48 protein-coding genes (1 of these 48 running past the window's edge) are annotated in these 57671 nt (G+C 59.7%); 28 read left to right on the top strand and 20 right to left on the bottom strand.

Annotated elements, in window-relative coordinates:
* From AC1MDC_RS00240 to AC1MDC_RS00230, 3 genes are all read right to left on the bottom strand, one after another.
* Window positions 1-819 carry the 5' portion of an NAD(P)/FAD-dependent oxidoreductase gene (locus AC1MDC_RS00240; protein ID WP_480392218.1) on the bottom strand. The gene continues 483 nt to the left of window position 1, outside the view, so the window shows 819 of its 1302 coding nt (coding positions 1-819); the start codon lies at window positions 817-819; the stop codon falls past the left edge of the window.
* On the bottom strand, window positions 816-1904 hold the full coding sequence (locus AC1MDC_RS00235; protein ID WP_234205330.1) for a polyamine ABC transporter substrate-binding protein: 1089 nt from the start codon (window positions 1902-1904) through the stop codon (window positions 816-818). Before AC1MDC_RS00235 ends, AC1MDC_RS00240 begins: the two co-directional genes overlap by 4 nt.
* A gap of 176 nt (window positions 1905-2080) precedes the next feature.
* Window positions 2081-3439 carry a glutamine synthetase family protein gene (locus tag AC1MDC_RS00230; protein ID WP_085696443.1) on the bottom strand — a complete coding sequence of 453 codons (1359 nt, stop codon included), beginning with the start codon at window positions 3437-3439 and terminating at the stop codon, window positions 2081-2083.
* Between the two features lie 162 nt (window positions 3440-3601).
* On the opposite strand from AC1MDC_RS00230, the gene AC1MDC_RS00225 reads away from it, so the two are divergent.
* Window positions 3602-4510, top strand: coding sequence for a helix-turn-helix domain-containing protein (locus tag AC1MDC_RS00225; RefSeq protein WP_085696102.1), 909 nt, complete (start codon window positions 3602-3604; stop codon window positions 4508-4510).
* Window positions 4511-4520: 10 nt separating this feature from the next.
* On the opposite strand, the gene tspO is transcribed toward AC1MDC_RS00225, so the two are convergent.
* From tspO to AC1MDC_RS00205, 4 genes are all read right to left on the bottom strand, one after another.
* The gene (tspO, locus tag AC1MDC_RS00220; RefSeq protein WP_085696447.1) at window positions 4521-4967 is read right to left on the bottom strand and encodes a tryptophan-rich sensory protein TspO; all 447 of its coding nucleotides are present in this window, start codon (window positions 4965-4967) and stop codon (window positions 4521-4523) included.
* Between the two features lie 58 nt (window positions 4968-5025).
* Window positions 5026-7200 carry a hybrid sensor histidine kinase/response regulator gene (locus AC1MDC_RS00215; protein ID WP_085696103.1) on the bottom strand — a complete coding sequence of 725 codons (2175 nt, stop codon included), beginning with the start codon at window positions 7198-7200 and terminating at the stop codon, window positions 5026-5028.
* Between the two features lie 161 nt (window positions 7201-7361).
* Window positions 7362-8900 (bottom strand): cryptochrome/photolyase family protein, encoded by a 1539-nt coding sequence (locus tag AC1MDC_RS00210; RefSeq protein ID WP_480392217.1) that lies wholly within the window; start codon window positions 8898-8900, stop codon window positions 7362-7364.
* Window positions 8901-8925: 25 nt separating this feature from the next.
* On the bottom strand, window positions 8926-9468 hold the full coding sequence (locus AC1MDC_RS00205; RefSeq protein WP_085696105.1) for a DUF3833 domain-containing protein: 543 nt from the start codon (window positions 9466-9468) through the stop codon (window positions 8926-8928).
* 445 nt (window positions 9469-9913) lie between these two features.
* On the opposite strand from AC1MDC_RS00205, the gene AC1MDC_RS00200 reads away from it, so the two are divergent.
* The 3 genes from AC1MDC_RS00200 to AC1MDC_RS00190 all read left to right on the top strand — a co-directional run bounded on the left by AC1MDC_RS00200 (window position 9914) and on the right by AC1MDC_RS00190 (window position 14005).
* Entirely contained in the window at window positions 9914-11461 is a 1548-nt protein-coding gene (locus AC1MDC_RS00200; protein WP_480392216.1) for an AMP-binding protein, read from the top strand.
* A 14-nt stretch (window positions 11462-11475) separates the two neighbouring features.
* Window positions 11476-12639: an acyl-CoA dehydrogenase family protein gene (locus AC1MDC_RS00195; RefSeq protein ID WP_085696107.1), complete on the top strand. Its 1164-nt coding sequence runs from the start codon at window positions 11476-11478 to the stop codon at window positions 12637-12639.
* 109 nt (window positions 12640-12748) lie between these two features.
* The gene (locus tag AC1MDC_RS00190) at window positions 12749-14005 is read left to right on the top strand and encodes an MFS transporter (RefSeq protein WP_085696449.1); all 1257 of its coding nucleotides are present in this window, start codon (window positions 12749-12751) and stop codon (window positions 14003-14005) included.
* A gap of 34 nt (window positions 14006-14039) precedes the next feature.
* Here AC1MDC_RS00190 and AC1MDC_RS00185 read toward each other — a convergent pair whose 3' ends face one another.
* Window positions 14040-14996, bottom strand: a complete 957-nt coding sequence (locus AC1MDC_RS00185) for a LysR family transcriptional regulator (protein ID WP_480392215.1) — start codon at window positions 14994-14996, stop codon at window positions 14040-14042.
* 216 nt (window positions 14997-15212) lie between these two features.
* Here AC1MDC_RS00185 and AC1MDC_RS00180 point away from each other — a divergent pair, with 216 nt between their 5' ends.
* Genes AC1MDC_RS00180 through AC1MDC_RS00165 form a run of 4 tightly spaced genes read left to right on the top strand, consistent with a single transcriptional unit; the run spans window position 15213 to window position 19072 of the window.
* Window positions 15213-17066 (top strand): DUF1302 domain-containing protein, encoded by a 1854-nt coding sequence (locus AC1MDC_RS00180; protein ID WP_480392214.1) that lies wholly within the window; start codon window positions 15213-15215, stop codon window positions 17064-17066.
* A 26-nt stretch (window positions 17067-17092) separates the two neighbouring features.
* Window positions 17093-18403: a DUF1329 domain-containing protein gene (locus AC1MDC_RS00175; RefSeq protein ID WP_480392213.1), complete on the top strand. Its 1311-nt coding sequence runs from the start codon at window positions 17093-17095 to the stop codon at window positions 18401-18403.
* On the top strand, window positions 18403-18786 hold the full coding sequence (locus AC1MDC_RS00170) for a YidH family protein (protein WP_227232599.1): 384 nt from the start codon (window positions 18403-18405) through the stop codon (window positions 18784-18786). The genes AC1MDC_RS00175 and AC1MDC_RS00170 overlap by 1 nt, the downstream gene beginning before the upstream one ends.
* On the top strand, window positions 18779-19072 hold the full coding sequence (locus AC1MDC_RS00165) for a DUF202 domain-containing protein (protein WP_480392212.1): 294 nt from the start codon (window positions 18779-18781) through the stop codon (window positions 19070-19072). Before AC1MDC_RS00170 ends, AC1MDC_RS00165 begins: the two co-directional genes overlap by 8 nt.
* A 17-nt stretch (window positions 19073-19089) precedes the next feature.
* Here the strand turns inward: AC1MDC_RS00165 and AC1MDC_RS00160 are convergent, their stop codons facing one another.
* On the bottom strand, window positions 19090-21051 hold the full coding sequence (locus tag AC1MDC_RS00160) for an alkyl/aryl-sulfatase (RefSeq protein ID WP_480392211.1): 1962 nt from the start codon (window positions 21049-21051) through the stop codon (window positions 19090-19092).
* A gap of 102 nt (window positions 21052-21153) precedes the next feature.
* Complete coding sequence (locus AC1MDC_RS00155; RefSeq protein ID WP_234205318.1) at window positions 21154-22071, bottom strand: LysR family transcriptional regulator; 918 nt, start codon at window positions 22069-22071, stop codon at window positions 21154-21156.
* Window positions 22072-22146: 75 nt separating this feature from the next.
* Between AC1MDC_RS00155 and AC1MDC_RS00150 the strand changes: the two genes are divergently transcribed.
* The 3 genes from AC1MDC_RS00150 to AC1MDC_RS00140 are packed head-to-tail and all read left to right on the top strand — an operon-like array spanning window position 22147 to window position 26352.
* Entirely contained in the window at window positions 22147-23385 is a 1239-nt protein-coding gene (locus AC1MDC_RS00150) for a 3-hydroxyacyl-CoA dehydrogenase (protein WP_085702055.1), read from the top strand.
* Window positions 23382-25151 carry an acyl-CoA dehydrogenase C-terminal domain-containing protein gene (locus AC1MDC_RS00145; RefSeq protein ID WP_480392210.1) on the top strand — a complete coding sequence of 590 codons (1770 nt, stop codon included), beginning with the start codon at window positions 23382-23384 and terminating at the stop codon, window positions 25149-25151. Before AC1MDC_RS00150 ends, AC1MDC_RS00145 begins: the two co-directional genes overlap by 4 nt.
* Before the next feature lie 37 nt (window positions 25152-25188).
* Window positions 25189-26352, top strand: a complete 1164-nt coding sequence (locus tag AC1MDC_RS00140) for an iron-containing alcohol dehydrogenase (RefSeq protein WP_480392209.1) — start codon at window positions 25189-25191, stop codon at window positions 26350-26352.
* 139 nt (window positions 26353-26491) lie between these two features.
* Here the strand turns inward: AC1MDC_RS00140 and AC1MDC_RS00135 are convergent, their stop codons facing one another.
* Both AC1MDC_RS00135 and fnr read right to left on the bottom strand, forming a co-directional pair.
* Entirely contained in the window at window positions 26492-27475 is a 984-nt protein-coding gene (locus AC1MDC_RS00135; RefSeq protein WP_085702057.1) for a zinc-dependent alcohol dehydrogenase family protein, read from the bottom strand.
* A 24-nt stretch (window positions 27476-27499) separates the two neighbouring features.
* Window positions 27500-28246, bottom strand: coding sequence for a fumarate/nitrate reduction transcriptional regulator Fnr (gene fnr / locus AC1MDC_RS00130; RefSeq protein WP_085696119.1), 747 nt, complete (start codon window positions 28244-28246; stop codon window positions 27500-27502).
* Between the two features lie 430 nt (window positions 28247-28676).
* Between fnr and AC1MDC_RS00125 the strand changes: the two genes are divergently transcribed.
* From AC1MDC_RS00125 to AC1MDC_RS00100, 6 genes are all read left to right on the top strand, one after another.
* On the top strand, window positions 28677-28910 hold the full coding sequence (locus AC1MDC_RS00125) for an Lpp/OprI family alanine-zipper lipoprotein (protein ID WP_480392208.1): 234 nt from the start codon (window positions 28677-28679) through the stop codon (window positions 28908-28910).
* 72 nt (window positions 28911-28982) lie between these two features.
* Window positions 28983-29903, top strand: a complete 921-nt coding sequence (locus AC1MDC_RS00120) for a universal stress protein (protein WP_480392207.1) — start codon at window positions 28983-28985, stop codon at window positions 29901-29903.
* A gap of 46 nt (window positions 29904-29949) precedes the next feature.
* Complete coding sequence (gene mgtA / locus AC1MDC_RS00115) at window positions 29950-33522, top strand: magnesium-translocating P-type ATPase (protein ID WP_480392206.1); 3573 nt, start codon at window positions 29950-29952, stop codon at window positions 33520-33522.
* 126 nt (window positions 33523-33648) lie between these two features.
* Window positions 33649-34539: a universal stress protein gene (locus AC1MDC_RS00110; protein WP_480392205.1), complete on the top strand. Its 891-nt coding sequence runs from the start codon at window positions 33649-33651 to the stop codon at window positions 34537-34539.
* Between the two features lie 56 nt (window positions 34540-34595).
* Window positions 34596-35300 (top strand): phosphoribosyltransferase, encoded by a 705-nt coding sequence (locus AC1MDC_RS00105; protein ID WP_085696124.1) that lies wholly within the window; start codon window positions 34596-34598, stop codon window positions 35298-35300.
* Window positions 35293-35946, top strand: a complete 654-nt coding sequence (locus tag AC1MDC_RS00100; protein WP_480392204.1) for a dienelactone hydrolase family protein — start codon at window positions 35293-35295, stop codon at window positions 35944-35946. The genes AC1MDC_RS00105 and AC1MDC_RS00100 overlap by 8 nt, the downstream gene beginning before the upstream one ends.
* A gap of 89 nt (window positions 35947-36035) precedes the next feature.
* On the opposite strand, the gene AC1MDC_RS00095 is transcribed toward AC1MDC_RS00100, so the two are convergent.
* The 3 genes from AC1MDC_RS00095 to AC1MDC_RS00085 all read right to left on the bottom strand — a co-directional run bounded on the left by AC1MDC_RS00095 (window position 36036) and on the right by AC1MDC_RS00085 (window position 38872).
* Complete coding sequence (locus AC1MDC_RS00095; RefSeq protein WP_480392203.1) at window positions 36036-37403, bottom strand: erythromycin esterase family protein; 1368 nt, start codon at window positions 37401-37403, stop codon at window positions 36036-36038.
* Window positions 37404-37497: 94 nt separating this feature from the next.
* On the bottom strand, window positions 37498-37977 hold the full coding sequence (locus AC1MDC_RS00090) for a GNAT family N-acetyltransferase (protein ID WP_085696127.1): 480 nt from the start codon (window positions 37975-37977) through the stop codon (window positions 37498-37500).
* Window positions 37978-38224: 247 nt separating this feature from the next.
* Window positions 38225-38872, bottom strand: a complete 648-nt coding sequence (locus tag AC1MDC_RS00085) for a BON domain-containing protein (protein WP_085696450.1) — start codon at window positions 38870-38872, stop codon at window positions 38225-38227.
* Window positions 38873-39042: 170 nt separating this feature from the next.
* Here AC1MDC_RS00085 and AC1MDC_RS00080 point away from each other — a divergent pair, with 170 nt between their 5' ends.
* The gene (locus AC1MDC_RS00080) at window positions 39043-41325 is read left to right on the top strand and encodes a heavy metal translocating P-type ATPase (protein WP_480392202.1); all 2283 of its coding nucleotides are present in this window, start codon (window positions 39043-39045) and stop codon (window positions 41323-41325) included.
* 43 nt (window positions 41326-41368) lie between these two features.
* Here the strand turns inward: AC1MDC_RS00080 and AC1MDC_RS00075 are convergent, their stop codons facing one another.
* Window positions 41369-43048, bottom strand: coding sequence for an HAD family hydrolase (locus tag AC1MDC_RS00075; protein WP_266200258.1), 1680 nt, complete (start codon window positions 43046-43048; stop codon window positions 41369-41371).
* A gap of 357 nt (window positions 43049-43405) precedes the next feature.
* On the opposite strand from AC1MDC_RS00075, the gene AC1MDC_RS00070 reads away from it, so the two are divergent.
* A complete protein-coding gene (locus AC1MDC_RS00070; RefSeq protein WP_085702066.1) occupies window positions 43406-43891 on the top strand; it encodes a hypothetical protein in 486 nt (161 codons plus the stop codon).
* A 74-nt stretch (window positions 43892-43965) separates the two neighbouring features.
* The gene (locus AC1MDC_RS00065; protein ID WP_480392201.1) at window positions 43966-46341 is read left to right on the top strand and encodes a phosphoketolase family protein; all 2376 of its coding nucleotides are present in this window, start codon (window positions 43966-43968) and stop codon (window positions 46339-46341) included.
* 4 nt (window positions 46342-46345) lie between these two features.
* Here the strand turns inward: AC1MDC_RS00065 and AC1MDC_RS00060 are convergent, their stop codons facing one another.
* The 4 genes from AC1MDC_RS00060 to AC1MDC_RS00045 form a co-directional block, all read right to left on the bottom strand.
* Complete coding sequence (locus AC1MDC_RS00060) at window positions 46346-46771, bottom strand: potassium channel family protein (RefSeq protein ID WP_085696131.1); 426 nt, start codon at window positions 46769-46771, stop codon at window positions 46346-46348.
* Between the two features lie 16 nt (window positions 46772-46787).
* Window positions 46788-48629 (bottom strand): ATP-dependent zinc metalloprotease FtsH, encoded by a 1842-nt coding sequence (gene ftsH / locus AC1MDC_RS00055; RefSeq protein ID WP_234205306.1) that lies wholly within the window; start codon window positions 48627-48629, stop codon window positions 46788-46790.
* A gap of 181 nt (window positions 48630-48810) precedes the next feature.
* On the bottom strand, window positions 48811-49041 hold the full coding sequence (locus AC1MDC_RS00050) for a hypothetical protein (RefSeq protein WP_085702067.1): 231 nt from the start codon (window positions 49039-49041) through the stop codon (window positions 48811-48813).
* 63 nt (window positions 49042-49104) lie between these two features.
* Window positions 49105-49602: a BCAM0308 family protein gene (locus tag AC1MDC_RS00045; protein WP_480392200.1), complete on the bottom strand. Its 498-nt coding sequence runs from the start codon at window positions 49600-49602 to the stop codon at window positions 49105-49107.
* Between the two features lie 258 nt (window positions 49603-49860).
* Here AC1MDC_RS00045 and groL point away from each other — a divergent pair, with 258 nt between their 5' ends.
* The 8 genes from groL (at window position 49861) to AC1MDC_RS00005 (ending at window position 57663) form a co-directional block, all read left to right on the top strand.
* On the top strand, window positions 49861-51477 hold the full coding sequence (gene groL, locus AC1MDC_RS00040; protein WP_085702069.1) for a chaperonin GroEL: 1617 nt from the start codon (window positions 49861-49863) through the stop codon (window positions 51475-51477).
* Window positions 51478-51544: 67 nt separating this feature from the next.
* The gene (locus tag AC1MDC_RS00035; RefSeq protein ID WP_085702070.1) at window positions 51545-52432 is read left to right on the top strand and encodes a universal stress protein; all 888 of its coding nucleotides are present in this window, start codon (window positions 51545-51547) and stop codon (window positions 52430-52432) included.
* A gap of 34 nt (window positions 52433-52466) precedes the next feature.
* Complete coding sequence (locus tag AC1MDC_RS00030; RefSeq protein WP_085702071.1) at window positions 52467-53027, top strand: nitroreductase family protein; 561 nt, start codon at window positions 52467-52469, stop codon at window positions 53025-53027.
* Window positions 53028-53203: 176 nt separating this feature from the next.
* Entirely contained in the window at window positions 53204-53458 is a 255-nt protein-coding gene (locus AC1MDC_RS00025) for an Lpp/OprI family alanine-zipper lipoprotein (RefSeq protein ID WP_085702072.1), read from the top strand.
* Window positions 53459-53523: 65 nt separating this feature from the next.
* Window positions 53524-54156, top strand: a complete 633-nt coding sequence (locus tag AC1MDC_RS00020) for an ABC transporter ATP-binding protein (protein ID WP_227235539.1) — start codon at window positions 53524-53526, stop codon at window positions 54154-54156.
* A complete protein-coding gene (locus AC1MDC_RS00015) occupies window positions 54153-55040 on the top strand; it encodes an efflux RND transporter periplasmic adaptor subunit (RefSeq protein ID WP_085702074.1) in 888 nt (295 codons plus the stop codon). The genes AC1MDC_RS00020 and AC1MDC_RS00015 overlap by 4 nt, the downstream gene beginning before the upstream one ends.
* A 56-nt stretch (window positions 55041-55096) precedes the next feature.
* Window positions 55097-56524, top strand: a complete 1428-nt coding sequence (locus AC1MDC_RS00010) for an efflux transporter outer membrane subunit (RefSeq protein ID WP_480392199.1) — start codon at window positions 55097-55099, stop codon at window positions 56522-56524.
* Window positions 56521-57663 (top strand): ABC transporter permease, encoded by a 1143-nt coding sequence (locus tag AC1MDC_RS00005; RefSeq protein WP_085702076.1) that lies wholly within the window; start codon window positions 56521-56523, stop codon window positions 57661-57663. The genes AC1MDC_RS00010 and AC1MDC_RS00005 overlap by 4 nt, the downstream gene beginning before the upstream one ends.
* Window positions 57664-57671 lie beyond the last annotated feature (8 nt).

The following is a 57671-nucleotide window of genomic DNA, read 5'->3' as shown; positions in this document are numbered from 1 at the left end:
GGCGCGCGCCGCCGACAGCGGTTCGGTGGCGATGATGTAACTGCCGGCGGGCAGCACCTTGCCACTGAGTTGCTGTTCGAGTTCGTCCAGGTGCGCGTTGCAGCTGAGCACCAGGCTGCCAGCGCGCACGGTGCCGCTCTGAGTGCGAACTTGAACGGTCGAGCCGTGGACGATTTCCAGCACCGGGCTCTGCTCGAAAATCCGCACCCCGAGGGTGGCTGCCAGCCGCGCTTCGCCCTGCACCAGATCCAATGGGTGCAAGTGGCCCGAGCCCATGTCGATCAGGCCGCCCTTGTAGACACCCGCGTTCACCACTTGCTGACGAATCAGCTCACGGGCAACCAGCCGCGTTTCATGGCGATAACCCAGCTGCGCGAGACTGTCCTGCTCGGCCTTGAAGGCGTCGAACTGCGCCGGCGTGTTGGCCAGCTCACAGAAGCCCCAGCGCAGGTCGCACTCGATGGCGTTGTCGGTGATGCGCTGGCGCACCAGCTCCACCGAGTCGATCCCGGCCCGGTGCAGGTAACGCACGCCTTCGCTGCCGACATGCCGCGAGAAACCTTCGACGTCATGACCGATCCCGCGAATCAATTGCCCGCCATTGCGCCCGCTGGCGCCCCAGCCGATGCGCCGGGCTTCGAGCAAGATCACCGAGAGCCCGCGCTGCGCCAGTTCAATGGCCGTGTTGACGCCGGTGAAACCGCCGCCGATCACGCAGACATCGGCGATCAGGTCGTCCGTCAGCTCCGGATAGGGTGTGCTGGCACGGGCCGACGCGGCGTAATAGGAGAGGGCGTGTTCCTGGGTGTACTGATTCATTTGTTCGACTTCACTTTGCTCCAGGACCGGGTCATCAGACGCATGATCGACTGAGGCGGGGTAGAGGAGATATAGAGCTTGTCGAGGACTTCCTGGGACGGATAGACCTCGGGATTGTTGACCAGCTCGGCATCCATGTATTGCTTGGCCGCCGGGTTCGGGTTGGCGTAGCCGACCGAGGCGCTGACCTTGGCGATCACTTGCGGGTCGAGCAGGTAATTGATGAAGGCGTGGGCTTCCTTGGTGTTGCCGGCATCGGCAGGAATCGCCAGCAGGTCGAACCACAGGTTCGCGCCTTCCTTGGGAATCGAGTAAGCGATGTTCACGCCGTTCTTGGCTTCCTTGGCGCGGTTGGCGGCCTGGAACACGTCGCCGGAGTAACCGAAGGCCACGCAGATGTCGCCGTTGGCCAGGTCAGACACGTATTTCGAGGAATGGAAATAGGTGATGTACGGCCGGATGCTCAACAGTTTCTCTTCAGCCTTCTTGTAGTCTTCGGGTTTTTCGCTGCGCGGGTCCATGCCCATGTAGTTGAGGATGGCCGGGAACACTTCATCGGCCGAGTCCATCATCGACACGCCGCACTGGGTGAGTTTCTTCAGGTTCTCCGGTTCGAATAGCACGGCCCAGGAATCGATGTGATCGATGCCCAGCACTTGCTTGACCTTGTCGACGTTGTAGCCGATGCCGTTGGTGCCCCACAGGTATGGCACCGAGTGCTCGTTGCCCGGATCGTTTTTCTCAAGAAGGGCCAGCAGTTTCGGGTCGAGGTTTTTCCAGTTCGGCAGCTGCGAGCGATCCAGTTTGAGGAATGCACCGGCCTTGACCTGACGGGCGAGGAAGTGGTTGGACGGCACCACTACGTCGTACCCGGTACGGCCGGCGAGCAGTTTGCCTTCAAGGGTTTCATTGGAGTCGAAGACGTCGTAGATCACCTTGATCCCGCTGGTGGACTGGAAGTCGGCGAGGGTGGTTTCGCCGATGTAATCGGTCCAGTTGTAGACGCTGACCTGGGGTTGGGCGACGGCACCGGCACTGCACGCCAGGGCCAGAGCGGCGGGGATCAAGGATTTCAACAGACGCATATCGACACCTCTTCGAATTATTGGATTTTTCAGGCGACTCTTGCTGATCGTTCCCACGCTCCGCGTGGGAATGCCTCAATGGACGCTCCGCGTCCGCTCTTGGGACGCAGAGCGTCCCGGGCTGCATTCCCACGCAGAGCGTGGGAACGATCGTGGGTTGGTTTTTGTTGTTTTAATCAGACGCTCAGCAACAGGAACTCCCGCTCCCAGGAACTGATCACGCGCTTGAAGTTTTCATGCTCGGCGCGTTTCACCGCGACGTAGCCGCGTACGAATTTGCTGCCCAGGTATTGCGCGACGGTGTCGCACTCTTCCATTTGGGTCAGGGCTTCTTCGATGGTGATCGGCAGGCGCAGGTTGCGGCGCTCGTAAGCCCGGCCTTCGACGGCAGCGCTCGGCTCGACGCCTTCGACCATGCCGATGTAACCGCACAGCAGGCTCGCCGCGATCGCCAGGTACGGGTTGGCGTCAGCACCCGGCAAACGGTTTTCAACCCGCATCGCCTCAGGCCCGGAGGTCGGCACACGCAGGCCGACGGTGCGGTTTTCTTCGCCCCACTCGACGTTGACCGGCGCCGAAGTGTCCGGCAGGAAGCGGCGGAACGAGTTCACGTTCGGCGCGAACATCGGCAGCACTTTCGGGATGTATTTCTGCAGGCCGCCGATGTGGTGGCGGAACAGGTCGCTCATGCTGCCGTCGGCATTGGCGAAAATCGGTTGGCCGCTGGCGATCTCGACCACGCTCTGATGCAGGTGCATGGCGCTGCCGGGCTCGTCGCCGATCGGCTTGGCCATGAAGGTTGCGGTCACGTTGTGCTTGAGCGCGGCTTCACGCAGGGTGCGCTTGAACACGGTGATCTGGTCGGCCAGATCCAGCGCATCGCCGTGACGGAAGTTGATTTCCATCTGCGCCGGGCCGTCTTCGTGGATCAGCGTGTCCAGGTCCAGGCCTTGCAGTTCGCACCAGTCGTAAACGTCTTCGAACAGTGGATCGAATTCGTTGGCGGCATCGATGGAGAACGACTGACGACCACTCTCGGCACGACCGGAACGGCCCAGCGGTGCCTTCAACGGCAAGTCCGGGTCTTCGCAGCGCTGGGTCAGGTAGAACTCCATTTCCGGCGCCACGATCGGCTTCCAGCCTTTGTCGGTGTACAGCTGCAGGACTTTCTTGAGCACGTTGCGCGGCGACAGTTCGATCGGGTTGCCGAACTTGTCGAAGGTGTCGTGGATGACGATGGCGGTCGGCTCGATGGCCCACGGAATCACGTACACCGCGTCGCTCACCGGCTTGCAGACCATGTCGATGTCGGCCGGATCGAGCAGATCGTAGTAGACGTCGTCGTCGACAAAATCCCCGGTTACCGTTTGCAGCAGCACACTTTCCGGCAGGCGCATGCCTCGCTCATGCAGGAACTTGTTGGTCGGTGCGATCTTGCCGCGGGCGATGCCGGTCAGGTCGCTGACCACGCATTCCACTTCGGTAATCTTGTGATCTTTCAGCCATGTGAACAGCTGATCGAAAGGGGCATTCATAAAGACCTCGTCGTTGGTTTTGTTGACGCGGGGGAAAAGCGATTTCATCTTTCGCAGGCTTCCCCTGTGGCGCGTTGACGACTATCTTGGGCGGGCCTTGACGTTCCATCTATCCACTTTCAGCAGCACCAAAGCGCACCAAAAGAGTGCGCAAGGTCTCCCATGACGACGTGTAATCCGCTACAGGTTCAAGCTTTCAACACCGCCGATGTCACCGAACAGATCCGCGCCACGCCGGGTTGGGTTCAGCATTACCAGCAGATGTCGCCGGGGCATTTCGCCGGGCAGATCCGTTATCTGGACTTGCAGGGTGTGGAGGTCTACGAAGAACAGATGAACACCCGGGTCGAGCAGAATTTCAGCGCGCCGGAAGGCTCGCTGGCGTTCTGTTTCGATCGCAGCGACAACGCGCTTTATCTGCTCAATGAAGAGAGCCGCAACATCTGGATCACCCCGGAGAACTACCAGGAGATCGCCGTGGTGTTCGGCCCGGAATTCGTCCAGCGCAATGGGTTGGACATGGCCAGGCTGGAAGGTCTGTTCATGGCGCCGCTCAATGGCGCGCAGAACGGATTGTTCAGTCGCTGGTTAAGCTCGACACTCACGAAGTTGTCGCAAACCCTTGATCAACCAAGCAAAGAAGCGCTGACCCAGCAGTTGCTGGAGGACTGCCTGTTCATCCTCGACAACGCGAGCGTGTGCCTGGACGGCGGTGGTTTGCAGCGTCGCGCCGAAGAACGAATCACCCTCAAGCGCGTGGGCGAGTGGGCGGCAGATTCACCGGAGCAAACCCTGAATCTGCTGGAACTGTCGCGGGTCGCCGGAGTTTCCCTGCGCCAGCTGCAGCAGACGTTCAAGGCGTACACGGGGATGTCGCCGAGCCATTGGCTGCGTTTGCGCAGGCTCAACAGTGCCCGGCGAGAATTGCTCAAACGTTCGCCGGCAGATACGACAGTGGCCGAGGTTGCGATGAACTGGTCGTTCTGGCATTTGGGCCGCTTTTCAAGCAGTTACCGGGCGATGTTCAAGGAGTTACCGAGCGAGACCTTGAAGCGCTCGTCGTCTTTGTGACGGGCGCACACTAATTCACCCGGTTATTGCGCATGATCGAGAAGTTCAGCGCCGCGGCGACACACAGCCAGGCCAGATAAGGGAACAGGATCAACCCGGTGATGACATCCAGGCGCAAGGCCAGCACCACCATCACGGCGACGACCAGCCACAACAGTACGAGAATGATCATCGCGGCAACGATCCGCTGGGCACCGAAAAACACCGGTGTCCACAGCGTGTTCAGGGCAATCTGCGCCGCCCATAACGCCAACACCATTTCGCTGCCGGGAATCAGGGTCAAGCGGTAGCCAACCCAGGCCAGCAGCAGGTAGATCGTCGTCCATGCCACCGGAAACACCCAGTTGGGCGGGGTGAACTTCGGTTTGTCGAGCTGCGCGTACCATTGGCCTGGCTTGAAAACCATGCCGGTGGTTGCGGCCGCGCCGCAGGCGATCATGAAAATCAGGAAAGTCACCATTTCATACTCCTTGGCCGCAGCCCGTCTGCCTGGTTTGTTCCGCCGCAGCGGTCGTTCATTCGGATCTTGAGCACATCAGTTCACTGACCCGCGCCACCAGCGTGTCGATCGCGAAGGGCTTGGTCAGCACCTGCATGCCGGGGCCCAGTTGTCCGGCGCCGATCACTGCGTTCTCCGCGTAACCGGTAATGAAGAGGGTCGTCAGGTTCGGCCGGATCTCTCTGCCGGCGTCAGCCAGTTGTCGGCCGTTCATGCCACCCGGCAGGCCGACGTCGGTGATCAGCAAGTCGATATGCACGTTCGATTGCAACACCTTCAGGCCTGCAACGCTGTCGCTTGCCTCAAGCAGGTTGTAGCCGAGATCGCCAAGCACTTCGGTCAGCAAGGCGCGCACCGTGGGTTCATCGTCCACCACCAGAATGGTCTCGCTGGCCTTGGGAACTACAGCCGGTGCGATGTGCTTGTCATCGAGACTGTGCACGGGGTCGCCGCAGTGACGCGGCAAGTAGATGCACATCGTGGTGCCTCGGTCGACCTGCGAGTGCACGCGCACCTGGCCGCCGGATTGCTTGGCGAAACCGTAGATCATCGACAGCCCGAGCCCCGTGCCCTGGCCCAGCGGCTTGGTGGTAAAGAACGGGTCGAAGGCCTTGGCGACCACATCCGCCGACATGCCGATGCCGGTATCGGTGACGCACAGACACACGTATTCACCTTCGGGAATGTCCAGCGCGGCGGCGGTCTCGGCATCCATGGTGCGATTGGCCGTTTCAATGGTAATGCGTCCGCCATCGGGCATCGCATCGCGGGCGTTGATGCACAGGTTGAGCAGCGCGTTTTCCAGTTGACTGGCATCCACCAGCGTCGGCCAGAGCTCCGGCGAGCCAATGGTTTCCAGAAAAATGCTCGGGCCCACGGTGCGCTGGATCAGTTCGGTCATGCCGGTCATCAGCATGTTGACGTCGGTAGGGCGCGGATCGAGGGTCTGGCGTCTGGAGAACGCCAGCAGGCGGTGGGTGAGGGCAGCAGCACGCTTGACCGCGCCCTGAGCGGTGACCATGTATTTGTCGACTTCGCTATACCGGCCCTGACTGATCCGCGTCCCCATCAATTCCAGCGCGCCAGAAACGCCGGCCAGCAAATTATTGAAGTCATGAGCCAGGCCCCCCGTCAGTTGGCCGACCGCCTCCATCTTCTGCGACTGACGCAGTTTTTCTTCCGCTTGCATCAACTCGGCGGTGCGCGATGACACCCGTTGTTCCAGTGTGTCGTTGAGCGCACGCAAGGCGGCGATAGCCCCGTCGCGCTCCGCCTCAACGGTGCGGCGTTCCTCGACGTCGATCAGGACGCCGGGGAAGCGTAGTGGTTTGTTGTCATCGGCACACTCAACGCGGCCGTTGGCTTCGATCCACTGGTATCTGCCGTCGGCGCGGCGCACGCGGTACTGATGGGAATAGGCGCCGCCGCGACCAATGGCTTCGTCGATCGCCGTGGTCAGCGCATCCCGATCGTCGGGGTGCACGCTGGTGATCACTTGTTCGAGGCTGAGGCCCTCGCGCCCCAGACTCGGGTCGAGGTTGAACACCTGGGCGAAGCCTTCGTCGACGGCAAAGCGATCAGTCAGCAGGTCCCAATGCCAGGTGCCGATAATGGCGCCGGCGGCGAGGGCCAGTTGCACGCGCTCGACGTTCTCCCGGGCGATCGCTTCACTGGCGCGCAAGCGCTCCTCGGCATCGCGTCGCTCGGTGACGTCGTTGAACAGGATCGCGATCTGCCGGTCGGCCGGATCGCCGACCCGCACGGCGCGCACATCGAACCAGCGTTCAAAGGTATTGGCGTAATTTTCGAAGTTCGCCGGTTCCCCGGTCTTGGCCACATGGCCGTAGGTTTCGAACCAGAAGCGTTCCAGATTGGGCGCGAACTCGGTGACCCATTTGCCGCGCAGGTTGACCCCGCACTGGCGCTCGAACGCCGGATTGGCCTCGACGAAGTAGTAGTCGACGGGATCGTCGTTGGCGTCGAATTTGACTTTGACGATGGCAAATGCCGATTCAATGGTTTCCAGAATGGTGCTGAAGCGTTCCTCACTGCGGGCGAGCGCAGCTCTACTGGCCTGCAGTTGGGCCGCCACATTCTGCTCAGTGTCGACTTCACTGCTCAGTAGCGCGGCGCGTAATCGCTTTACCTCGGACTCAAGTGCTTCGCGAGTAAGGTGTTTGAGGGTATCCATCTCACCTGCTTTGTTAGGTTTTTCAGGGGCCGGTTTCATGGGGCGGACAGGCCGGACTGGGACAGTGGTCATCGCAAAACGGTCAGGCTTGATTGCTGTTCATTCGTTGACAGGTGGCGCCGTCGTTAAGTTTCACCGATGGTTTCGGGCGAACACCGAGTTCAGATCGACTCCCCCTTGTCCAGGCGGGCCAGCAGCTTCTCGCCGCGTTGCCACAGTGCCTCTTGCCTGGCCTGCGGCATGCGATCGAGGTTCTTGTACATCATGCTCATGCGCTGATTGCCCCGCAGCAGCTCGCCGTGGCGCATCAGGAAATGCCAGTACAGCGAATTGAACGGGCAGGCATTGTCCGCCGTGCTTTCGCTGACCTTGTACGTGCAATCGCGGCAGTAATCCGACATGCGATTGATGTACTGGCCGCTGGCGCAATAGGGTTTGGAACCGAGATAACCGCCATCGGCGTGCATGACCATGCCCAGTGTGTTAGGCAGCTCGACCCAGTCAAAGGCATCCATGTAGATCGCCAGATACCATTCGCAGATCTGGCTCGGTGCGATACCGGCGAGCAGGGCGAAATTGCCGGTGACCATCAGCCGCTGAATGTGATGCGCGTAGGCGTGCTGCAAGCTTTGCCCGATGGCGTGGCGCATGCAGTTCATCTGTGTATCGCCGGTCCAGTAGAACTCGGGCAGTGGCCGGGTGTTGCCGAACGAGTTGCCCAGCGCGTAATCGGGCATTTTCAGCCAATACACGCCTCGCACATATTCACGCCAGCCGATCAGTTGCCGAATGAAGCCTTCGGCGGCGTTGAGCGCAACGCTGCCGGACCAGTATGCCGACTCCACGTCGCTGCACAGCTGCCGCAAGTCCAGCAGGCCGATATTGAGTGCTGCGCTGATGCGCGCATGAAACAGGAACGGCTCATCACTGGCCATGGCGTCCTGGTAATCGCCAAACCCGGCCAGACCGTAATCGAGAAAGTACGCCCACAGTGCCTGCGCATCGGCATGGGTGACGGGATAGTTGAAGTCATCGAGCGCGCCGTAGTGCTGGCTGAAACGCGCCTTGACCAGTGCCAGTACTTCGCTGGTGATGGCGTCGTTATGGAAGCGCGCGGGGTAGGGGGCTTTCACGCCTTTGGGCAGGGCCTTGCGATTCTCGGCATCGAAATTCCACGCGCCGCCCACTGGCGAACCGTCGCCATTGAGCAGCAAGCGGCTCTTGCGACGCATCTCCCGGTAGAAGAACTCCATGCGCAGCTGTTTCTTGCCCTCGGCCCATGCAGCGAACTCTTCGCGACTGCACAGAAAACGCGTATCGGCGTGCCAGTGAATCGGCAAGCCGCATTCCTTCATCGAATGCTCCAGCCGCCAGTCGCCGCACTCGGTGATGTGCACTTCTTCGGCCTGCAACAGCGCTTGCCAACGCTGTAACTCACCCGGCACCGAATTGCGGTTATCTGGATCATCCAGGGTGACATATTCAACACGTACACCCTGGTCTCGCAGCGCCTTGGCGAAGTGGCGCATGGCGCTGAAGATCAGGGCGATCTTCTGTGGATGGTGGGGCACATGGCTGGCTTCTTCCATGACTTCGACCAGCAACACCGTATCGCGCTCGGCATCGAGTGCCTGTAATGAAGCCAGGTCGAAGGACAACTGGTCGCCCAGTACCAGGCACAGACGGCGGGTTGCGTTCATTCAACTGAGCTCTGCGTTGTACGGATCATGGGCTTGCTTCTGTGCCCTGACGACGGAAGAACAAAGTCACCTGACCGACTTCCACGCCAAACTTGGACATGCTGGTACGGTTGATCAACGTGTCCTCATCCATCAGGTACATCCAGTCGTCCATGCTCATTTCATAGGTCGAATCGTCGACGGGCAGGTTCAGGCGATAACGCCAGTGCAGGGCGTTGCCGGCAATCTGGCCCCGGGCAACGCCGACCACATCGCCGGCGCGACCGCTCCAGCGTCCCTGGCCCTCGGGCGTCAATGTCCATACGCGCTGCTGGCGAGTACCGTCGCTGTACAGGAAGCGCTCGTCGAGAATCAGGTTGTCGCCTTCGCGGCGGCTGACGATCGTGACTTCGAAACGCTTGGTCACTTCGCCGCTGCGCTTCTGGAACATTCCCCAGGCCTTGACGGGCTGGCTGAAAAAACGATGCAGATCCAGGGCTGGCTGTTGATCGGCATAACGGTTGACATCCACGCCGGTGCAGCTTGCGATGCTGAGCATCAGTGTCAGTAACAGCAGTAATCGAGACATTGCCTTACTTCCTGATTTCAGAGGTACCGGGGGAAGTATTCGCCCCGCTTTCTTGTACGCCATGCATCGCACGTACAGGGTTGTGGCCATCAAATTTCGCTTTCTCGCGGCAGGAGGGCCCGTAAAAATAGGTTGGCAGCAAAAAATGTTGTACGCATAAGATCATTTTGTATAGGTATTAAACAAGATAGGCGGAAAAACACCACCTGACAATGAAGCGGCAATTTTTCGTGTGTATCCGAAGCCTCACATCACGACGTGAAGGCTTGGTTGAGTAGCGGGGGACGGGACGAATAGTGATCGTGACGCTCGTGAAGTCTTGCTCAACGGATCCATCGTGCTCCAGTCAAAAACGTTATAGCCCCCATCCGTAACTGTTATTACCGCCGTTGGGTTTGCGCTGTTTAGCATCGATCGGGTTTTTACTGTCGACGAGAACAACAACGTGAACCTCGGAAAAATAATTAGTCGAAGTGCCAAGTACTGGCCGCAGCATATGGCGGTCATTGATCACCGAAGCCGGCTTACATTTGCTCAGCTTGAGCGACGCACCAATCAGCTTGCTTCCAGCCTGCTGGAGAAGGGTATCCGCACCGGTGAGCATGTCGGCATTCTTGCGCCCAACCGAGTCGAGCTGGTGGAGGCCGAGGTGGCGTTCTACAAGGCTGGGCTGGTCAAGGTCCCGATCAACGCAAGGCTGTCGCTGGATGAAGTCGTTCAGATCCTCAACGATTCCTGCAGCGTGGCGCTGATCACCACGGCGGCATTCGCCGAAGCGCTGATCGCCCGACGTACCGAAGTGCCCGCACTGCGCTTGATCGTATCGCTGGACGAAGGTGGCGCCGACATCGATTACCCGACCTTGCTCAGCCAAGGCTGTGACAAGCCTGTCAGCTGTGATCTGCCTGACGACACCCTCGCCGTTTTGCATTACACCTCTGGCAGTTCCGGCGTGCTCAAGGCTGCCATGCTCAGCGTCGGCAACCGCAAGGCGCTGATCCGCAAGAGTATCGCCAGCCCCACGCGACGAGCAGTGCCGGGCGATGTCATGGCTCACGTCGGCCCGATCACCCATGCCAGCGGCATGCAGTTGATGCCGTTGCTGGCTGTCGGTGCCTGCAACCTGCTGCTGGAGCGTTACGACGATCGGCAGTTACTGGAAAGCATTCAGCGCGAACGGGTAACGCGCCTGTTTCTGGTCCCTGCGATGATCAATCGGCTGGTGAATCTCCCAGACGTGTCACGGTATGACCTGAGCAGTCTGCGCCTGCTCATGTATGGCGCCGCGCCCATGGCACCGTCGTTGGTAAAGAGCGCTATAGAGGTGTTCGGGCCGATTCTGGCGCAGGGTTATGGCGCGGGTGAAACCTGCTCGCTGGTGACCGTGCTGACCGAACAGGATCACTTGTGCGAGGACGGTGACTACCGGCGTCTGGGCTCGTGCGGGCGTTGTTATTTCGAGACAGACCTGCGGGTGGTCAATGATGAATTCGACGATGTAAAGCCCGGTGAGATTGGCGAAATTGTCGTCAAGGGGCCTGACATCATGCAGGGCTACTGGCGGGCGCCACAGCTGACCGCGGAGGTGATGCGCGACGGTTACTACCTCACTGGCGACCTGGCAAAGGTGGACGACGAGGGTTATGTATTCATCGTCGACCGCAAAAAGGAAATGATCATTTCCGGCGGCTTCAACGTCTACCCGACCGAGGTCGAACAGGTGCTTTACACCTTGCCGCAGGTCTTTGAGGCGGCGGTGGTCGGCGTCCCCGACGAGCAGTGGGGCGAAGCGGTGCACGCCGTCATCGTACTCAAGCCCGGCGCCGAGATCAGCGCAACCGAAATCATCGAGCATTGCGCCCGGATCCTGGCCGGCTTCAAGAAACCGCGCGGCGTGGACTTCGTCAGCGAGTTGCCGAAAAACCCCAACGGCAAGGTGGTCCGCCGCCTGATCCGCGATGCCTATTGGCAAAACAGCGAACGCCGCATCTGACCGAGGACATCATCATGTATCAACCAAGTGAAAAGGCGCGCGGCATTATCGAAGGCATCGAGGGCTTTGTACGCGAAGAAATCCGCCCGCTTGAACAGCGTGAAGGCCTCAGTTGGGCCGAACCGCATCCCCGCCAGGTATTGCAGCAGGTCTGGCAGCGTTCGTGCGAATTGGGTTACTACAACATCATGCTGCCCGAAGCCATCGGCGGCGCGGGGCTGAGCGTCGCCGATCTGTGTGCGGTGAAGGAGGCGACGGTGCTGACCGGTTCGATGCTGGCGCCACACATTCTGGGCGAACTGTCCGGTCCGCCGCGCATTGGTCATCTGTTCAAAGTCGCAAGTCCCGTGCAGGTCGAAACGATCCTGCAGCCCATCTGCAAAGCGCAGAAAGCCGTGTGCTTCGCCCTCACTGAAAGCGAGGCCGGTTCTGATGCGGCGGCCATTCAGACCCGTGCGCGGCTGGAGGGTGACCATTACGTTCTCAACGGCGGCAAACGCTTCATTTCAGGCGCACCTTACGCCGACATTGCCGTGCTATTGGCGGTCACCGGACCGGGCACGGGAGCACAAAACATTTCGGCTTTTTTTGTCGACCTGAAAGCACCCGGCGTACGCATCGAAAGCGACTATTCGGTGATGTCCGGCGGCGGTGCGCATGGGGATATTTTTCTCGATGAAGTTCGCGTACCGGTGACCCATCGCATCGGCGAAGAGGGGCAGGGCTTCAAATTGGCGATGGGCCGCATTACCCTCAACCGCCTGCTCCATTGCCCGACGTTGCTGGGACTGGCCGGTCTGGCGCTGAACCTGTCGATCGACTACGCGCGAACCCGCAAGCAGTTCGGTCAGCCGATCGCGATGTTCCAGTCGATCAATCACATGATCGCCGACATGGCCACCGAACTGCACGCTGCCCGGAGCATGGTGTACGCCACTGCGGCGGTGAATGACAGCGGTGGCGACATTCGTACCCAGGCACCGATGTGCAAGCTGTTCGTCTCGGAGACCGCGTTCCGGATCGCTGACCGTGCGGTGCAGATCCACGGCGGTGCCGGTCTGTTGCGCGGGCATCCCGTGGAGTGGATTTTCCGTGCGACGCGGATGATGCGCATCCTGACCGGAACCAGTGAAATCCAGCGCAACACCATCGCCAAAGGCGTGCTGATGCCCGCTTAGGGTCGCTTGCTGTACGTCCGGCCTTGCGGGCCGGACGCTCCGATAAAAACAATAACGAGAGATGACCATGACTCACACTGACAAACCTGCGCGTCCGGGCACGGCCTGGATGATTGCGGTACTGCTGGCGGTTTTGATGCTGGTGAACTTCCTCGACAAAGTGGTCATTGGCCTGGTCGCGGTACCGATGTCCAAGGAGCTGGGCCTGACCCCCACCGAATTCGGTCTGGTGGGCGGCGCCTTGCACTGGTTTTTTGCCATATCCGCTGTGATCGGGGGATTTGTCGCCAACCGCCGCCCCACGCGCACATTGTTGCTGGGCATGGGGGCGTTCTGGGCGGTGATCCAGTTACCGATGCTGTTCGTCAGTTCGCTGTGGGCCATCATTGCCTGCCGGGTGTTGCTCGGTATTGGCGAAGGCCCGGCGTCGCCAGTTGCGACCCATGCGCTGTACAAATGGTTTCCCAATGACCGTCGCAATCTGCCGGTTGCGCTGCTGCACACGGGCAGTGCGCTGGGGCTGCTGGTCGCCGGTGCGATGATCCCGTGGATCAGCGTGCATTACGGCTGGCGCATGAACTTCATCGTGCTCGCGGTGATCGGTGCAGTGTGGTGTGTGTTGTGGTGGTTGCTTGGCAGCGAAGGCACCCTCGACAGGATTCGCACCGGGCAATTGAGACTGGACGAAGCCAGGGTCGCTTATCGGCGGCTATTGCTCGACAGCACGGTACTGAGCAACTACCTCTGTCATTTCGCCGCCAACTGGTCGCTGGCACTGACCCTGACATGGGTGCCGAGCTACCTGCAGACCGGTTTGGGCATTGACCCGATCATGACGGGGCGGGTGTTTGTACTGTTCGTGGTGGTGACGACACCGTTGAGTCTGTTTCTGGCCTGGTTATCGCAACGGTTCATGCGTGCGGGCATCACGACCCGCTGGTCGCGGGGCGCATTCGTTGCCATTTGCCTGATTGTCAGCGGCCTGCTGTCCGCCGCGCTCATGCTTGAGGGCCTGAGCAACGTGGAGCGGATCGTCTGTCTGACGTTCAGCGGGGGGCTGGCTCTGGTGATGTATTCGGTCGGCCCGGCGATGCTCGCCGAGTTCACGCCGGGCAGCCAGCGTGCAGGCGTCCTCGCGATTGGCAACGGCATTGCGTCGCTGGCCGGTCTGTCGGCTCCGGTGGTCACCGGATTGTTGGTGCAGGGTGCTGGCGCCGAGCATCCGGCGGGTTACGCCGAAGGGTTTCTGGTATGCGGGGCGGTGCTGGTGGTTGCCGGGCTGGCGGGCTTGTTGTGGATGAATCCGCAGAAGACTCGCCAGCGCTTGCTTCAGGTCGACGCTGTCGGGCGGCCGGCAGTGATTTGAGCAAACGGCGCCGTCCGACTGCGCCGTGACAGCTTCAGGCTTCGCCGACAAAACTCAGCGGTGGCTCGATAGTGCGTTCGATCAGGCTGCCTTTCCAGCGGCCTTCGATGACAGCGTCTACAAGCAGGCTGCGCACCAGGTCGCGCATGCAGGTGGCGGCGAACGACAGCGGCTTGTGCTGCGAATGGGCGAGGGACACGGTGCGCGTGATGCGCGGCTCGACGATCAGTCGCGCTGAAATCGGTTCAAGCAGATCCGTCAATGGCGGCCAGTTGCTGATGGTCGCTGCCAGTCCCGCGCGCACCAGACTGCTGATGCCCGGCGCCGACTGTTGTTCGTAGCTGGAATCAAGTGTCACGCCGGTTTCCATTGCGGCCTGTTCGATACGCCGGCGCAGATGCAGTGCGCGCGGCGGCATCACCAGGCGCGTCGCGGCCGCTTCGGCGAGGCTGATCGGTGAGTGATTGGCTTCTGGCGCGGTGGCGCCGACCCAGAAAAGGTCCTCGGTAAACACCGGTTCGGCGATGACGTGTTCCAGCTCCTCGGCATTGGGCACCACACCAAAATCGACCTTGCCCAACTCGATCGCCTGGCCGCCTTCACGGCTCAGGCCGTCCCACACCGTCAATTTGATCCCCGGAAATTTGTTCTGCGCCTGGGTGATGATCGCGGGCAGCAGCAGTGCCGACGCCGTCGCCGGAATGGAGATCGACACGTGCCCCATGGGATTGCCACGGCTTGATTTGAGCTCATCCTTCACCGAGTCGACTTGCTGAATCACCGAACGCGCCACCTCATACAACTGCCGGCCGGCGTCGGTCAATTCGATGCCGTCATGCAGGCGCGACAGCAATTGCATATCCAGTTCGCTTTCCAGCAAGCCGATCTGTCGACTCAACGCCGGTTGGGCAATGAAGGCGCGGCGCGCGGCGCTGGAGAAGCTTCCAGCCTCGACAATCGCGATGAGGTAACGCAGCTGTTTCAACGTCATGGGGACAATCTCTGGTATGCCGAAGTGTTATGGCAACTATCTGAAGACGCTATTTGTTCAGGTCGGGGCGCCTACTTAGTATCCATAGAGACATAACAAGAGGCCCAGATCAACCCGCAACAATCCGCTTGCCTGCTGAGTCAGCAGCCGCTGTCCCCGCTACAAGACATCCCCGGAAATCTCACTCTCGATAAACACAATAAGAGGTAAAGAGTGATGCAATTGCATATTCGCGGTCTCGCTCGACCGTCGTTTTTTTTATTGTCTTGCTGTTGTGTTTCCAGTCCTGCCGTCGCCCTGCAATTTCAATGGAACGATCTCGAAGCCCAGTTCGATTCGGCGCTGAGCCTGGGCACGAGTATTTCCACGGCCAACCCTGATCCGGCGTTACACAACAGCGCCAACAGCGACGATGGCAAACTCAACTTCGCCTCCGGCGATGTGTTCTCGGCGGTGTTCAAGGGGACCCATGACCTTGAGCTGAAGCGCGACAACATTGGCGTGTTTTTACGCGGCACATATTGGTACGACACCGCGCTGCGCGATCATGACCAGCGCTTCAAGAAGGTCGCCGACAACAACCGCAAGCGATCGGCGAAAACCGCGGGCACTCAGTTGCTCGATGCTTTTGGCTACTACCTCTACGACATCGACGGCCAGCCGGGCTCGGTGCGCCTGGGCAAGCAAGTGGTGAACTGGGGCGAAAGCACCTTCATTCAGGGCGGGCTCAACGTCATCAACCCGTTCAACCTGTCCGCGCTGCGCCGTCCGGGTTCCGAAGTCAAGGATGCGCTGGTGCCGGTCAACCTGTTCTATGTCACGCAAAACCTGACCGAGGCACTGTCGTTCGACGCTTTCTATCAACTTGATTGGGAGCAGACTCAACTCGACAACTGCGCGACGTTTTTCTCCAACAACGATTTTCTGCCTGACGGCTGCGATGGCCTTGATGTCGGCGCCAAATTGCTGGGTAACCCTGCCGCCGTGGCCGGGTTGACGCCGTTGGGGGTCAACCTGACGCAAGAGGGCGTGCGCATTCCCCGCGCAGCAGACGATGACGCACGCAACGGCGGGCAATGGGGATTGTCGCTGCGCTGGTACGTCAGCGCTGTGGACACCGAATTCGGCGCCTACGCGGCCAACTATCACAGCCGCACGCCTTACATGGGCACCGTAAGCAGCCCGTATTTCAACAACACCGCGTTCGCTCCACAGTTGTGTGCCAACCTGGGTATTGGCGCTGCCGGGTGCGGGGCATTTGTGGCCTCGGCCGCAGGCCAGTCGCTGACTGGCGCACTGCGTCTGGGGACTTCGCAATATCAGGTCCAGTACCCGGAAGACATTCGCCTGTATGGGCTTTCGTTCGCCACCACCCTGCGTACTGGAACGGCGCTGCAGGGCGAACTGAGCTATCGGCCGAACATGCCGATGCAACTCAACGGCACGGACATTATTCAGTCACTGCTCAATATCGACGGTCGCTCGCCATTGCTGGGCGAAGGTTTGCGAACCGACCGCGACAGTGCGCTGTTCGATGGCTACCGGCGCAAGGAAATGACCCAGGCACAAATCACCGCCCTGCATTCGTTCGGCCAAATGATGGGGGCCAGTCAGCTGCTGCTGGTGGGCGAAATCGGCGCCACGTATGTCGGCGGTCTGGAGGGGCGCGGCGGCCCCCGGTATGGACGCTCGGGCACATTCAACAGCGGAGAACTGGCCGATCCTCGCGTTTGTCAGGCCATCTCGAAAACGCCGCAGCACTGCAACAACGAAGGGTTTCTCACGCCGTTTTCCTGGGGCTACCGCGTGCGCGCAACGTGGACCTATCCCAATGTTCTGGCCGGTTTCGATTTTCGCCCGAACCTGTCCTGGGCTCATGACGTGCACGGCACAGGGCCGGTGGAGGGCTCGGCATTCAGTGAGGGCTCGAAAGCCATCAGCGTCGGTCTGGACGCGACGCTCGCCAGTACCTACAGCGTAAGTCTCGCTTACACCGATTACATCGACGGCGATTACGGCACGCGCGGCGACCGCGATTTTCTCTCACTGAGCTTGGGCGTCACTTTCTGAAGGGCACGACGATGAAGACCACATGCATGATGCTATTCGGTTTGCTCTGGATCACCGGTGCGATGGCGGCGGACGGCCTTGGCGAACACCTGACCCCGGCGGGAGCGGAACGTGCCGCCAGCGCCGATGGCAGAATTCCAGCCTGGCAGGGCGGACTCGACACGGCGCAGTTTCGGTTGGCCAGCAATGGTACGCCGCTTGACCCATACGCCGATGAACAACCGCTTTATGAGATCACCGCCGCGAATGCGCAGCAGTATCAGGATCAGTTGACACCAGGCCAGATCGCCATGCTCAAGCGGTTTCCCGAAACAATGCGATTGCCGGTCTACCCGACTCATCGCAGTGCCGGCGTACCTTCAGCGGTGGCCCTGTCGGCAGCACGCAATGCTGCCAATGCAACGCTGGTGGATGGTGGCAATGGCTTGAAGGGTTTTTCCGGGGCGATTGCCTTTCCCATTCCTGCCAACGGCCTGCAGGTGATCTGGAACCATCTGACACGCCCACGCAACGCCAGTTACAGCCTGATGTCCGACAGCGTGACGCCGCTGAAGAACGGTCGCTTCGTGCGCATGAGCTCGCGTCAGGACGTCGCTCTCCCGCAACCCGTCTCAGATGATGCGACAGATAATATCCTGTACTACTTCACCTACCGGATGACCGCGCCGTCACGTGTAGCCGGCGAAGCCATCGTCGTGCACGAGACGCTCGATCAAGTCGCCCAACCACGCCTTTCTTGGGTCTACAGTGCCGGCCAGCGACGGGTGCGCCGCGCCCCGGGAGTCGACTATGACACCACCGGCCCCGGCACGGCAGGCCTGCGTACCGCAGACAGCCGCGACATGTTCAATGGCGCGCCCGACCGGTACGAGTGGAAATTGCTCGGCAAAAAACTGCTGCATGTGCCCTACAACAGCTACCGGCTGGCGTCACCGGACCTGCGCTACAGCGAGCTGATCCAGCGTGGTCATCTCGACCCGGGGCCGACGCGCTACGAACTGCACCGTGTCTGGGAAGTGGTCGCTACCCTGAAGCCCGGCGCCAGGCACATCTACACCCAACGCCATTTCTACGTTGATGAAGACACCTGGGCGATTCTGGAGGCGGACGTCTACGACCAGCACGGCGAGCTGTGGCGCACCACTGCGGCACACAGTTTTTATCACCCGGTCGGGCAGGTGGCAGTGAACGCGCTGGAGGTCACTTATGACCTCAAGAGCTCGCGTTATCACGTCTCCGGATTGATCAACGAACAACAGCGCCCGTTTGTGTTCAACCTCGCCACCAGCCTCTCGTACTTTTCGCCCGGCGCATTGCGCAGCTTCGGAGTGCGTTGATGAGCGAGCGATCAACCCGTTGCTGGACCGAGCGGCTGCTGGGCGAGGGCGAGCCGCCGGACCCTCGCTTTACATTAGCCAACGAGCGAACCTTTCTTGCCTGGATGCGCACCTCCCTGGCATTGCTCGGAGGGGGCATCGCAGTCGAAGCCCTGGCGGTGAACGCCTTCGCGCCGCCATTGCGCATGGGCATGGCGCTGAGCCTGATGCTCGTAAGCCTGTTGATCAGTTCGGGGGCTTGCTTGCGCTGGCTGCGCGTGGAGCGAGCATTGCGACAGGGCCGGGCGCTGCCACTGCCGACGTTGGTGCCCTTGTTGACCCTCGCTTGCGTCTTTGCGGCGTTGATGCTCGCAGTAGTGTTGTGGCCGCGTTGGCATGGTTGATCCAGGCTTGCAGGCCGAACGCACTGAGCTGGCGTGGCGACGCACGACCGTCTCGCTGCTGGTCGTAGCGGTGCTGGCGTTCCGGGCGGGCGATTGGCTGCAGTCCGCCGTCGCATTGGTGCCGGTGCTGGTCATGATGTGTCAGCCCGGACGGCGATATCGGCAGGGCCTGGCGATGCTGGAGGCGGAGCGTGCAATGCCGGCGCCGGGTTCGATATTGAGCCTCGGCGCTGGCGTATGTGTCATGGCAGTCATTGGCGTGGCGGGATTGTTGAGCGGTGATTGACACACCGCTCGGCCTATTCAAGGGGTGACGATGTTGAATCGCGCATCCGCTTCGTCGAGACCGCCCATGAACTGCAAAAACTTCAAACGTTCGCCATGAATGGAAATGTCGCCCAGGGTGGCTTCCTTGAGAAAACCGGTCTGCTTGAGGGCAATGCGGTCGAGCGTTGACTTGGCCATGCTGACCTCGACATCGGCGTGCTCGTGGCGGGTTCGGTCACGGTGGGTCAATACACCGTTGCGCAGGGTCAGGGCGTAATCCTCGTTCAGGTCGGTAAAGCGCCAGTTGATGGTCAGGTCGCGGTCAGCGGCCTTGAACGCATCAATGCGCACCGCCAGGTAATCAAAAAACAGGGTGGGTGTGAGGGCACGCACCATGTCATCGGCGTTGCCACCGGCACCGCTTGCGGCAGCTACGCCATCGCGCAATTCCTGTGCGCCGCTGAGGTAGGCATTGCGCCACGTGGCGTTTTCGCTTTGATAACCCAATTGTTCCAGCGCGTCGGCCTGCAGTTGTCGCGCCTGAACGTTGTCCGGTTCGGCAAACACCAAGTGGTTGACCAACTGCGCCACCCAGCGATAGTCGCCTGCGTCGAACGCGGTATGCGCTTGCTTGAGTACCTGATCGGCACCGCCCATGGCCGCCACGTAACGCTTGCCGGCGTCGTGTGGCGTCAGCGGGTCGAGATTGGCGGGATTACCGTCATAGAATCCCATGTAACGCTGGTAGACCGCGCGTACGTTGTGGCTCAACGAGCCGTAGTAGTCACGGCTATACCACTTGCTCGCCAATTGCGGCGGCAGACTTGTCAGGGTCGCCGCGATTTCCATTGGCGTCAGGCCCTGGTTGATCAGGCGCAGCGTCTGGCTGTCGATGAAAGCGTACATGTCACGTTGATCGGCCAGGTAGTCGCGTATTTGCTGGCCACCCCAGGTCGGCCAGTGATGCTGGGCGAAAACGACCTGCGCCTGATCACCGTATTGGCGTAATGACTGATCGAGATAATGTGCCCAGATTTTCGGGTCACGTACCAACGCGCCACGCAAGGTCAGCACGTTGTGCTGAACGTGCGTGGCGTTTTCGGCCATGCACAATGCCTTGAATCCTGGAAAATAGATGTTCATTTCTGCTGGGGCTTCGGTGCCGGGGGTGAGCTGGAACTCGGCCTCAATGCCGTCCAGTGTCAGCCGTTCCAGCGGCTGGGTGATTTCCCGTGTGGGGGCGATGAGGCTGATGGTGGCATTGGCCGGAATTCCTTTGCCCAGGCCCGCATCCACCTGACCGCGCTCACTGCGCGGCAACGCGGCGCCGTACATGTATTGGGCGCGACGCTTCATCGCCGGCCCGGCCAATACGTTTTCACCGATGGCGTGCTCGAAAAACCCCTGCGGTGCAATGACCTGAACCTTGCCCGCCTTGACGTCGGCCTCATCGATCACCCCGCGCACGCCGCCAAAATGATCGACGTGCGGATGGGTGTAAATCACTGTGTTGACCGGTTTGCGCGGTCGGTGTTTGAAATACAGCGCCATGCCAGCTTTTGCCGTCTCGACCGACAGCAGCGGATCCATCACGATCAGCCCGCTGTCGCCCTCGACAATAGTCATGTTCGCCAGGTCCAGGCCGCGGATCTGATAAATGCCTTCGGTGACCTTGAAGAGCCCCGCGATGCTGTTGAGTCGGGCGATCCGCCACAGACTCGGATTGACCGTGCCAGGCGCGTCAGCGTTGTTGAGAAACGCGTATTGACCTGGGTCCCAGACACTGTTGCCCGCGCCATTGCTGACCACTGCGTCATAACGCTCGATCAGGCCACGGTTCGCGGCCTCGAAATCACTACGGTCTGCAAATGGCAGACGTTGCAGCCATTGCGCGTTGCTGTCGAGGGTGATGGCCGTTGCATCCTTGGCTGGCGTAGCTGCCAGGCCGGACAACGGTGCAAGCACGGCCAGTGCCAGCAATGAGGGTCGCAAACGCATGGGGTGTTCCTTGTTATTGTTGAGGGCCAATCACTCTAAGTAGCCTGCCAAAGCGCAGCCAATACCAGAGCGGCATGGTGGCCATCTCATTTTTCGATGCTTTCAAGGCTGCGCGATGGCGAGGATCTGCTCCGACAGCCAGGCCAGCGCCGGGTCATGTTGGCGATGGCTCAGATACACCAGATCCAGTTCGAACGGATCCAGCGCAAACGGCAGATCATGCAAGTCCAGTGGCAGCAATTCGGCGAACTGCTGGGCGAGCTGAGTGGGCAGGACAACGCAGAGGTCGGTGGCTGCTACAAGGTGCGCGGCCTGCAAGTAATTGGGTGTGGTGTACACGATCTGTCGTTGCAGATTCTGCTCGGCCAGCCATTGATCGACCATTCCGCGGGTTTGCCCGCCGTGCACCCAGAGGTGGCGCAACCGCAAGAAGGTTTGAAGATCCAGAGAGTGGTTGACCTGCGGATGATTGCGGCGCACGGCAACCCGCAACGTTTCCCGGCGCCAAAGTTGCCGGGTGAACCTCGCCGGCAGCTCGTTGAAGCGCCCGAGCACCATGTCCAGATCGCCGCGGTCCAGCGCATCGGCCGGCAGATTGGGTGCCAGGTGCACAACGTCGATGCGCAGGTGCGGCGCCGCTGTCTGCAGATGCGCCAGCAAGGGTGGCATGCACAGCTGTTCGACAAAATCGGTCAACGCAATGCGCAACTGGCGGTGGCTGAGCAGCGGCTGGAAGGCATCGCCGATAGCCAGCGTCTGCTCAATTTGCCCGAGTGCCGCGCGAATTGGCCCTTCGAGGGCGAGTGCGCGAGGCGTCGGGCACATGCGACGGCCGACACGCACCAGCAGCGGATCGTCAAGCAAGTCACGCAACCGCGCCAGTGCATTGCTGACCGTAGGTTGCGTCAATGCCAGCCGCTCAGCTGCGCGCGAGACATTTTGCTCGCGCAACAGCATGTCAAGGACGCGCAATAGATTCAGATCAAAGTTCGACATATTCATGGGAAAAATATATTCCATGGTTAATCTAAATTTCAAAAATATCTGATGCGTGCTTAGGGTGGCGGCTGTTCTTTTCGTCTCTGGAGCATGCGTGTGAGTACCTCTTTGGATATCAGACAGGTTGCTGTCATTGGTGCCGGCACCATGGGCCGCGGCATCGTCATCAGCCTGGCCAGCGCCGGACTGCCAGTGCTTTGGCTGGACAGCAATACACCGACTCTCGACGCAGGGTTGAGTGCGATCGAGCAGATATGGTCGCAGCAGGTCGTCAAGCAGCGCATCAGCCAGCCTGAGGCTGAAGCCAACCGCCAGCGTGTCCAGGCCGTTCACGATTATGCGGCGCTGGCCGAGGTCGATCTGGTGATCGAAGCGGTGTACGAGAGCCTTGAGCTCAAACAGGAAATCTTTCGCGCACTCGACCGCCAACTCAAGCCACAGGCCATTCTGGCCAGTAATACGTCAGCGCTGGACATCGACGCCATTGCCGCCGTCACGGCTCGCCCGCAGCAAGTATTGGGACTGCATTTCTTCAGCCCGGCGCACGTCATGAAGCTGCTGGAAGTCATCCGTGGTGCACGCACCGACAGCGCGGTGCTCGATGCTGCGTGCAGGCTGGGCGAGCGGATCGGCAAGGTTGTGGTCGTCGCAGGGAACTGTCCCGGCTTCATCGGTAATCGCATGCTCGCCAGCTACGTGGCCGAAGCGCGCAAGCTGTTGCTTGAGGGCGCATTGCCCCATCAGGTCGATGCGGTATTGCAGCAATTCGGTTTCGCCATGGGCCCGTTCCGCATGTATGACGTGGTCGGTATCGATCTGGAGTGGCGCGCGCGGCAACTGGCCGGGGAGGGCATGGAGGCACCTTTGGTACAGGTTGATAACGCGCTGTGCGACCTTGGCCGTTTCGGTCAGAAAACCGGCCATGGCTACTACAGCTACCCGGAGGACAGCCGTCACGCCGAACACGATCCTCAGGTCGACGCGCTGGTGCTCGAAATCTCTCATGGGCTGGGTTATCGCCGCCGCGAGATCTCCAAACAGGAAATCCTCGAGCGCTGCCTGCTGGCCTTGATCAATGAGGGCGCGAAAATCCTCGAAGAAAAGATCGCTGCCAACAGCCATGACATCGATCAAGTCTGGCTCAACGGTTACGGGTTTCCCAAGGACACAGGTGGCCCGATGCGCTGGGCTGACGCACAAGGTTTACCCCTGATTGCCGCACGGCTCGAACATTTGCAAAGCCTGTTCGGTGAGTGCTGGCGACCGGCAGCGCTGATCCGCCAATTGATTGCTGACGGCAGGCACTTCTTCAATGTCCAGGAGGGTGAGGTATGACTTACCAGGCGCCACTGCGTGAAATGCGCTTTGTTTTGCACGAACTGTTCAACGTCACTGAACATTGTCAGCAAATGCGCACTGAGCTCGACCGCGACACGATTGATGGCATCCTCGAGGAGGCGGCGCGTTTTGCCGGCGAAGTCATCGCTCCGCTCAATCGCAACAGTGACGAGCAGGGCTGTCAGATGCATGGCCGTGAAGTCAGCACGCCACGAGGGTTTCGCCAGGCGTATCGACAATACGTTGCTAACGGTTGGGCCAGCATGACCGGGCCGCTGGCGTTCGGGGGGCAGGGCGTGCCGCAGATGGTTGCGGCATGTTTTCACGAAATGCTGATGTCGGCTTCCCTGGCCTTTCGCATTTACTCAGGTCTGACTGAAAGCGCGGTGCTGGCCGTGCATCGACACGGCAGCCCGGCGCTCAAACAAGCCTATCTGGCGAAAATGGTCAGCGGTGAATGGACCGGAACCATGTGCCTCACCGAACCTCAGGCCGGCACCGATCTGGCCCTGTTGCGCACCCGTGCTCAGCCTGAAGGTGATGGCAGTTACCGGGTCACGGGTACCAAGATTTTCATCAGCGGTGGCGAGCAGGATCTGACCGATAACATCATCCACCTGGTACTCGCCCGTCTGCCAAGTGCGCCGCCGGGGGTGAGGGGGATCAGCCTGTTTCTTGTGCCGAAAATTCTGCCCGATGGCCAGCGCAACAGTCTTGGTTGCGGTGCGCTGGAACACAAGATGGGCATCAAGGGCACCTCGACGTGCGTGATGAATTTCGACGGTGCGCAAGGCTGGCTGGTTGGTGAGGCGAATCAGGGATTGGCCTGCATGTTCACCATGATGAATGACGCGCGTTTCCAGGTGGGCCTGCAAGGCCTGGGTATTGCCGAAGCGGCGTTTCAGGGTGGCCTGAGCTACGCCCGTGAGCGTTTACAGTCCCGCTCCCTGGCCGGTGCGGTCGCGCCTGATCAGGCCGCCGATCCGATCATTGTTCATCCCGACGTGCGCCGCATGCTGTTGACGCAAAAAGCGCTGACTGAAGGTTGCCGGATGCTCGCTGCCTATACCGCGCGGCAGCTGGACCAGGAAGGGGGAATGGGCGAGGAACATAACGCGGCGAAGCGCCGTGCAGCGCTGCTGATTCCGATTGTCAAAGCGTTCTTTACCGATGTGGGTCAGGAAGTCGCCAGCCTTGGCGTGCAGCTCTATGGCGGACACGGCTATATCCGCGAGTGGGGCATGGAGCAGCTAATGCGCGATAGCCGCATCACTCAACTCTACGAAGGCACCAACGGTATCCAGGCGCTGGATCTGGTACGCCGCAAACTGCTGGCCGACGGCGGTGCCGAGCTCCATGCGCTGATCGATGAATTGGCAACAGGGCTTGATACCGCCCAATCCCATGAAACGCTGCAGGAAATGGCCCGGGTTGTCAGCCTGCGGTTGACCGAATGGCGCACACTCGGCACCTCGGTCATCGAAGCCTGTCAGCGCGATCCGCAGGAAATCGGCGCGGTGTCGGTGGATTTTCTTGCTTACTCGGCATACGTCCTGCTGGCCGCTCTTTGGCTGCAGGCTGCTGCCTGCGCGCAGCAGGCCTTGTCGCAAGGAAGTCCTGATCGCGAGTTTTATCAAACCAAATTGCACACTGCTGACTTCTATTGGCGACGTCTGCTGCCCCGCGCCGGCGCTCATCGCGAAGCGTTACTGGGCGGAGCGAATTGCCTGATGGCAATTGCGGCCGGCGATTTCAACGCCTGATCAGGCCTGTCACTCACAAAAACAAGGAATCGTGTCGATGCAGTCCTTCAGCTTTGCCACCGCCGCGCAGATTCTCTGCGAAGCCGGCGCGGTGCAACGACTCGCCAACCTGTGCCGGGAACGCGGTGCCCGGCGCGTTTTGATCGTCACCGATCCGGGAATTGCCCGGCTCGGTTTACTTGACGACCTGCTGCCAGGGTTCAGTACTGCGAAAGTCGCTGTGGCGATTTTCAGTGATGTATCCGCCGACCCCCATGAAAACTGCGTACTGGCGGCGGTCGAGCGCGCCCGGCATATCGGTGCCGACCTGATTGTCGGTTTCGGTGGCGGCAGCTCGATGGACGTCGCCAAACTGGTCGCGTTGCTCGCCCATCCCGACAATGCCCAGACACTTAACCAGTTGTACGGCGTCGATCAGGCCAAGGGCAGGCGCCTGTCGTTGATTCAGGTGCCGACCACGGCGGGCACCGGTTCGGAAGTCACGCCGATCGCCATCGTCACCACCGGCGAAACCAGCAAAATGGGCATCGTTTCGTCATTGCTGCTGCCGGATCTCGCTATCCTCGACGCCGTCTGCACCCTGGGGCTGCCACCGCAGATCACGGCCGCTACGGGTATCGATGCGATGGTCCACGCCATCGAGGCTTACACCAGCAAAATCAAACGCAACCCGCTGTCCAGCCTGCTCGCTCGCGAGGCGTTGCGACTGCTGGCGACGAACCTTGATCAAGCGGTACATAACGGCGGTCATCTCGCTGCACGTCAGGCCATGCTGCTCGGTGCCTGCCTTGCCGGGCAGGCGTTTGCCAACGCACCGGTTGCCGCAGTGCATGCCCTGGCTTATCCGCTGGGCGGGCACTTCCATATTCCCCACGGCTTGTCCAATGCGTTAGTGCTGCCGCACGTTCTGCGTTTCAACCTGCCCATGGCCCAAGCGGATTACGCCGAACTTGCCGCGCCATTGCTTGGGGACCGGTTGCAGGCAGGTGATCGCAGCAGCCTCGCCGAGCAGATGATTACGGAACTGGAGCAACTGACGCAGCGCTGCGGCCTGCCGGCTCGCCTGCGTGATATCAACGTCCCCGGGAATTGCCTCGAACAATTGGCCAGTGACGCGATGCTGCAGCAACGACTGTTGGTGAACAATCCGCGCGAAGTCAGCCATGACGATGCTTTGGCCATTTACAGGGCGGCTTGGTGATGAGCGATCCGCGGTCTGGTGCCAGCTACCGCAACTTCACCCAGATCACTATTCACCCAGATCACTATTCAACCAGATCACTACGCGTTGGCATGACAACGATGCCTGTGGTCACGTCAACAATGTGGTCGATCAAGCATCAGGGAGTGAGCACGATGGCGCCGTTGAACCGACCACTGCGCAAACAGGCCAGGGCCTGATTGGCCTCATCCAGCGCAAACCGGGTGACGTCGCAGTGCACTGACGTGTGTTGCAGCTCGGCGAAAAACGCAGTGCCGTCCTCACGGGTCAGGTTGGCTACCGAGCGCAGGATGCGTTCGCCCCAGAGCAGACGATAGGGGAAAGCGGGGATGTCGCTCATGTGAATTCCGGCGCAGATCACGCAACCGCCCTTGACAGTTGCCGACAGCGCCAGAGGCACCAGCGCGCCGACCGGAGCGAAAATCAGGCCGGCATCCAGCGGATGAGGCGGCAGTTGATCCGAAGGGCCGGCCCATACGGCCCCCAGCTTGCGGGCATAGGCCTGGCTTTCGTGATCCTCGGGCCGGGTGAAGGCGTACACCTGTTGGTGGCGGCCCCGGGCGATCTGGATCGCCAGGTGGGCTGCCGCGCCAAACCCGTAGAGACCGAGGTGGCGGGCGTCACGGGCCATTTGCAACGCACGAAAGCCGATCAGTCCGGCACACAGCAGGGGCGCGGCCTGCAGATCGCTCAGGGCATCGGGAATCGGGAAGCAGAATCGCGGATCGGCAACGGTGTACTCGGCGTAGCCGCCGTCCAGTTGGCAGCCGGTGAACTGCGCCTGATCGCAGAGGTTTTCTCGGCCCGATCGGCAGAACGAGCATTCGCCACAGGTCCAGCCCAGCCAGGGAACACCGACCCGTCGTCCGATCCACTCAGAGGCGACGTCGCTACCCACTGCGGTGACTTCACCGACGATTTCATGCCCCGGCACCCGAGGCAGCACGGCTTGCGGCAGTTCGCCGTCCAACAGGTGCAAATCGGTACGGCACACACCGCAGGCCAGGACTTTGATCAACAGTTGCCGTTCGCCGGGAACGGGAACCGGACGTTCTTCCCGTTGCAGCGGCTGTCCGGGCGAGTGCAGAACCATGGCGCGCACAGGCAGGCTCCAGATTGGACGAGATCAATGCCCGACAGGGCGATGGCAACCGGCGATCATCTGCTTGAGCCCTTCCAGGTCGAGGACTTTTACGTCACGCCCGGAGATCTCCACCAGATCCTTGTCGCGCAAGTGCGCGATGCCCCGGCAAATGGTTTCCAGGCGCAAACCCAGGTACGAGCCGATTTCCTCGCGGCGCATTTTCAGTACGAAGTTTTTCGCCGAGTAACCGCGCTGGTTCAGGCGTTGCGAGAGGTTCAGAAGGAAGGCTGCCAGGCGTTCGTCGGAGTTCATCGTACCGAGCAACATGAGCATGTCGTGGTCGCGCACGATTTCCCGGCTCAGCAGCTTGGTCAGGTTGTGTTGCAGCGAGGGCAGTTGCTGCGCGAGTTTTTCCAGATGGGAAAAATGGATCGGGCAGACTTCGCTGTCTTCCAGTGCAAAGGCGTTGCAGGTATGGGAGTCAGTGCTGATGGCGTCCAGGCCGAGCATTTCTCCCGGCATTTGAAAACCGGTGACCTGCTCACGCCCGTCGAGGGACAGCAAATTGGTCTTGAATGACCCCAGGCGGACGGCATACAGGGATCGCAACGGATCACCTTCACGGTAAAGGGCCGCGCCTTTCCTGACTTTGAAGCGCTGGGCGATGAGTGCATCCAGCCGCTCTACCTCCGGCCCGGACAGGCCGATCGGCAAACACAGCTCCAGCACACTGCAGTTGGAGCAGGCCGACTTGAGGCGACGAAATTGCAACGCTTTGGTGTCGGACATGAATGTGATCCCCATCACACGGGCGTTTAATTATAGTTGCCCGTCTGTCAGGGGCACTCAAACCGGCGTCGGCAAAGAAAAAAAACGACCAATGGAATATGTCACTCATCATCTACTTTCGCTTCAGGGCGAGTCGTCAATTGAACCTGTGCGCTGAGGGTGACGCTTGATTTAAATCAAGTTACGGCGGGGGCCGCCCTCCAGAATCGATCATTTGATCGGGACCTTCGACCTTGACGCGAATAGCCTTGGCCAAGTCTTTTTTCTACGCCTGGCCGACAAAATTTCGTTGAGGAATATCAACAATGGCGCTTCGGGCCGCAGCGGCCGCAAGCGAGCGATTTGTTGACAAAGATCAGAGCCGGCGGCGGCCAACGCCAGATACTCAAGCCAACACGGCCTTCAGCATTGATCCATTGAGGAGAAAACCATGAACAGGCGCTTGGTCATCGTCGTGCTCGGTTTGCTGGTGGCGGCGACTGGCGGTTGCGGTCATCGCCAGACCGAAGAATTCGACGCTCGGTTGGAGTCCGCCGAGGACAACGCCGCAACCGCCAGGCTTCGGGCCGATGAGGCGTTGCTCAAGGCAGAGCAGGCGCAGCGAGCGGCTGAAGAGGCGTACGAGCGCGCAAGACGCATGGCCGAAAAAGCGGCACGCAAGTAATCGAGATCGATCACGAGTCGGAACAGGGACGTCAGGCTGGCAGGATCAGCCAAGCATTGCCGGGGAAAAGTGATGCTCAAACTCAAACGCATTTTGTTGATCGCTCGCCCCGAGATGAATCGTTCTCCGGCCTTCGAACGTGCCGAAGCGCTGGCCAGGGCAACCGGAGCGCTTTTGCATATCGTGGCATTCGATTATGTCCAGGCGCTGGCGGTAGCGGGTCTCTTGGACCCGAATGCCATGACCCAGGCGCGGGAGGGCTATCTGCAAGTGCACCGGCAGTGGCTGGAACAGCAAGCGCGGTTTCAGCGCAGCGCCGGACTGCCAGTCAGCACCGAAGTGGTGTGGGCCAGGACCACGCCCGCCCATGTACTCGAATACATCAATGACTTCCATGCCGATCTGGTGATCAAGGACATGCAGTATATGCCGGCACTCGAGCGTGCCTTTCATCGGCCGCTGGACTGGGTATTGCTGCGCGACTGTCCGGCTCATCTGCACCTGGTGAGCGAAGGCGCCAATCCCGTGCCTGCGAAAATACTGGCTGCCATCGACCTTTCTCATCTGGAAGAACTGACCCAGGGCCTCAACGACCGGATTCTCGATCTCGCCAAAACCCTGGCAGACGCAACCGGCGCGACGTTGCAGCTGTTGAACGTCTGTAACTGGTCGGTGCTGGGGGACGCCGCGATGAGTGTGCCGACACCAAGTCTGGACCGCAGCTTGTGCGAGGCGATTACCGATACCCAACAAGAGGCATTCGATGCGCTCGCCGAACGCTACGGCATCGACAAGCCTCGGCGGCATCAAGTGACCGGCATTCCCCACAAGGTAATCGAACTGTTCGCCCGCCAGAATGCTTTTGACATGCTGGTGCTGGGGTCGGCCTATCAACGCGATGTCGATGGTTTTGTCGGCAGTACGGTCGAAACGTTGACGAACCGGGCACCCTGCAGCCTGATGATCGTCAAGCCCACTTCCGGTTTCGACTGATGGCAGCGCCAGTACCCGGGTGCCTTCATTTGCGCAGGGGCACGGCATGTCGTTAAAACCACCCGTTTCAGAGATCGACCGACAGCCAGCACTGGAACGTGGCCGGCATTACAGCCGGTCGGCCCTGTGGCTGACCTGGCTGCTGGGCGCCGCGATGTTTGCGACGGTGGTAGGGGTTGCTCTGCATTTTACCGATGTCGAATCCTTCAGCCGCTTGCTGACGCAGGCTCAGCCGCGATGGCTCATCGTTGCTTTCGTTCTGCAGGCCCTGACATACGTCGCCCAGGGCCAGGTCTTTCGCGTAGTGCTCAAGGCCGGGGGCCAGGACCTGTCCCTGTGGGTCGCGGGCAAGCTCAGCGTGATGAAGCTGTTTGTCGACCAGGCGCTGCCATCCTCCGGGATCAGCGGGGCGTTCGCTGTCGTGGCCTCGTTTGTTCGTCTGGGCTTTGTCAGGCCGGTGGTGCTGGCGTGTCTGGTACTGGACCTGTCGGGGTATTTTCTGGCCTATGCCTTGTCGGTGGGCCTGGCGTTGCCGGTCATCATTGTTCAGGGGCACGGTACCACCGCCGTGCTGACCACCTGCGTGATCTTCGTCGCATTCAGCCTGCTGCTGGCGCTTGTCACTCCGGGGCTGGCGGGCAATGCACGACTGATGACCCATGTGCCGGGCCAACGGTTGGCGATCGTTGCCAGAAGCCTTGCCTTGCTGACCGGCGCGGACCGGCGTCTGGTGCGCAGCCGCCTTCTGCTGTTGCGCATCACCTTGCTGGAACTGGCAATCATCCTTCTGGACAGTGCAACCCTGTGGGTGCTGGTGCGCTCGCTAGGTGTTTCGGCGCCGCCCTTGGGCCTGTTTGCCGGGTTCATGCTCGCCAGCGTCTTGCGCAGTATTGGCATTGTGCCGGGTGGTCTTGGGGCGTTCGAGGCGGCTGCCGTCGTCACCATGCACTGGGCCGGTATCGACGTGGCGGTGGCGCTTTCCGCAACCTTGCTGTTTCGCGGCCTGACGTTCTGGTTGCCGATGCTTCCCGGCCTTTGGCTGGCGCACCGGGAATGGCATTCCTCCGCTCACGGGCACGGCCTTGCGGCAAACCCGGATTACTGGAGTCCGGCGGTCAGTCAATTGTTCATTAGCTTGCACAGTGGGCCAGCGGGATTGAGTCACGCTCAAGCCAGGGCACGACGGCGTCGAGCCCCCACCCCAATCAAGGATCGACCCAAGGGACTGGGCAGGCTGGTGCTGGAGCAGATGCGTACGCCGTTGGTATTGATTCTGATCGCCGGCGCCGGTATTGCCGTGTGGGTGGGGGACTGGCTGGATGCGGCAATCGTCGGTTGCATTGTGCTGATCAGCGCGGTGCTCAGTGCCTGGTACGAGAATCGTGCCAGCCGTGCGGTTGAGCAGTTGCGCAGCAAGATTGCCTTGCGAGCGACCGTGCGGCGAGAGGGCCACTTGCTGGATGTTGCCGCCAGCGATGTGGTGCCCGGGGACATTCTGGTGCTCACCGCCGGCAGCCTGATCGCTGCCGACGGTCGTATCCTGCAGGCACTCGATTGTTTCATCGGCGAGGGCCTGCTGACCGGCGAAACCTACCCGGTGGAGAAAACACCGGGGGATTGCGCCCCGGAAGCCACCCTCGCGCAGCGTCACAATTGTGTGTTCATGGGCACGTCGGTGCGCAGCGGTTCGGCCGAAGTTCTGGTGACCCGCTACGGCCAGGACAGTGAAATCGGTCATATCGCCAGAACTCTTGCGCTACGCCCTCCGGAAACGGAGTTCGAGCGAGGCCTGCGGCACTTTGGCGGCCTGCTGCTGCGCGTAATGCTGGTGATCACCATCGTCGTGTTCGGCATCAACATCCTGCTGCATCGTCCCCCCCTCGACACGCTCATGTTTGCGATTGCCCTGTCCATCGGACTGTCGCCGGAACTGTTGCCGGCGATCCTCAGTATCACCCTGGCCAAAGGTGCGCAGCGCATGGCCGGCAAGGGGGTGATCGTGCGTCACCTCAATGCCATTGAAAATCTCGGGACCATCGACATTCTGTGTACCGACAAGACTGGAACCCTGACCCGCGGGGTTGTGGTTCTGGACGCAGCGATGGATGTCGAAGGCATCGCAGCACCGAGCGTTCTGCAACTGGCAGTGCTCAACGCGAGCCTGCAGACCGGCATGCGCAACGCCATGGACGATGCCATCACCCTCGCGGGCAAAGACCTGGGGACGGGCGACGGGGTGCGGAAAATCGATGAAATCCCTTATGACTTCGTGCGCAAGCGCCTGAGTGTGGTGGTCAGCCAGAAGCCGCCGGCTCCCCGCTTGATGATTACCAAGGGAGCGTTGGACAACGTGTTGCAGGTCTGTACGCAGGTGCGGCATGGGGGTCAGAGCGTGGCACTGGACACCGCTGAACGGGCATTGATCGCGCAACGCTTCGGCGAGTGGAGCGAGCAGGGCTACCGCGTCCTGGGACTTGCCACGCGTGAGCTGCCGGAGCAGATGCATTATGGCCGCGAGGATGAGCGAGACTTGAGCTTTCGCGGTTTCCTGTTGTTTTTTGATCCGCCGGAACCGGGAGTCACGCAAACCATCGCCACCCTCGACAGGCTCGGAGTGCAGGTGAAAATCATCAGCGGCGACAATCACCTGGTGGTGCGGCATGTCGGCACGGCAGTCGGCCTGCCTGTGGAGCGCATCATTACCGGCGCCGAGCTGGCAGTAATGAAGGACGAGGCGCTGATGCACCTGGCGGCGCGCACGACCCTGTTCGCCGAAGTCGACCCCAATCAGAAGGAGCGCATCATCCGCGCCCTGCAGAAGACCGGTCATGTGGTGGGGTACATGGGGGACGGAATCAACGATGCCCCGGCGCTGCAAGTGGCGGACATCGGGATCTCCGTGGACAACGCTGCCGACGTGGCCAAGCAGGCCGCCGACTTTGTGTTGCTGGAGCACGACCTGGACGTGCTGCGCGAGGGTATCGAAGAGGGGCGGCACACGTTTGCCAACACCTTGAAGTACATTTCCATCGTTTCCAGCGCCAACTTCGGCAACATGATCAGCATGGCCCTCGCGTCGCTGGCGCTGCCCTTTCTGCCGCTGCTCGCCAAGCAGATCCTGCTTAACAACTTCCTGTCGGACATTCCCTCCATGGGTATCGCCAGCGATAACGTTGACCGGGAATGGCAAAGTACCCCGCATCGCTGGGACATCATTCAGATCCGCAATTTCATGGTGGTCTTCGGGCTGGTGAGCTCGTTGTTCGACATCGTGACGTTCGTGGCTTTGTACCTGCTGTCGCAGATGGTACCCGAGGTTTTTCGCAGCGGCTGGTTCGTGGAGTCGCTGCTGACCCAGCTGCTGACGATTTTCATTGTGCGTACCTACAAACCGTTCTATCGCAGTCGCCCGGCAACGCTACTGATGGTCAGTGCCCTGGCGGTCGGGCTGCTGGCGATCGGGCTGCCGTACAGCTCAATCGCCGCTTCGCTGGGATTGGCGCCTTTGCCGTTACCGATCCTGGCATCGGTGCTGGCGATCAGTCTGCTGTACACGGTGTGTGCCGAAGGCGCGAAGCGTGCGCTTGACCACAAGTCGCCTGCTCGTACAGGCACTTGACATAAATCAACGTCAAGGCCGCCTTCACGGTGGATTCTGAAATCCATACAGGTGCCTGGTCACCGGACAGCAAGCGGTTCGTTCAGGGTGGCGGGCAGCGACAAGCAAGTTTCGTGGAGTCCGATCATGAGCCAGTATCAACGATTATTGCTGATCATCAACCCGGCCCTGCGCCAGTCCAAAGCCCTGGACCATGCCGCCGCGCTGGCCAAGGCCAGTGGTGCCAGCCTGCACGTCGCCGCCTTGATCCCAACCTGGAAGCTCTTGTCGCTACTCGAAGAAGGCGATCGGGAAAAAGCACGCGAAGAGTACCTGCAAGACCAGCGCAACTGGCTCGAATACCACACCGGTCACCTGCGCAGCAGGGGGCTTGAGGTGACGGCGGAGGCGAAATGGGCCGATGACCTGCAGCAAGACATTCTCGATTATGTCGCGGAAATGCAGCCCGACCTGTTGATCAAGCAGGTGCAACGCGAGCCCGCGCTCAAGCGCGGTTTCTTTACCCCACTGGACTGGCGTCTGTTGCGTCATTGTCCGGTACCGGTGTACCTGCCTGGCGAAGGTGATCATCCTTTGCCGCGCAAGGTAGTGGCAGCGGTCGATGTGGCCGACACCCTGGAACAGGAGGACGGGCTCAATGAGCGAATCATCCAGCAGGCGTCCAGCCTGGCTATCCAGTGTCAGGCCGAGTTGCACCTGGTGTATGCCTGCGACGCATCTGCGCTGTTCCTGGGTGATGTGGGCGGCGGGGGCCTGACCCTCCCGGATCTCTACAGTCAGTTGCGCCAAGGCCATGAAAAATCCTTCCTCGACCTGGCTGGTCGGTATGGCGTGCCGGCTGACCGGCGGCATTTCATCGAGGGGCATCCCGTAGCCGTGCTGCAAGCGTTCGCCGATGAGCGAGAGATGGACGTGATTGTGATGGGCAGAGTCGAGCGTCACGGCATGGACAAACTGTTGGGCAGCACCACCGAACATGTCCTGTACCAGGTGACGTGCAGCATCCTGGCCGTTTAGCGCTGTCATGAATCGCCATTGTTCAACTTCCTTCTTCAACTTCCCAGGAGGTTAACGTGATCCACAGTCCCTCACTGCAAACGACCTTGCCTAACCGCGCCGAAGCCGGTCGGCGCTTGGTCGAACCCTTGCTCAAATACGCTGACAGGCCTGAGGTAATCATCCTGGCCTTGCCCCGTGGCGGTGTCCCGGTGGCCTATGAAGTCGCCACCGCCCTGCGTGTGCGGCTGGACCTGATGCTGGTACGCAAGCTCGGCGTCCCTTCGCACCCCGAATACGCCATGGGCGCCATAGCCAGTGGCGGTGTACAAATCCTCAACGAGGATGCGCTGCGGGCGCACCCGATCGATCGAGCCGGTTTCGAGGCGGTGGTCGCCCGGGAAGCGCAGGAGCTGTCGCGACGTGAAAAAGCGTATCGGGGAACCCGCCCGCCACCGAAAGTAAGGGGCCAGGTGGTCATCCTGATCGACGACGGTCTTGCCACAGGTTCTTCGATGATGGCTGCGATCCAGGCGGTAAAGATGCAGGCGCCGGAGCGCGTCATCGTTGCGGTACCGGTTGCTCCTCGGGAAACAGTCGAGGATTTATCGATGCAAGTGGACGAAGTGATCTGTCCGCTCATTCCTGACTGGATGATGTCGATCGGCTACTGGTATCTGGATTTTCCCCAGACCTCGGACGAAGAAGTCATCGATCTCTTGCAACGCGCTTGGGAGCGAAAATTGCCGAGCGTCTCCTGCACGGAACATCGCGATGCCTGAAGCTGAATTTAGATGCCTGGATCTGCCTGGCGTTGAATTGTCCGCCGATTTGCGTTTGCCGGAGAACGCGCGCGCCCTGGTCATCTTCGTACACGGCAGCGGGAGTGGTCGATTGAGCCCGCGCAATCAATACGTGGCCGATGTATTAGCCCTTCGGGGCTTGGCCTCGCTGCTGTTCGACTTGCTGACGGAACCGGAGCAGCGCCTGGATAATCTTAGCGGGGTCCTGCGCTTCGATATTTCCCTGCTGGCTAGGCGGTTGATCGATGTGATCGATTGGGTCGGGCGGGACCGTGAGTTGTGTTCTTTGCTCATGGGTCTGTTCGGCGCCAGTACCGGTGCGGCGGCAGCAATGGTGGCTGCCGCCGAGCGGACGTCGGTGGTAGGGGCAGTGGTCAGCCGGGGTGGGCGAACCGATCTGGCCGGGCCGGCCCTGGCCCGAGTGAAGGCGCCAACGTTGCAGATTGTTGGCGCACAAGACCCTATGACACTGGCCTTGAATCGCCGGAGCTCGCAAATCCTGCGGTGTGAGCAACGGCTGGAAGTCGTGGAGGGTGCCACGCATCTTTTTGAAGAGCCTGGCACGCTGGAAGAAGTCGCCAGGCTCGCCGGCGACTGGTTTGAGCAGCACCTGCGGACGACGTAGTGGGTCGTTCTTACTGTCGCAGCAGATTGCCAACACTCAATTGCTCGCGATAGTCGTCAACCATAACGCTGAACATCGTTTCAGGTTCATCACACGCCAAACGGATAGGTTTCATCTTCTGCTTCCAGTCGCTGGTTTTTCGGCAGCGGCAGCGCGGTGACCGGCCTGGTTTGCTCGAACCAGATCATGGCATCGAATTGCTCCGCCAGCATCGACTCGAAGTAGTGACTGAAGCGTTCAGTCTGGGGACGGTAAATCACCCCGATGGCGCGTCCCAGCAAGACCGCGGACAGAGCGCTGCGAAGCTCCTTTTGCTGCGGAGCACGCCAGTCCGTCAATGATGCTGCAACCCCGGCCTTGAGAAATTGATGTTCCCAGCTGTCTGGTCGAGAAGGGCGAATGTCCTTGATCAACATCTCGCCGTCCCAGTCATCGGCCGCTGCGACCTGACCACGGTCGGTGGCCATACCAATCAGGACCACATCACGTCCAAAGGCATTGCGGCACAGTTGGCCGATATTGAACTGCCCCTTCCAGCCCATTTCCGTGGCGGCGGCATTGCCAATATGGGAGTTGTGGGCCCAGACCACAGCCTTGGCCTGCGGCCCCCGATGTTCCAGTACCGCGCGCAACGTATCGAACATGTGTCGGTCTCGCAGGTTCCAGGAGGCTGCCGAACCCCGATAGATCGCGCGGTAATATTGCTCGGCCGCTATCACTACGCGGGCATTCTGCGTCGCATTGAAGAATGCTTCGTTGTTTTGGATAAGTCCCGTCAGTTGGTCGGCCAGCATGGCACTGAGCTGCTCGATCACCGGTTGCTCACAGGGCATCACGCCGCCACGCTCGACGAAATGACCGTACAAAGAAGGATCATCCTGCCATGGGGTCAGACACCCATAGCGCCGACGCGCTTCTTGGGCCAATCTCGGGTCAATCCGATCCAGATAACTCAGTACCTCATGGATGGAGTTGCGCAAGCTGTAGACATCCAGGCCGCGAAACTCGACGCGATGTTGAGGGCTCTGCCGATGGTTGAATTGATGCAGCCAGTGGGCGAAGGCTTTTACTTCGCCGTTTCGCCACATCCAGGTGGGGAAACGGCTGAAAATGTGGCGCGTCCACGCCGTGTGCGCCAGACCTCGGACATACTGATCTACGTGGCCGGCGTCCGGCCAGTCGGCTTCCACTGCGACGATATTAAAACCGTGTCGCTCGATCAGGCTTTGGGTGATGACTGCCCGGGCTCGATAGAAATCGGCGGTCCCATGGCTTGCTTCGCCAATCATCACCACCCTCGCGTCAGCGTAGCGATCAAACAGGTCCCCGAAAGCGGGGGAGTCCAGGTCTGGTAGCGGCTCGGCGTATTGACGCAACACTGGCGGTATGTGCGATGTGTCATGGAAGTGTCGCTGGCCGATTAATTTGTCTAGCAATGTGTGCGTATGAGAGTTCATGAGTGTCGTCCTCCGAATGGCGAGCAACTGGTGGCGGCAAGGCGCTCGGGTCATACCAGAAGTTGATGCGTCGGCTTGAAACTTTGCACAGGCGTTACAGGTACAGGCGATGAATGACCTTATGGGGGTCGAAAGGATCGTCGTGGGTTTCAAAACCCAGACATCTGGCCAACTCACGAAAGGGCGCGTTGCTGGAGGTGCTGACTGAGTACAAGTGGTGGACGCCATTGGCGCGGGCAGCGTCGATCAAGTATTCCAGCAATAACGTTCCCAGACCGAGGCGTTTCCAGCCAGATGCGATGGTCACGGCGCATTCGCACTGGTATTTGCCCGTCGCGGCATAGCGACTGGCGCCGATTTCGATCAAGCGGCCATTCTCGTGAGCCAGCGCGATGCAGGCTTGGGTCTGGTGGGGGGCGTGCTGCTGCCTGAGTAAAAGCGCATGCCGGGACTCAGGCGCCGAATGCCGGACCAGAGCGTATTCACGAACTTGATCTGCTTGCGTGACATATCTGATCAACACCGGGCGGCCGTTGCTGAGAATATCAATCCAGGAATTTTCAGGGGCGTTCACCGTTCAGCCCTCCATCGGGCGGTCACTTGACGCGAAGAAATCCCAAACGCTCAAGTTCTTTCTTGCGCTGTTGGCCGTCACCGGACTTGATCTGCATATGGACTCAAAAAGCAGGCCCACGTAGATGCCAATTTCCTCATTCATGTTGCCCGGCAGCATCAGCATGTCGTGATCACACACGATTCCCCGATGGAGGCGGCGTAGCATGGACAGCCCCGGATATTCAGGGAATTTCCGGGGCCGTGATTCAGGCTATCAATAGCTGGTCTTCCACTTTGCTGACGCCCGGCACCGACCACGCTGCTCGTTCGGCGATTTCACGCTCACGCCAGAAATGCACTTTGCCTTCGAGTTTTACAACACTGCCATCGACCTTGATCCGTATGCCCTTGGCATCAACTTCGGCATTGCGCTTGAGGGCTTCTTCGATACTTTGTTGGATATCGACGACCTTCACTCTCGGGCGCAGGGTGATTCGGTTATCCACCCCGACAACGCCTGACAATTTGCGCACCGCACTTTCAGCGACTTCTTTCTGATACTGCCAGTCCACCTGGCCTTCCAGGGTTACCCAGCCTTTTTGCACGACGACCTTGATGTCGCCGGCGGGTGTGTCGGAACGCCACGAGATGATATTGACGGCACGGTTTGCGATGGTGTCATCGTCCGTACCTGCACCCTTATCCAGGCGAACCTGTATTTCTTCAGCCACGGCACGTACTCCTTTGATCGCCTTGACCGCGCGCTCGGCGCTGATTTTTTGAGCGTAGCTTTTCACGTGGCCGGACAGTGTGACGATGCCATTTTCCACGCTGACGCCAATGTGGGCGGCATCGATGTCGGGTTGAAAGTCAAGCTCATCCAAAATGGTATTGCGCAGGGTGATGTCGCTCATGATCTTGTCCTCTTCCAGGTGACTGAAATGCATGGGCCGGCAAAGCCCATGTCTTTTTTCTACGCTGGAGCGATAGAAAGACTTTGAGCTAAATCAAAAAGACCACAACTCCCGGGTGCAGAGCTCCGGTAACAGGCGGGGCTACATTCGGTTCAGAGGCGTGAAGAGCAATGTTCAGTAAATGGCTGGACCCCATGCTTTTGCTGCTTACAACGCTGGCGTTGCTGGCTGGTGTCGTTGCACATCGTGCGCAAGAGAATGATTGGGCATCGTATTGCTGGGCCGCAGGCAGCCTGACGATGGCATTGGTTCTGCTCGTCGAGATTGCCGGGCGATTGGCCCGACGTGAGGCAGGAGTGGATTTGATCGCACTGTTGTCGATCAGCGCCGCCCTGTTTTTCGAGCAGGCTTTGGTCGCAGCAGTGATCGCTCTGATGCTGGCGACCGGTCGCACGCTGGAATTCTTTACCCGTCAACGAGCCGAGCGTGAACTGCGTGCGCTTATCGATCGGGCACCGCGTTTTGCCTGGTTGCAGGAGAAGGGGGGCTTACGCCAGATTCCCGTTGAACAGATTCAGCCAGATCAGACATTGCTGGTACGGCTAGGAGAGGTTGTACCGGTCGATGGTCGCTTGCTCAGCCCGACAGCGATTCTGGACGAGTCGGCACTCAGCGGTGAATCCTTGCCCGTGACCCGAAGAGAAGGTGAGCAGTTGCCCAGCGGAGTCTCCAACGTTGGCGCCCCCATTCTGCTGGTCGCTACGCGAACGGTTGCGCAAAGCACCTACGCTGCCATCGTGCGGCTGGCCGAAGCGGCGCGCCGTTCACGCGCGCCTTTTGTGCGCCTGGCTGACCGCTATGCACTGTTTTTTATCCCGTTGACTTTGTTGGTGGCGGCGCTGGCGTGGCATCTGAGCGGCGACCCCTTGCGAGCGTTGGCGGTGCTGGTGGTGGCCACGCCTTGTCCTCTGATTCTGGCAGTGCCCATTTCGATCATGTCGGGTATATCCCGAGCCGCGCGGCGCGGAATATTGATCAAGGATGGCGCCACCCTGGAAGCGCTGGCCGGGATCAAACAAGTGTTTTTCGACAAAACCGGCACGCTGACCAGTGGACACGCGCGCCTGCAGTCGATCGAAGTCAATGGACTGGCCGATCCGCAGCAATTGCTTGGCCTGGCGGCCTCGCTCGCACAGGCTTCGACGCATCCCATCTCTCAGGCCATTGTCGAGGCAGCGCAACAGCGCAGGGTGTCCCTCAGCCTGCCAACCGAGGTGCAGGAGAGTCCGGGCGAGGGGCTTTGCGGGCGCATCGACGGTAAGCAGGTGCGATTGGGCACACTGTCTTTTGCTCATCAGGACGCTTACGAAACCGATTGGGCTGTCGCCATGCTTCGCCACATGGATTATCTGGCCTGTAGCGGAAGCTTTATCGAAGTGGATGGAAAACTGGCGGGCCTTTTGGTCCTCGCTGACACTGTTCGGCGCGAAACTCCACAAACGCTGCGCCGGTTACGCTGCAAAGGGATCGAGAGAATCGTCATGCTCACCGGCGATCGCCCGGAAACTGCCGAGATGATCGCAATGTCTGCCGGAATCGACGAGCTGCGCGCGGGTTTGACACCCGAGGATAAGGTGCGGGCTGTGCAGGAGGGCTGTTTGCGCAGCCCCACGCTGATGGTCGGTGACGGCATCAATGATGCGCCCGCATTGGCGGCGGCTAACGTTGGTGTGGCAATGGGGGCCAGCGGTGCAACCGCTTCGGCACAAGCCGCAGGCGTCGTTCTGCTGGTCGATCGCCTGGATCGTCTGGTCGAGGCCCTGGACATCGCTCAGCGAACCCGTCATATCGCTGTCGTCGGTGTGCTGGCCGGCATGGGCCTATCGTTGCTGGCCATGGTCGCGGCGGCGCTCGGCTTTCTTGCGCCACTCATCGGCGCTGTGGTGCAGGAGGGCATTGATGTGCTGATTATCCTCAATGCGTTGCGGGCATTGGGGCCACTGTGGGGGCGTCGAAAGGGCATGCTGACTGCAGAGCACATTGATCGGCTGCAGGATGAACACCGGCAACTGTCCAGCGTGCTGAGTGACCTGCACCACCTGGCCGCTGACTTCGCCCGGCGCCCGGTTGTACAGGCACGAACCGAACTGCACGAGCTGGTCGACAAGTTACAAACCTCATTGGCGCACCACGAGCATGATGATGAACAGCTGCTTTACCCGCTTTTAACGCAACGGTTGCCAGGCGAGGACCCTATGTCGGCCATGAGTCACGCCCACCGAGAGATCTTCCGCCTGATCCATTTGCTGGCGCGCATGAGTCGTGATTTCAATGCCGAACCGGCCAGGGCCGATGCCGACGAAATTCAGCATCAATTGATCAGGCTCGATACCCTGGTGCGCCTGCACTTTGACCAAGAGGAGGAGCTGTTCCGTTTCCTTGACTCACGCTGAACGAACGTTGTGCATACCGGCTGAGCGTCTGACTCCGGCCGATTCAGAGGTGATAGCGCGATTGGACGATGCGCCTGATCTGATCCATCGCCTTTTTGGGGACCATGCTTTTGTCCATTTCGATAAGGCGGGTCTTATTGGCAAGCACATCGTCCCGGATCACTTTGCGAAACCAATTGGAGAAATCCCCGGCATCAAGATGCTCGCGAAGGGCGGGTTCTTCAATTTGCGTTAAACAGGATAAAAACTCAGTCAGGTTGGCGGCACTCCGGCCAAGCGCAGGAAAATAGAATGATCGCCATGCACCGACGTCTCCCGCAACGTACTTGCCGCTGTGGCGATGGTGCTTTTGATGCGGCTGCATCTGTTCGATCAGGTATACCTCGTCGTCTCCGTGCAAGCTCCAGAGACAGGCATGCTCCAGACCTGGCGTCCGCTCGGGAAACCGAGGGGAAGGTCGCTGCATGCGTTTGGCGAATTGCTCGACCAGTTCCCGAGCAGTGCTGCCAAGCGTTACCAGCACGTCGACCCCATCAAGTAGCTCCGGGCAGACCTGGTCGAAGTCGAGGGCTACGATGATTGCGCCGATGTCCTTGAGAAAGCCGGGCGGCCAACTTGAACAGTGGGGAAGCATGTAATGCGCTTCGTCGACGATCAACCAGTAGGGGCGACCTGAAGTGCTGCGCAAATGCTGCAGAAAAGGCAGCAGGTCGCCAAACAACTGCACGCGCGCCGAGAGATCCAGGGCAAGGGCATTGACCACAACATTGAGCTGCGCCTGCAAAAGATAGTGCACGGCATCTTCTGTCGTCGGGGGCGCAGTGAGGCCGCCGATGGTCACCGCGTCTTCCAGCGTGAGGTAGTCGCCCTCTGGATCGATGATGCAGAATCCCTGATGAGCCTGGACCATTCTTTCCGTCAGCCAGGTGATGTAACTGGATTTTCCGGCCCCGGAATTGCCAATTACCAACATCACCGATTCTGGAGGCAGCCATAACGGGTGCCCATCGGTGGACTGCCCCAACTGAACCCCGATGCGTTCGACGCCAACCAGCGCGGCATCTTTTTCCAGCAGCATTTCGACCAGCTCGCACACTCCTTGACCATGGTCACGCGTCAGGCACAGGTCAGCGCTGGATTTTATGGAGGCTATGGCATTGCTGACCGCTGCGGCACAGCCGCAGATCGACAGAAAGGAATGGTCGTTTTCCGCATCGCCCACTCCGACCACGTTCAATTCGCATATGCCTAAATCTCGTAACGCTGCAACAAGACCGGACGCTTTGTTCACGCCAGGCGGCAGGATCATGATGGCGTCCTTGTTGAAGGTTATCTGCAGTTCAAGCCCCAACTCGTGAATGCTACTGATCACCTCATTTTCGAATGGCTGCCAAGTAGCGATGACCGACTGTCCGATCGACAACGGTGACACCCCTTTGGCGCGCAGGTGACCCACCAGCTCGGTTGAAGCGGGATCTGCAATAAGCTCCTCGGTATCGGTACTCGGGTCGTACAAGAGCGCGCCATTTTCGGCAACCACCCTGTCAAAAAGATCCAGATGCGGAAAATGATGTTTAAGCGCTTGCAATTCCCGGCCTGAAATCAGCAATAACTTGCGACCGCTTTTTTTCACTTCGCTGAGCGATGCGCAGACTTGAGCAGGAACGCTACCGTTTTCGGCAATGGTCCCGTCGTAGTCAACTGCCAAGGCAAGGAAGTGCATGCTCGATCCCCATCAGACTCAATTGAGTGCAAAGGAAGACAATTGGAACGGACTATCGACCGACTCCTCGACTGTATTGAGAGGCAACTTATTGGGGCCAACATTGATTTTTATCAATTTTAAGTCGAGCGTTTGCTGATTGACGTCGGGCCTCATTCGCGTGCAACCACAGTTGTTCAACAGCGTTGCTTTGATTGATCAAAAGCACATGTTTCTTTTGTTATTAATAACCCGAAGTGCTTAAGCCTGCAGATTACTGAACATGAGTAAGCTGCAGGCAGCCAGGTTGATCTAAATCAATAGGCAGCCTGTCATCGGTTCCATGCTCTGGTCACATGCGGAGATTGGCGCCGTGTCATGAACACCAACAAACCAATGGGGATTCACGCGGTGCAAGGCTGGCGGCGGAGCAGGGGAGCAACAGCTGGAAATCTGCGCCGACCGGGCAAAAGGCATTGGATACGTGACGCAACCCACCTGTTGATAATCTTGCTGCTGTTGCCGGTTGGATACTTCACTGCGTATCACTTTGCTGCCCATACGTTGAGGGAGCTGGTGAACGTTTGTACCGCGCGTTTTGAAGTAGAGTTCGAACAGGCCGAAGTAGAGCCTCCCCTCGAAGTTTTATCGCGATCCTTGTGCGAATGTCAGGCAAAAGCGCTGCTCAAAAAAAACGGAGTTGTGCGACTTGCCTTGGTCGACAGCCACTTACTGGCTCCGCAGTCACTTGAGCCTGTAACAGAGCAAGATGCGGAAGCCTGCATCAATGCTCTGTGGAAGCATGATGCTGAATGGACCGGGCGCTTGCCCGTTGTGGGCGTGTTCGCCGAGGGTGACGCTTGATTTATATCAAGTCCCGAGAGCTTCAGCCTTTCAGAATCTGGGAACTGGCGTTGAATGGTCTGGCGGGCAATTTCATGAGCGATTTTCTCAGTGTCGAGCAATTGGAAGGTCTGGATGCTTACTGGCGAGCGGCCAATTATCTGGCCGTCGGGCAGATTTACCTCAAAGACAACCCTTTGCTCAGGGTGCCTCTGCGTCGCAGTGACATCAAATCGCGCCTGTTAGGGCACTGGGGCACGACGCCGGGGTTGAACCTGATCTACACCCATCTCAACCGGCTGATCACCACGTATGACCTGAACATGCTGTTTGTTGCCGGCCCCGGCCATGGCGGGCCGGCGGTCGTTGCGCAAACGTATCTGGAAGGCACTTACACCGAAATTTGTCCAACGGTCGAGCGCAACGCCAATGGCCTGTTGAGTCTGTTTCGGCAGTTTTCCTGGCCGTATGGCCTCTCCAGTCATGTGTCGGCGCAGATTCCCGGCTCCATCCACGAAGGCGGCGAACTGGGTTACAGCCTGGCACACGCCTATGGCGCTGCGTTCGACAACCCGGATCTGATCGTCGCTTGCGTGATCGGCGACGGCGAGGCTGAAACCGGTACGCTGGCCGCCAGCTGGCATTCGAACAAGTTTCTCAATCCCGTGTGTGACGGGGCGGTGCTGCCGATCCTGCACCTCAATGGCTACAAGATCGCCAACCCCACGGTGTTGTCCCGAATCCCCGAGGATGAACTTTCGGCACTGATGCGTGGCTACGGCTACGATCCCTATTTCGTCGAAGGCACTGACTCGGTGCAGGTGCACCAGGCCATGGCGCAAACCCTGGATACGATGCTGTTGAAGATTCGTCGGATCCAGCGTGAGGCGCGTCGACGGCCGGCCCACGCCGTGTCGCAGCGGCCCGTCTGGCCAATGCTGGTATTGCGCACCCCGAAGGGTTGGACAGGGCCCCAGTTTGTCGATGGACACCGGGTTGAAGGCACCTGCCGAGCTCATCAGGTCCCTCTGGCCGACTTCAGTCAGCCGGTTCACCTGCGACAGTTGGAAGAGTGGTTAAGAAGCTATCGTCCCGAAGAACTGTTTGACGCCCAAGGGACTCTGGTGCCGGAAATTGCAGCGCTGGCACCCACTGGGCAGCGGCGCATGAGTGCCAATCCCCACGCCAATGGCGGCCTGTTGCTACGGGCACTGGATCTGCCGCGGTTCGCCGACTATGCCGTGCCGGTCGAAACGCCCGGCAGCGTGCGTGCCGAAGCGACGCGTGTGCTGGGGAAATACTTGCGTGACGTGATGAAAAACAGCCTGGCGACGCATAATTTTCGCCTGTTCGGACCCGATGAAACCGCCTCTAACCGACTTGATGCGGTGTATGAAGTGACCGGCAAAACCTGGCTCGACCCGCTGGAACCTGACGACCTCAACCTGAGCGCTGACGGCCGGGTGATGGAAATACTCAGTGAGCAGGTATGCGAGGGCTGGCTGGAAGGTTATCTGCTGACCGGCCGCCACGGCTTGCTATCTTGCTATGAGGCGTTCATCCATATCGTCGATTCGATGGTCAACCAGCACGCCAAGTGGCTCAAGACCGCTGCCGAAGTACCGTGGCGCAAGCCGGTGGCGTCGCTCAATTTTTTGCTCACCTCCCATGTGTGGCGCCAGGACCATAATGGCTTTTCGCATCAGGACCCGGGGTTCATCGATCTGCTGGCGAACAAAAAGTCCGACATCGCGCGAATCTACCTGCCGCCGGATGCCAATTGCCTGCTGTCGGTGGCCGACCATTGCCTGCGCAGCCGCCATTACATCAACGTCATCGTGGCCGGCAAACAACCGGAATGGCAGTGGCTGGACATCGACGCGGCGCAGCGCCATTGCCAGGCCGGCATCGGCCGCTGGGCCTGGGCCTGCCGCGATGACGAGACACCGGACGTGGTCATGGCCTGCGCCGGAGACGTACCGACCCTGGAAACCCTCGCAGCCGTGACATTATTGCGCGACTACGTACCGGACCTGCGAGTGCGGGTGGTGAATGTCGTGGACCTGATGGTGCTTCAACCGTCGTATCAGCACCCTCACGGTTTGTCGGACAGTGCGTTCGACGCGCTGTTTACCGTCAACAAACCGGTGATTTTTGCCTTCCACGGGTACCCGGCGCTGATCCATCGGTTGCTTTATAAGCGCGCTAACCATGACAACTTCCATGTCCGCGGCTTTACGGAGGAGGGCGCGACCACCACCCCGTTCGACATGGCTGTAATCAATGGTCTGGATCGCTATCGATTAATGCTCGATGTGTTCGAGCGCGTACCTCGGTTGCAGGACTTGGTGCATGAGGCGCGGACGCGCTACTGGTCGCAAATGGAGCGGCACAAGCTCTATCTCATCGAGCATGGCGAGGATCTGCCCGAGGTGCGCAACTGGCAATGGACGTCTCCACCAGTCCCGTAAACGGCTACTTACCCTTCCAGTATTTCTGCATTTCGAGAAACAGAAACGAAGCAGTCCAGGTAATGAGGACCAGACCGGTCAGCGCTTCAAGGCCGGTCAGGTACTTGAGGTGGCCGACCGGGGAAATATCACCGAAACCGATGGTCGTGTAGGTCGTGAAGGAGAAGTACACGCAGTCCATGAAGGTGCCGTCGAAGTTGCCTGTCAGATAGCCCCACTGGCCGGAATGCTCCATCAGGTAATAAGCCAGCGCAAATGCCCAGACTTCGATGGCATGGGCCAGCAGGCTGCCGAACACGCCAACGACAATTCTGAACCGGCGCCACATTTTCAGGCGCGGCAACCAATCATTCAGACGCAGCAGGCATTCGTAGTGAATCACCACGGTGACGATCACCACCAACGTGTTGATCAGCGTGACTGCCAGCATTCGCCAGCCTCCCGTGTCAGGACGATGCCGCGTCAGTCCGTGCAGGTTGCGCAGTGCGCTCAAGCGGCCTTAGCGCGGCGAACTCCTCGGGAGTCAGGGTTTCCTTTTGCAGCAAGAGGCGGGCGCCGGCCTCCAGCTCGGGACGCAACTTCTCGAGCAGGGCTTTGGCTCGTTGCCACGCGTCGTCCAGCAGTGCGCGAATAGCGAGGTCGATTTCCCGCGCCGTCTGCTCCGAATAGTCCTTTTCGCCGGATTCGGGCACTCGCTCGCCAAGCCAGGTCGCATTGCGCCGTTCCAGAACCGCTTGGCCGAGTTCGCTACTCATACCAAAACGCGTGACGATTTGACGGGCGATGTCCGTGGCGTGGGCCAGATCATCGGCAGCGCCGGTGGAAATCTCCCCGATCACCAGAAATTCCGCCGCGCGTCCCGCCATCAGCACGACCATCCGGTCCTTGAGCATCTGGCAACTGATAAGAAAGTGGTCTTCGGTCGGTCGCTGCAAGGTGTAACCCAGCGAGCCGATGGCCCGGGGAACGATCGAGACTTTGTGCACCGGATCCATGGCCGGTAAGTGACTCGCGGCGAGCGCATGGCCCATCTCGTGATAGGCCACTATCTGGCGTTCCTCGGGACGCAAGATGCTGCTCTTGCGCTCGATGCCGGCAACCAGTCGTTCCACGGCGGCGGTGAAGTCGACGAGTTCCACCACGTCCGCGCCGCGGCGGGTCGCAACAATTGCCGCTTCATTCACCAGGTTCGCCAGATCCGCGCCAGTGAATCCTGTAGTGATGTCAGCGATCCTTTCGCTATCGATAGTCGGTGACACGGTGATTTTCTGCAGGTGTACCTTAAGGATCGCTTGTCGGCCTTTGCGGTCCGGTCGGTCGATCAGCACTTGGCGGTCGATCCTTCCAGCGCGTAACAGCGCCGGATCGAGAATCTCAGGTCGGTTCGTCGCAGCCAGTAATACCACGCCTTCGCGAGGGTCGAAGCCGTCCAGTTCCGAGAGCAGTTGATTGAGGGTCTGCTCCTTCTCGTCATTGCCACCGAACGCGCCGACTCCGCGCATTTTGCCCAGTGCATCCAGCTCATCAATGAAGATGATGCAGGGCGCGGCCTGGCGTGCCTGCTCGAACAGATCGTGGACCCGGGCGGCACCGACCCCGACGAACATTTCGACGAACTCAGAACCAGAGATCGAGAAAAACGGCACACCGGCCTCACCCGCGATAGCCTTGGCCACCAGCGTCTTTCCGGTACCGGGCGGGCCGACCAGCAGCGTCCCTTTGGGTATGTGTGCGCCCAGACGGGCATAGCGGGCCTTATCCTTCAAGAACGACACAATTTCCATCAGTTCGAGCTTGGCTTCATCGATCCCGGCAACGTTGTCAAATGTGACGCCTGTATCCCGTTCGACAAACACCTTTGCCCGTGACTTGCCGATACTCATCAACCCTCCAAGGCCCTGCTTTTCGGCGAAACCGCGGAACGCAAAGTGCCAGACCACCGTGATCAGGATCAACGGTAGTAACCAGCCCAACAGCCCGCTGAGCAAGGTGTCTTCATTGGCGCCGCTGAATCTGACCCCCGAATGCGCCAGGTCCGCCGCCAGCGTCGAATCCACCCGGAACGTAGTGAATAGTTCATGGCCGTCGATGGGCTCCAGTAACTTGCCGCTGATCTGGTCTTTCTCGACCCGCAGATCGTTGACCTTCTGGTCGTTCACCAGTTGCAGGAACTGGCTGTACGGAATGCTCTGCACGGCATGACGTTCGGCAAACCAAAACTGCACGAGTGCCAGAACAATGAAGGCGATCAGGAAGTACGAAAGGTTCCACTGGTGGTTGTTTTTCATGGTCTTGTCTCAACGAAGACGGTGGCCACGATGCAAGAGAGCAGGGCACGGTCGCCTTGTTTTTTTCTACACCTGAGTGGCAAAAAATCCTTGAGGAATATCAACAATGCCCGTTCGACGCCCGACTGAACGCCGCTGAAGACCATGCCGCGACCGCCAGGCTTCGTGCAGATCAAGCAGCCTATTGAGCGTGTTTTCTTGCAAGCAGCCATGCTTGCCAAGCCTGCCGGTATTTCTCATCTGCACATTTTTTGGCGATCGAGAACTTGAGCATGGTCTGGGAGGAAAAGGGTTCATCCAGAACGGAGTAGGCTTGATCGGTGAGACGATCAGCTTCAAGAAACAGCGCCTTGCAGTGTTTGATGGCGTCGCTGTCGGCCACATAAGGGTTCGTTGATTCATTGGTGGGCATGGCCGTTGACCTTGAGCAGGCAGTTAGTCGAGTCGGGGATGTACAACAACTCCGCTGTCCGGGTTATTCCTCACGGGACCAGCGCACGCTCATGCCATATTCGCTATCGCTGTAGTGGTATTCAGAGTTGCCTTTGAAAGCGCCTTTCAGGGCGTGCCCAAGACGATTGGCAAGGTGAATGCCAGTAGTGGTCACGACCAGCTCATCGGCCGCGTCATCGAGCTTGATGATGCGCTCAAGGGGATGCTCGGCCTTTTCCTTTTCCTCAGTGTGTTTAATCAGCTGGACGATTTCCCCACGGTGCTGGTGCACGTAGCCGCCGGACAGGGTCAGGATACCCGCAGGCCTGTTGTCTTCGATGCGCCGACAGGCTGGACAGATCATTGTTTGCGCGCCGTGAACCACGGTGTTTTCCTGGCGTTTCCAGCTCCAGATTCCCGCGGTATACACGGCCTCACATTTCGGGCAAACGGCAGGGCCCTCCGTGCGTGGGGCGCTATAAGGGTCATGTGAGACGTTCTTGAACAGTTTGTCTTTTTGGCTTTGCTGAAACTTGTCCATGATGTTCCTCCAGAGATGATCAAAACAACCGGCGCTTGCTGAAGAGCACCCGCTCATTTCGACGCGATCCGGGTTCCAGCAGGTTGATTTTTATCAACTGCGATGCAAGCGAGGAAGGCAGCTCGAACCAATGGTCCGCGTTTATGCATGAGGCGACAGGAGGACCGGGCTGCGCAGGACTTGGTTGATAAAAGTCAACGTCGCCGGGAGTGGTTAATGGACCCTGCTTGAATGTGGAATTGGCAGGAGAGCGATCCGATGGCTCACAGCAAACTGGTATTTCGCGGCGCCGCCCGCGAGAGGATTCTCAGCGGTGCCACTCAGTTGGCGGATGCCGTGCGCGTGACGCTGGGCCCCAAGTCCAAATCGGTGCTGATTCAGAATAAATGGGGCAATCCAACAGTCTGCAATGACGGTGTAACGATCGCCAGGCGCATCGACCTGCTGGATCCGGAAGAAAATCTCGGTGCGCAAATGTTGCGTCAGGCTGCCGAGCGCACCGGTGACGCGGTGGGGGACGGTACCAGCACTGCAACGGTGCTGGCCCAGGCCATCCTCGCGGACGGTATCCGCAATGTGGTGGCGGGTGCCAGTGCGATCGACCTCAAACGCGGGCTCGATCGCGGACTCGCTTTGGTTGTGGAGTCGTTGAGGACGCTGTCGCGACCAGTGAGTACGCCCAGGGAAAAGGTCCAGGTCGCGACGCTATCCGCGCATAACGATGCGGTCATTGGCCAACTGGTAGCCGATGCCCTGGAGAAGGTTGGTATTGAAGGAGTGGTCAGCGTCGAGGAGTCAAAAACCACTGAAACGGTGGTCGAGGTCATGGAAGGCATGCGCTTCGACCGAGGCTATGTCTCGCCATATTTCGTCACCGATACCGAAAAGATGCAGGTGGAACTCGATGACGCTTACCTGTTGTTTTGCGACCACAAGATTCTGAATCTCAAGGAGTTGCTGCCCCTGATGGAGCTCGTGGCCAAGAGCGGCCAGCCCCTGGTGTTGATCGCGGATGACATAGAAGGGGAGGCGTTGACCACGCTGGTGGTCAATCAGATACGCGGTGTGCTGCGAGCGGTGGCGATCAAAGCTCCGGGCTTCGGTGACCGGCGCAAGGAGATGCTGCAGGACATGGCCGTTCTGACCGCAGGAACGGTGATTTCCAATGACCTGGGCTTTGCCCTCGAACAGATCGAGTTGAGTCAATTGGGCCGGGCGCATCGGGTGGTGGTGCAAAGGGACAGTTCGGCGTTGATCGGGGGGGCTGGCAATCGCGAGGCCATCGAGGCGCGGATGCAGCAAATCCGCGCACAAATGGAGACGACTACCAGCGACTACGACCGTGAAAAGCTACAGGAACGCTTGGCCAGGCTCTCGGGCGGCGTCGCGGTGGTCCGGGTCGGAGCGCCTTCGGAAGCCGAGATGAAAACCCGCAAGGATGCGTTGGATGACGCCATTTCCGCCACTCGTGCAGCCATCGCCGAAGGCATTGTGCCAGGCGCCGGCATGTCTTTGCTCAAGGCCGTCCCGAAGATTGCCGCCGAGGAGATGCAGTATGAGGGGGATGCCCGCACGGGTCTGCAAATCATGCGGCGCGCTTTGGAGGCGCCGGCCAGGGTCATCGCTGAAAACTCGGCAGTGGATGCCGGCGTCGTTGTTGCGAGGATGTTGGCGGAGCCTGGCAACATTGGCTTCGACGCGTCGGTCAATCGCTACGTCGATCTTTACGAGGCCGGAATCATCGACCCATCCAAAGTGGTGCGGATCGCCCTTGAAAATGCAGTGTCAGTGGCCAGCATCCTGCTGCTGACCGAGGCAATATTGACGGATATTCCGGAGAAAGAGTCGCCGATCCCGCCTGGGTTCAGCGAATGAGGTCCGGCAGTGTCGCCGGGCGTTTGAGCAAGGCCGGTCTCGCGACCTGCCTGACGGGAGACAGATCATGAGCCAATATCAACGCCTTTTGCTGATCATCAACCCGCTCCTGCGCCGCTCTCCGGCAATCAACCATGCCGGCGCGCTGGCCAGGGCCAGTGGTGCGACATTGCACATCGTCGCCCTCGTCAAGACACTGGACATTCTGTGGCTACTTGACGAGGGCAGCAGGAAACAGGTTCGGGAAAGCTATCTTCAGAACCAACGCGACTGGTTGAAGTCCCAGGCGGAGAAACTGTCTGGCCGAGGCGTAGCAGTGACCTGCGAAGTCGCTTGGGCGGACGACATAAAACAGGAGATTTCTGATCACGTTACAGAGTTGAATCCCGACTTGCTTATTAAGGAAGTGCAACACGAGTCACTGCTCAAACGTGCATTCTTCACCCCACTGGACTGGTATCTTTTGCGCCAATGCCAAGTGCCGGTGTACCTGCTTGGCGGCGCGGCCCATGCATTACCGCGCAAGGTTGTAGCCGCGGTCGATGTCTCTACGAACGGCTTGGAAAATAATCGGTTGAACGAGCGCATCATCCAGCAGGCCACTGCGCTGGCTATCCAGTGTGATGCCGAATTGCACCTGTTGTATGCCTATGACGTTTCGCAGGAATACCTGGCAGAACTGGGCGATGGCCTGAAAATCGCCGAACTGACTAAAGGCTTGCGCCGTGAGTTTGAAAAGACCTACCTCGACTGGGCCAGTCAGCATGGCGTACCGGCTGATCGCCGGCATTTTGTGGTGGGGCACCCCGTTGCGGCGCTCAGCGAGTTCACAGACGAGCATCAGGTGGATGTAATCGTCATGGGGCGCGTGCAATTCCACGGTCTGGACAAGCTGCTCGGCAGTACCACCGAACACATTCTGTATCAGGTCCCTTGCAACGTTCTGGCTGTGTAGCACCGCGCCGGAGGTCCCTGTAGGAGGAATGCTCATGAACATTGACCAGGCCATTTCTGGCCGTCATTCGACACGTGAATACACGGCGCAGGCTGTCGATGAAGAGGTCATTGTGCGCTTGATCGGTGCCGCCACCTTGGCGCCAAGTGCGATGAACCAACAACCCTGGCGATTCACCGTGGTTCGCGACCAAGCGTTGCTGGATCGAATTTCACGCGAGGCGAAAGCCTGCATGCTCAAGACGCTGGCACCGGGATCACAATCAGAGCGCTTTCACGCGTTGCTCGATGACGAGCACTTTCAGATTTTCTATCACGCACCGGTACTGATCCTGATCTCGGCTGACGCACCCGGGCAATGGGTGGTCGAAGACTGTGCGCTGGCCGCCCAGAACCTGATGCTCAGTGCCTGTGCAGAAGGACTGGGCACTTGCTGGATCGGTTTTGCCCAGCCGTATCTCAATACTCAACAGGGCAAGCAAATGCTGAATCTTCCACAGGCGTGGGTTCCGGTAGCACCGATCATCGTCGGCCATCCGAAAGCCGCGCCGGCGCCTGTTGCCCATCAGGCACCAGAGATTCGCTGGATTGGTTGATGCACCGCTGAGCATTCATCCGGATGAGCGGGCACGCGCACATTATTGCGACGAGTGATTAACCGGCACGCCGGGTTGGCCATTCATTGACAAAAATCACAGTGCCGGCGCAGGGGGGGCGGATACTTTGAGGGGTGCCGGCGTGTCCCCGGCTCACTCAACTGAGGAGAACCACCATGAACAAGCGTTTATCTGTTGTTGTGCTGAGCGTCCTTCTGGCGATGACGGCGGGGTGCAGTCATAAGCATGTGCAAGAAATGAATGCTCGTATCGATTCGGCACAAAGCGCTGCCGCTGCTGCGCAATCCAGAGCCGATGCCGCGTATTCAAAAGCGGAACAGGCGCAGGCCGCGGCCAGTCAGGCACAACGCACCGCCGATGAGGCCAATGAACGCGCCAGCCGAATGCTTGAAAAGGCGAGTCGCAAATAATGACCCCCCACCCGGCCATCGTTGCGAGCGGGTTGTGTAAGTGGTTTGGCGAAGGCAGTACGCGCATGAAAGCGGTCGACCAGGTGGCGCTGGTCGCGCAGTTCGGCGAAATGGTGTTTGTCGTCGGCCCCTCGGGTAGCGGCAAGACCACACTATTGAGCATCCTCTCCGGCATCCTGCGACCCGACTCTGGAACGGTGCTGATTAATGGCCTGGACATCTGGAGCCTGAATAGCGACAGATTGGCCGAACTGCGCCTGGATCACATCGGGTTCGTGTTCCAGGACTATCACTTGTTTTCGCGGTTGACGGCGGCCGAGAACGTCGCCATCCCCCTGATCCTTAGGCATCACAAATGGAACGATGCGCTTTCGAAGGCCCGCCAGAGTCTGGAGGTGGTGGGCCTGAAGGATCGGGGGAACATCTTGCCCATGAAGCTTTCCGGAGGGGAGCAACAGCGCGTTGCCATTGCCAGAGCCATCGTGGGGGAGCCGCAAATCTTGATAATGGACGAGCCCACGGCATCTCTGGATGGGGACACGGGAAAAATGATCATCGCGTTCGTCAAGGAGAGAGTACTCAATCAGCAACGCTGCATCCTTATTGTCACTCACGATGCACGGATCAACGAGTACGCCGACCGTATCATCTACATGGCTGACGGCCGAATCAGCGAAACCGGGCATGCCATATCGTGAAAAAGTCCCTGCTGTTTACGCTGGCGGTAGTCGGTGTTCTCGGGGGGCTGATCGCCGCCTATCTGCTCGGGCGGACACCGCAGCCGCTGCCGCCCGCCTTCGCACCAGCGAGCAGCAACGATGCCAGCGCGATCTATGCCAATGGCATCATCGAGGGCGAGCAGCCCGGTGGCAGCAATATCGTGATCTATCCGCAGGTGGCCGCGCCGGTAACCCGGGTGTGGGTGCAGGAGGGGCAGACGGTCAAACGCGGGGAGCCGCTGGTCACACTTGACGACGCGGTGCCACGCGCCAATTTTGAACTGGCCCAGGCCAGCCTGGCCACCGCCCGCGACCAGTACAACAAGCGCTTGGCGTCTTACAACATTGATCCGAAATCGATCAGCAAAGATACCCTGGACACCGCGCGCAATTCCGTGACCCAGGCGCAGGCTGCCCTCAAGGCGTCGGCGGCGTTGCTGGCGCAATACCTCATCAAGGCGCCAGCGGACGGTGTGGTGATGACTATTAACAGCGCAGTGGGCAGTTATGTATCGCCCCAGGGGGCCTATGACGTTTACACCCAAGGGTTCGCGCCGCTGCTGGTCATGAGCGCCGATCAGGCGCATCTGGCTGTGCGCTGTTATGTGGACGAGATTCTGATCGCCCGATTACCAGCGCCCGAGCACATGCAGGCGCAGATGCTGATTCACGGCACGGACATCCGTGTGCCGCTGGCCTTCGTGCGGGTGCAGCCCTACGTATCGCCGAAAATCGAGCTGTCCAACCAGCGCCGGGAAAAAGTTGACCTGAGGGTGCTGGCGGTGATTTTTCGCTTCGAGAAGAAAGATCTGCCGAACGTCTACCCGGGGCAGTTGGTGGATGTGTTCATAGGTCAGAAATAATGGAAAGGGTAGACCGGTTACGCCGCACTGGACGCTTCTGCCTTGCACTGAGCCTGTTGCTGGGCAGCGCATGCACGGTCGGCCCGGATTTTTCGCCTCCGGCCACGCCTGTGTCAGAGCGTTATCTGAACGAGCCGCTGCCGGGGACTGTTGCGGCGCAGGGCCAGGTTCAACAGTTCGTGCCCGGCGGTGAGGTCACACCGGACTGGTGGCGTTTTTTCCACTCGACGGCGCTTGATGCACTGGTGCGCCAGGCGATCACCCATAACATGACCGTGCAGGCGGCCGAGGCCAGTTTGCGTCAAAGCCAGAACGCGCTCAGAGCCGGTCACGGGGTCTTCTATCCGCAGCTCGATGCCCGCTTCAGCGCCAGTCGTGAGCGCAGCGCGCCGGTCCAGCAAGGGCTGACGACGGCAGGCTCGATCTTTAACGTGATGATCTTCAGTGGCACGATCAGCTACACCCTCGATGTCTTTGGCGGCGAGCGACGTGCCGTGGAGGGCTTGCAGGCCCAGGTCGATCGCCAGACCTGGCTGACTCAGGCGGCCTATCTCACGCTAACGGCCAATGTCGTCAATACGGCCATTGCCCGGGCAGCCTATACCGCGCAGATCGAGGCCACGGAACAATTGATCGGTTTGCAGCGCCAGCAGCTGCAGTCCACCCAGGTTCAGGTGCGCAGCGGAACGGTGCCTTATTCGGCGACATTGAGCCTGCAGAGCCTGATCGCGACTAACGAGGCCTCGTTACCGGCGCTCAAACAGAAAGTCAGTCAAAGCGAGCACTTGCTGGCCACGCTCGAAGGCGTGATGCCTGCAGAACTCAAACTTCCCGACATTCGCTTGACAGCACTTTCGTTACCGCACGATCTGCCGGTCAGTCTGCCTTCCGACCTAGTGCGCCAGCGTCCGGATATCCTCACCGCCGAGGCGCAATTGCATCAGGCCAGCGCGCAAATCGGTGTCGCCACGGCGGCTATGTTTCCCAGCTTCAGCTTGAGCGGTACCTACGGGGCGGCTGGGTCGTACACCGGTTCACTGTTTGCCGGTGCCGGACGATTCTGGAACTTCGGGCCGTCGATCGATATTCCGCTGTTTCAGGGAGGGCGCCTGTGGTACAGCCGCCAGTCGGCAATTGACGCCTATCAGCAAGCAGCGGCGAACTACCGACAAGTGGTGCTGGAGTCTTTCGCGCAGGTGGCGGATGTGCTCAGGGCAATAGAGCTCGATGCGCAAACGTTACAGAAGCAGGCCGAGGCGCAGGCCGCTGCCCGAGAGGCCTTGAGATTATTACAGGCCAACTATCGCTCGGGTTTGGTGACCTATCTGGATCTGCTCGTGGCCAACGTGCAGTTGCATCAGGTCGATATTGCTTACCTTCAAGCATTGGCGCAGCGGCATCAGGACACGGTTGCGTTGTTCGTGGCGCTGGGCGGTGGCTGGTGGAACCGGCCCGATACTGGCATTAGCGGAAACTGGCCATGAAATACAGTGGAATTCTGCGCATCGGGTACAAACTCCTAGTCAATGATCGCGCCAAATTCTCGGCGTTACTGGTGGGTATCACCTTCTCAGTGTTCCTGATGATGCAAATGACCGCCATGTTCGCTGGCATCCTGAACCGCGCCTATTCGACGGTCACCAATGTCGGAGCACCGATGTGGATCATCGATCCGGCGGTCAACACCCCGACGATTGCCATCCCGTTGCCGGACTACCTGCTGGACGCAGTGCGCAGCATGCAGCAGGTGGAATACGCCGTCCCGGTATTCATTGGCAGCGCCCAGGTGCGCCTGGAAAATGGCACATATCAAGGGGTTAGCGTGATTGGTCTGGACGACACCAGCCTGCTCGGTCGTCCGGCCTTGGAGCAGGGCGCCATCGAGGATATCTACGCCGAAAACGCGTTCATCGTGGTTCACGATGCTGAATTCGCAAAACTGGGCAACCCTGCCATCGGTACCTCGTTCGAGCTCAACGACCACCGGGGCATCATCGTCGGCATCGCCAGGGTTCTGGTCGGTGGATTGACCGGAGTGCCGACGCTTTACACAACCTACCGGCGTGCCATCGAATACATCCCTACGACACGCTTCACCGTGTCATACATCTTGCTCAAGCCCAGAAGCCGGCAAGGTGAGGCAGCCATCAAGCAGCAAGTGGCGCGGTTGGGCTACATCGCCCTGACCAGGGATGAGTTCAACCGGCGTATTGCCGACTTCTACATCTATCAGACCGGTGTCGGGACCAATATTCTGATGATGACAGTCATCAGTTTTCTGGTCGGCCTGTCGATTTCCGGTCAGACGTTCTACAGTTTCATTCTGGAAAACCTGGATAAGTTTGCCGCTTTGAAAGCCATCGGCGCCAAGAACCGGGAGATGGTCTACATGATCTTCTTCATGGCCATGTTCACCGCGATGACCGGTTATGGTCTGGGCATCGGACTGGTGACTCTGATGATCGTCATCGCACGAACCTATCTTCCCAACTACGCTGCGATCGTCACTTTCTGGAATCTGGGACTGGCGTTTGGTCTGGTGCTGTTGATTGCCGGGTTTTCCAGCTACCTGGGCATTCGCAAGGTGCTGAAGATCGAGCCGTTCGACATTTTCAGAGGCTGAGGCCCAAG

The sequence above is a fragment of the Pseudomonas sp. 1 genome (assembly GCF_056626735.1).
This window is presented reverse-complemented; position numbering and strand designations above follow the sequence as displayed.

Bases quoted from the DNA above. Each gene is read 5' to 3' on its own strand.
- AC1MDC_RS00235 (WP_234205330.1), bottom strand. From the start codon at position 1,904: ATGCGTCTGTTGAAATCCTTGATCCCCGCCGCTCTGGCCCTGGCGTGC.
- AC1MDC_RS00230 (WP_085696443.1), bottom strand. From the start codon at position 3,439: ATGAATGCCCCTTTCGATCAGCTGTTCACATGGCTGAAAGATCACAAG.
- AC1MDC_RS00225 (WP_085696102.1), top strand. From the start codon at position 3,602: ATGACGACGTGTAATCCGCTACAGGTTCAAGCTTTCAACACCGCCGAT.
- AC1MDC_RS00215 (WP_085696103.1), bottom strand. From the start codon at position 7,200: ATGGATACCCTCAAACACCTTACTCGCGAAGCACTTGAGTCCGAGGTA.
- AC1MDC_RS00210 (WP_480392217.1), bottom strand. From the start codon at position 8,900: ATGAACGCAACCCGCCGTCTGTGCCTGGTACTGGGCGACCAGTTGTCC.
- AC1MDC_RS00205 (WP_085696105.1), bottom strand. From the start codon at position 9,468: ATGTCTCGATTACTGCTGTTACTGACACTGATGCTCAGCATCGCAAGC.
- AC1MDC_RS00195 (WP_085696107.1), top strand. From the start codon at position 11,476: ATGTATCAACCAAGTGAAAAGGCGCGCGGCATTATCGAAGGCATCGAG.
- AC1MDC_RS00190 (WP_085696449.1), top strand. From the start codon at position 12,749: ATGATTGCGGTACTGCTGGCGGTTTTGATGCTGGTGAACTTCCTCGAC.
- AC1MDC_RS00185 (WP_480392215.1), bottom strand. From the start codon at position 14,996: ATGACGTTGAAACAGCTGCGTTACCTCATCGCGATTGTCGAGGCTGGA.
- AC1MDC_RS00180 (WP_480392214.1), top strand. From the start codon at position 15,213: ATGCAATTGCATATTCGCGGTCTCGCTCGACCGTCGTTTTTTTTATTG.
- AC1MDC_RS00175 (WP_480392213.1), top strand. From the start codon at position 17,093: ATGATGCTATTCGGTTTGCTCTGGATCACCGGTGCGATGGCGGCGGAC.
- AC1MDC_RS00170 (WP_227232599.1), top strand. From the start codon at position 18,403: ATGAGCGAGCGATCAACCCGTTGCTGGACCGAGCGGCTGCTGGGCGAG.
- AC1MDC_RS00165 (WP_480392212.1), top strand. From the start codon at position 18,779: ATGGTTGATCCAGGCTTGCAGGCCGAACGCACTGAGCTGGCGTGGCGA.
- AC1MDC_RS00160 (WP_480392211.1), bottom strand. From the start codon at position 21,051: ATGCGTTTGCGACCCTCATTGCTGGCACTGGCCGTGCTTGCACCGTTG.
- AC1MDC_RS00155 (WP_234205318.1), bottom strand. From the start codon at position 22,071: ATGGAATATATTTTTCCCATGAATATGTCGAACTTTGATCTGAATCTA.
- AC1MDC_RS00145 (WP_480392210.1), top strand. From the start codon at position 23,382: ATGACTTACCAGGCGCCACTGCGTGAAATGCGCTTTGTTTTGCACGAA.
- AC1MDC_RS00140 (WP_480392209.1), top strand. From the start codon at position 25,189: ATGCAGTCCTTCAGCTTTGCCACCGCCGCGCAGATTCTCTGCGAAGCC.
- fnr (WP_085696119.1), bottom strand. From the start codon at position 28,246: ATGTCCGACACCAAAGCGTTGCAATTTCGTCGCCTCAAGTCGGCCTGC.
- AC1MDC_RS00125 (WP_480392208.1), top strand. From the start codon at position 28,677: ATGAACAGGCGCTTGGTCATCGTCGTGCTCGGTTTGCTGGTGGCGGCG.
- AC1MDC_RS00120 (WP_480392207.1), top strand. From the start codon at position 28,983: ATGCTCAAACTCAAACGCATTTTGTTGATCGCTCGCCCCGAGATGAAT.
- mgtA (WP_480392206.1), top strand. From the start codon at position 29,950: ATGTCGTTAAAACCACCCGTTTCAGAGATCGACCGACAGCCAGCACTG.
- AC1MDC_RS00110 (WP_480392205.1), top strand. From the start codon at position 33,649: ATGAGCCAGTATCAACGATTATTGCTGATCATCAACCCGGCCCTGCGC.
- AC1MDC_RS00100 (WP_480392204.1), top strand. From the start codon at position 35,293: ATGCCTGAAGCTGAATTTAGATGCCTGGATCTGCCTGGCGTTGAATTG.
- AC1MDC_RS00095 (WP_480392203.1), bottom strand. From the start codon at position 37,403: ATGAACTCTCATACGCACACATTGCTAGACAAATTAATCGGCCAGCGA.
- AC1MDC_RS00085 (WP_085696450.1), bottom strand. From the start codon at position 38,872: ATGAGCGACATCACCCTGCGCAATACCATTTTGGATGAGCTTGACTTT.
- AC1MDC_RS00080 (WP_480392202.1), top strand. From the start codon at position 39,043: ATGTTCAGTAAATGGCTGGACCCCATGCTTTTGCTGCTTACAACGCTG.
- AC1MDC_RS00075 (WP_266200258.1), bottom strand. From the start codon at position 43,048: ATGCACTTCCTTGCCTTGGCAGTTGACTACGACGGGACCATTGCCGAA.
- AC1MDC_RS00070 (WP_085702066.1), top strand. From the start codon at position 43,406: ATGAACACCAACAAACCAATGGGGATTCACGCGGTGCAAGGCTGGCGG.
- AC1MDC_RS00065 (WP_480392201.1), top strand. From the start codon at position 43,966: ATGAGCGATTTTCTCAGTGTCGAGCAATTGGAAGGTCTGGATGCTTAC.
- AC1MDC_RS00060 (WP_085696131.1), bottom strand. From the start codon at position 46,771: ATGCTGGCAGTCACGCTGATCAACACGTTGGTGGTGATCGTCACCGTG.
- ftsH (WP_234205306.1), bottom strand. From the start codon at position 48,629: ATGAAAAACAACCACCAGTGGAACCTTTCGTACTTCCTGATCGCCTTC.
- AC1MDC_RS00050 (WP_085702067.1), bottom strand. From the start codon at position 49,041: ATGCCCACCAATGAATCAACGAACCCTTATGTGGCCGACAGCGACGCC.
- AC1MDC_RS00045 (WP_480392200.1), bottom strand. From the start codon at position 49,602: ATGGACAAGTTTCAGCAAAGCCAAAAAGACAAACTGTTCAAGAACGTC.
- groL (WP_085702069.1), top strand. From the start codon at position 49,861: ATGGCTCACAGCAAACTGGTATTTCGCGGCGCCGCCCGCGAGAGGATT.
- AC1MDC_RS00035 (WP_085702070.1), top strand. From the start codon at position 51,545: ATGAGCCAATATCAACGCCTTTTGCTGATCATCAACCCGCTCCTGCGC.
- AC1MDC_RS00030 (WP_085702071.1), top strand. From the start codon at position 52,467: ATGAACATTGACCAGGCCATTTCTGGCCGTCATTCGACACGTGAATAC.
- AC1MDC_RS00025 (WP_085702072.1), top strand. From the start codon at position 53,204: ATGAACAAGCGTTTATCTGTTGTTGTGCTGAGCGTCCTTCTGGCGATG.
- AC1MDC_RS00020 (WP_227235539.1), top strand. From the start codon at position 53,524: ATGAAAGCGGTCGACCAGGTGGCGCTGGTCGCGCAGTTCGGCGAAATG.
- AC1MDC_RS00005 (WP_085702076.1), top strand. From the start codon at position 56,521: ATGAAATACAGTGGAATTCTGCGCATCGGGTACAAACTCCTAGTCAAT.